The 57,671-nt window shown below is 30.0% G+C and carries 53 protein-coding genes, 1 pseudogene and 1 riboswitch (1 of these 55 running past the window's edge); of the genes and pseudogenes, 45 read left to right on the top strand and 9 right to left on the bottom strand.

The window, feature by feature from the left end; all coding sequences use genetic code 11:
- From CLTEP_RS02940 to CLTEP_RS02845, 20 genes are all read left to right on the top strand, one after another.
- Window positions 1–110: the 3' portion of a hypothetical protein gene (locus CLTEP_RS02940; RefSeq protein WP_066822365.1), read on the top strand. Its footprint begins 475 nt before the window's first position; only the last 110 of its 585 coding nucleotides appear in the window; the start codon falls outside the window, past its left edge; its stop codon occupies window positions 108–110.
- Between the two features lie 254 nt (window positions 111–364).
- On the top strand, window positions 365–727 hold the full coding sequence (locus CLTEP_RS02935; protein ID WP_066822362.1) for a DUF6514 family protein: 363 nt from the start codon (window positions 365–367) through the stop codon (window positions 725–727).
- A 108-nt stretch (window positions 728–835) separates the two neighbouring features.
- The gene (gene acpS / locus CLTEP_RS02930; protein ID WP_066822359.1) at window positions 836–1,231 is read left to right on the top strand and encodes a holo-ACP synthase; all 396 of its coding nucleotides are present in this window, start codon (window positions 836–838) and stop codon (window positions 1,229–1,231) included.
- Window positions 1,212–2,711: a bifunctional ADP-dependent NAD(P)H-hydrate dehydratase/NAD(P)H-hydrate epimerase gene (locus tag CLTEP_RS02925; RefSeq protein ID WP_066822357.1), complete on the top strand. Its 1,500-nt coding sequence runs from the start codon at window positions 1,212–1,214 to the stop codon at window positions 2,709–2,711. Before acpS ends, CLTEP_RS02925 begins: the two co-directional genes overlap by 20 nt.
- A gap of 84 nt (window positions 2,712–2,795) precedes the next feature.
- A complete protein-coding gene (locus tag CLTEP_RS02920) occupies window positions 2,796–3,416 on the top strand; it encodes a germination lipoprotein GerS-related protein (protein WP_084364581.1) in 621 nt (206 codons plus the stop codon).
- A 64-nt stretch (window positions 3,417–3,480) separates the two neighbouring features.
- Window positions 3,481–4,641, top strand: a complete 1,161-nt coding sequence (alr, locus tag CLTEP_RS02915; RefSeq protein ID WP_066822355.1) for an alanine racemase — start codon at window positions 3,481–3,483, stop codon at window positions 4,639–4,641.
- 142 nt (window positions 4,642–4,783) lie between these two features.
- Window positions 4,784–5,107 carry a CopG family transcriptional regulator gene (locus CLTEP_RS02910; RefSeq protein ID WP_066822353.1) on the top strand — a complete coding sequence of 108 codons (324 nt, stop codon included), beginning with the start codon at window positions 4,784–4,786 and terminating at the stop codon, window positions 5,105–5,107.
- Window positions 5,064–5,417: a type II toxin-antitoxin system PemK/MazF family toxin gene (locus CLTEP_RS02905; RefSeq protein ID WP_066822351.1), complete on the top strand. Its 354-nt coding sequence runs from the start codon at window positions 5,064–5,066 to the stop codon at window positions 5,415–5,417. The genes CLTEP_RS02910 and CLTEP_RS02905 overlap by 44 nt, the downstream gene beginning before the upstream one ends.
- A 283-nt stretch (window positions 5,418–5,700) precedes the next feature.
- On the top strand, window positions 5,701–6,528 hold the full coding sequence (locus tag CLTEP_RS02900) for a transketolase (protein WP_278319515.1): 828 nt from the start codon (window positions 5,701–5,703) through the stop codon (window positions 6,526–6,528).
- The gene (locus CLTEP_RS02895; protein WP_153016266.1) at window positions 6,525–7,466 is read left to right on the top strand and encodes a transketolase family protein; all 942 of its coding nucleotides are present in this window, start codon (window positions 6,525–6,527) and stop codon (window positions 7,464–7,466) included. Before CLTEP_RS02900 ends, CLTEP_RS02895 begins: the two co-directional genes overlap by 4 nt.
- 241 nt (window positions 7,467–7,707) lie before the next feature.
- The gene (locus CLTEP_RS02890) at window positions 7,708–8,070 is read left to right on the top strand and encodes a hypothetical protein (protein ID WP_066822345.1); all 363 of its coding nucleotides are present in this window, start codon (window positions 7,708–7,710) and stop codon (window positions 8,068–8,070) included.
- A gap of 45 nt (window positions 8,071–8,115) precedes the next feature.
- Window positions 8,116–8,811: a cell division ATP-binding protein FtsE gene (ftsE, locus tag CLTEP_RS02885; RefSeq protein ID WP_066822341.1), complete on the top strand. Its 696-nt coding sequence runs from the start codon at window positions 8,116–8,118 to the stop codon at window positions 8,809–8,811.
- Window positions 8,792–9,682 carry a permease-like cell division protein FtsX gene (gene ftsX, locus CLTEP_RS02880; RefSeq protein ID WP_066822339.1) on the top strand — a complete coding sequence of 297 codons (891 nt, stop codon included), beginning with the start codon at window positions 8,792–8,794 and terminating at the stop codon, window positions 9,680–9,682. The genes ftsE and ftsX overlap by 20 nt, the downstream gene beginning before the upstream one ends.
- Window positions 9,683–9,788: 106 nt before the next feature.
- Window positions 9,789–11,102 carry a S41 family peptidase gene (locus CLTEP_RS02875; RefSeq protein ID WP_066822337.1) on the top strand — a complete coding sequence of 438 codons (1,314 nt, stop codon included), beginning with the start codon at window positions 9,789–9,791 and terminating at the stop codon, window positions 11,100–11,102.
- 88 nt (window positions 11,103–11,190) lie between these two features.
- Window positions 11,191–12,486, top strand: a complete 1,296-nt coding sequence (locus tag CLTEP_RS02870; protein WP_066822335.1) for a PDZ domain-containing protein — start codon at window positions 11,191–11,193, stop codon at window positions 12,484–12,486.
- A gap of 70 nt (window positions 12,487–12,556) precedes the next feature.
- Window positions 12,557–14,542 (top strand): excinuclease ABC subunit UvrB, encoded by a 1,986-nt coding sequence (gene uvrB, locus CLTEP_RS02865; protein ID WP_084364577.1) that lies wholly within the window; start codon window positions 12,557–12,559, stop codon window positions 14,540–14,542.
- Window positions 14,543–14,583: 41 nt separating this feature from the next.
- Window positions 14,584–17,406 carry an excinuclease ABC subunit UvrA gene (gene uvrA / locus CLTEP_RS02860; protein WP_066822332.1) on the top strand — a complete coding sequence of 941 codons (2,823 nt, stop codon included), beginning with the start codon at window positions 14,584–14,586 and terminating at the stop codon, window positions 17,404–17,406.
- Between the two features lie 55 nt (window positions 17,407–17,461).
- The gene (locus CLTEP_RS02855) at window positions 17,462–17,884 is read left to right on the top strand and encodes an FHA domain-containing protein (protein WP_066822329.1); all 423 of its coding nucleotides are present in this window, start codon (window positions 17,462–17,464) and stop codon (window positions 17,882–17,884) included.
- Window positions 17,885–17,907: 23 nt separating this feature from the next.
- Entirely contained in the window at window positions 17,908–19,188 is a 1,281-nt protein-coding gene (locus CLTEP_RS02850) for an FtsW/RodA/SpoVE family cell cycle protein (RefSeq protein ID WP_066822326.1), read from the top strand.
- 1 nt (window position 19,189) lies between these two features.
- Window positions 19,190–20,605, top strand: a complete 1,416-nt coding sequence (locus CLTEP_RS02845; RefSeq protein ID WP_066822323.1) for a peptidoglycan D,D-transpeptidase FtsI family protein — start codon at window positions 19,190–19,192, stop codon at window positions 20,603–20,605.
- Window positions 20,606–20,655: 50 nt separating this feature from the next.
- On the opposite strand, the gene CLTEP_RS02840 is transcribed toward CLTEP_RS02845, so the two are convergent.
- The 3 genes from CLTEP_RS02840 to CLTEP_RS02830 form a co-directional block, all read right to left on the bottom strand.
- A complete protein-coding gene (locus tag CLTEP_RS02840) occupies window positions 20,656–22,029 on the bottom strand; it encodes a sensor histidine kinase (RefSeq protein ID WP_066822320.1) in 1,374 nt (457 codons plus the stop codon).
- Between the two features lie 2 nt (window positions 22,030–22,031).
- A complete protein-coding gene (locus CLTEP_RS02835; RefSeq protein ID WP_066822317.1) occupies window positions 22,032–22,715 on the bottom strand; it encodes a response regulator transcription factor in 684 nt (227 codons plus the stop codon).
- 334 nt (window positions 22,716–23,049) lie between these two features.
- Entirely contained in the window at window positions 23,050–23,856 is an 807-nt protein-coding gene (locus tag CLTEP_RS02830) for a hypothetical protein (protein WP_066822315.1), read from the bottom strand.
- 317 nt (window positions 23,857–24,173) lie between these two features.
- Window positions 24,174–24,369, top strand: a riboswitch (cobalamin riboswitch).
- A 528-nt stretch (window positions 24,370–24,897) separates the two neighbouring features.
- On the opposite strand from CLTEP_RS02830, the gene CLTEP_RS02825 reads away from it, so the two are divergent.
- Window positions 24,898–25,749, top strand: coding sequence for a YitT family protein (locus CLTEP_RS02825; RefSeq protein ID WP_066822314.1), 852 nt, complete (start codon window positions 24,898–24,900; stop codon window positions 25,747–25,749).
- Window positions 25,750–25,754: 5 nt separating this feature from the next.
- Here CLTEP_RS02825 and CLTEP_RS02820 read toward each other — a convergent pair whose 3' ends face one another.
- Entirely contained in the window at window positions 25,755–26,888 is a 1,134-nt protein-coding gene (locus CLTEP_RS02820) for an SLC13 family permease (protein ID WP_066822313.1), read from the bottom strand.
- Window positions 26,889–27,154: 266 nt separating this feature from the next.
- Between CLTEP_RS02820 and CLTEP_RS15060 the strand changes: the two genes are divergently transcribed.
- From CLTEP_RS15060 to whiA, 14 genes and pseudogenes are all read left to right on the top strand, one after another.
- Window positions 27,155–27,310: a hypothetical protein gene (locus CLTEP_RS15060; protein ID WP_169798783.1), complete on the top strand. Its 156-nt coding sequence runs from the start codon at window positions 27,155–27,157 to the stop codon at window positions 27,308–27,310.
- 609 nt (window positions 27,311–27,919) lie between these two features.
- Window positions 27,920–28,171 (top strand): TM1266 family iron-only hydrogenase system putative regulator, encoded by a 252-nt coding sequence (locus CLTEP_RS02815; RefSeq protein ID WP_066822312.1) that lies wholly within the window; start codon window positions 27,920–27,922, stop codon window positions 28,169–28,171.
- 35 nt (window positions 28,172–28,206) lie between these two features.
- Window positions 28,207–29,253: a [FeFe] hydrogenase H-cluster radical SAM maturase HydE gene (gene hydE, locus CLTEP_RS02810; protein WP_066822311.1), complete on the top strand. Its 1,047-nt coding sequence runs from the start codon at window positions 28,207–28,209 to the stop codon at window positions 29,251–29,253.
- Window positions 29,254–29,286: 33 nt separating this feature from the next.
- Window positions 29,287–30,663, top strand: coding sequence for a [FeFe] hydrogenase H-cluster radical SAM maturase HydG (gene hydG / locus CLTEP_RS02805; RefSeq protein WP_066822309.1), 1,377 nt, complete (start codon window positions 29,287–29,289; stop codon window positions 30,661–30,663).
- A gap of 21 nt (window positions 30,664–30,684) precedes the next feature.
- The gene (hydF, locus tag CLTEP_RS02800; protein ID WP_066822305.1) at window positions 30,685–31,890 is read left to right on the top strand and encodes a [FeFe] hydrogenase H-cluster maturation GTPase HydF; all 1,206 of its coding nucleotides are present in this window, start codon (window positions 30,685–30,687) and stop codon (window positions 31,888–31,890) included.
- 353 nt (window positions 31,891–32,243) lie between these two features.
- Window positions 32,244–32,738, top strand: a complete 495-nt coding sequence (locus CLTEP_RS02795; protein WP_066822303.1) for a hypothetical protein — start codon at window positions 32,244–32,246, stop codon at window positions 32,736–32,738.
- A 288-nt stretch (window positions 32,739–33,026) separates the two neighbouring features.
- Window positions 33,027–33,632 (top strand): metal-dependent hydrolase, encoded by a 606-nt coding sequence (locus CLTEP_RS02790; protein WP_066822302.1) that lies wholly within the window; start codon window positions 33,027–33,029, stop codon window positions 33,630–33,632.
- Between the two features lie 23 nt (window positions 33,633–33,655).
- A complete protein-coding gene (uvrC, locus tag CLTEP_RS02785; RefSeq protein WP_066822301.1) occupies window positions 33,656–35,521 on the top strand; it encodes an excinuclease ABC subunit UvrC in 1,866 nt (621 codons plus the stop codon).
- Window positions 35,522–35,896: 375 nt separating this feature from the next.
- Entirely contained in the window at window positions 35,897–36,631 is a 735-nt protein-coding gene (locus tag CLTEP_RS02780; RefSeq protein ID WP_066822300.1) for a phosphatase, read from the top strand.
- A gap of 56 nt (window positions 36,632–36,687) precedes the next feature.
- Window positions 36,688–37,602: a UDP-N-acetylmuramate dehydrogenase gene (murB, locus tag CLTEP_RS02775; protein WP_066822298.1), complete on the top strand. Its 915-nt coding sequence runs from the start codon at window positions 36,688–36,690 to the stop codon at window positions 37,600–37,602.
- A gap of 22 nt (window positions 37,603–37,624) precedes the next feature.
- Entirely contained in the window at window positions 37,625–38,710 is a 1,086-nt protein-coding gene (gene hisC / locus CLTEP_RS02770; RefSeq protein ID WP_066822292.1) for a histidinol-phosphate transaminase, read from the top strand.
- Window positions 38,711–39,024: 314 nt separating this feature from the next.
- A complete protein-coding gene (gene rapZ, locus CLTEP_RS02765; RefSeq protein WP_066822291.1) occupies window positions 39,025–39,909 on the top strand; it encodes an RNase adapter RapZ in 885 nt (294 codons plus the stop codon).
- A gap of 23 nt (window positions 39,910–39,932) precedes the next feature.
- Window positions 39,933–40,901 (top strand): annotated as a pseudogene (locus CLTEP_RS02760) (gluconeogenesis factor YvcK family protein); the annotation flags it as partial.
- 109 nt (window positions 40,902–41,010) lie between these two features.
- Window positions 41,011–41,958, top strand: a complete 948-nt coding sequence (gene whiA / locus CLTEP_RS02755; RefSeq protein ID WP_066822287.1) for a DNA-binding protein WhiA — start codon at window positions 41,011–41,013, stop codon at window positions 41,956–41,958.
- A 114-nt stretch (window positions 41,959–42,072) separates the two neighbouring features.
- On the opposite strand, the gene CLTEP_RS02750 is transcribed toward whiA, so the two are convergent.
- From CLTEP_RS02750 to CLTEP_RS02740, 3 genes are all read right to left on the bottom strand, one after another.
- Window positions 42,073–42,591 (bottom strand): chromate transporter, encoded by a 519-nt coding sequence (locus CLTEP_RS02750; RefSeq protein ID WP_066822285.1) that lies wholly within the window; start codon window positions 42,589–42,591, stop codon window positions 42,073–42,075.
- On the bottom strand, window positions 42,588–43,133 hold the full coding sequence (locus tag CLTEP_RS02745; protein WP_066822283.1) for a chromate transporter: 546 nt from the start codon (window positions 43,131–43,133) through the stop codon (window positions 42,588–42,590). The genes CLTEP_RS02750 and CLTEP_RS02745 overlap by 4 nt, the downstream gene beginning before the upstream one ends.
- A gap of 361 nt (window positions 43,134–43,494) precedes the next feature.
- Window positions 43,495–44,046: an NADH peroxidase gene (locus tag CLTEP_RS02740; protein ID WP_066822281.1), complete on the bottom strand. Its 552-nt coding sequence runs from the start codon at window positions 44,044–44,046 to the stop codon at window positions 43,495–43,497.
- A gap of 380 nt (window positions 44,047–44,426) precedes the next feature.
- Between CLTEP_RS02740 and CLTEP_RS02735 the strand changes: the two genes are divergently transcribed.
- The 5 genes from CLTEP_RS02735 to rlmD all read left to right on the top strand — a co-directional run bounded on the left by CLTEP_RS02735 (window position 44,427) and on the right by rlmD (window position 53,521).
- The gene (locus tag CLTEP_RS02735; protein ID WP_201786578.1) at window positions 44,427–47,954 is read left to right on the top strand and encodes a DNA polymerase III subunit alpha; all 3,528 of its coding nucleotides are present in this window, start codon (window positions 44,427–44,429) and stop codon (window positions 47,952–47,954) included.
- 154 nt (window positions 47,955–48,108) lie between these two features.
- Window positions 48,109–49,068 carry a 6-phosphofructokinase gene (gene pfkA / locus CLTEP_RS02730; RefSeq protein WP_066822277.1) on the top strand — a complete coding sequence of 320 codons (960 nt, stop codon included), beginning with the start codon at window positions 48,109–48,111 and terminating at the stop codon, window positions 49,066–49,068.
- 200 nt (window positions 49,069–49,268) lie between these two features.
- A complete protein-coding gene (gene pyk, locus CLTEP_RS02725) occupies window positions 49,269–51,026 on the top strand; it encodes a pyruvate kinase (RefSeq protein WP_066822275.1) in 1,758 nt (585 codons plus the stop codon).
- 514 nt (window positions 51,027–51,540) lie between these two features.
- Window positions 51,541–51,903, top strand: a complete 363-nt coding sequence (locus CLTEP_RS02720; RefSeq protein ID WP_066822272.1) for a DUF1540 domain-containing protein — start codon at window positions 51,541–51,543, stop codon at window positions 51,901–51,903.
- Window positions 51,904–52,144: 241 nt separating this feature from the next.
- Window positions 52,145–53,521, top strand: a complete 1,377-nt coding sequence (gene rlmD / locus CLTEP_RS02715; RefSeq protein WP_084364575.1) for a 23S rRNA (uracil(1939)-C(5))-methyltransferase RlmD — start codon at window positions 52,145–52,147, stop codon at window positions 53,519–53,521.
- Window positions 53,522–53,603: 82 nt separating this feature from the next.
- Here rlmD and CLTEP_RS02710 read toward each other — a convergent pair whose 3' ends face one another.
- Window positions 53,604–54,740, bottom strand: a complete 1,137-nt coding sequence (locus CLTEP_RS02710) for a tyrosine-type recombinase/integrase (protein ID WP_066822268.1) — start codon at window positions 54,738–54,740, stop codon at window positions 53,604–53,606.
- A 23-nt stretch (window positions 54,741–54,763) separates the two neighbouring features.
- Window positions 54,764–55,306: a helix-turn-helix domain-containing protein gene (locus tag CLTEP_RS02705; RefSeq protein WP_066822267.1), complete on the bottom strand. Its 543-nt coding sequence runs from the start codon at window positions 55,304–55,306 to the stop codon at window positions 54,764–54,766.
- A gap of 133 nt (window positions 55,307–55,439) precedes the next feature.
- Between CLTEP_RS02705 and CLTEP_RS02700 the strand changes: the two genes are divergently transcribed.
- The 5 genes from CLTEP_RS02700 to CLTEP_RS02680 all read left to right on the top strand — a co-directional run.
- Complete coding sequence (locus CLTEP_RS02700; protein WP_066822264.1) at window positions 55,440–55,640, top strand: helix-turn-helix transcriptional regulator; 201 nt, start codon at window positions 55,440–55,442, stop codon at window positions 55,638–55,640.
- A 120-nt stretch (window positions 55,641–55,760) separates the two neighbouring features.
- Window positions 55,761–55,970 carry a helix-turn-helix domain-containing protein gene (locus CLTEP_RS02695; RefSeq protein WP_066822262.1) on the top strand — a complete coding sequence of 70 codons (210 nt, stop codon included), beginning with the start codon at window positions 55,761–55,763 and terminating at the stop codon, window positions 55,968–55,970.
- A gap of 14 nt (window positions 55,971–55,984) precedes the next feature.
- Window positions 55,985–56,269 (top strand): hypothetical protein, encoded by a 285-nt coding sequence (locus CLTEP_RS02690; RefSeq protein ID WP_066822258.1) that lies wholly within the window; start codon window positions 55,985–55,987, stop codon window positions 56,267–56,269.
- 8 nt (window positions 56,270–56,277) lie between these two features.
- The gene (locus CLTEP_RS02685) at window positions 56,278–57,075 is read left to right on the top strand and encodes a helix-turn-helix domain-containing protein (protein WP_066822256.1); all 798 of its coding nucleotides are present in this window, start codon (window positions 56,278–56,280) and stop codon (window positions 57,073–57,075) included.
- Window positions 57,068–57,671: DnaB-like helicase N-terminal domain-containing protein (locus CLTEP_RS02680; RefSeq protein WP_153016265.1), on the top strand; the 604-nt coding region annotated here is incomplete at its 3' end. The genes CLTEP_RS02685 and CLTEP_RS02680, both read left to right, overlap by 8 nt.

Genomic DNA, 57,671 nt, shown 5'->3' with positions numbered 1-57,671 from the left:
TAATAGTAGTTTTATTGTCATTAACAATATTAGAAGATATTTGTAAACAGGTTGATATCGACAGATATAATATGGTAAAATATGTAAAAGAAGTGATTATAAGAACGTAAATTAGGAAATTAAAGAGTTACGTTAATATGTTAAATTGTTGACTTTTTTATTAAAAAGTCGACATGCATCGCTGAAAAATTCAAAGTATAGTATTTGTATAGTTAAGTTATTTGTAAAGTACGACAGTAATTATGGGATTGCTGTCGTTTTTGAATGAAAAGTTTTTTTGAACCAAACATAAGAAGTGACAGATTTTTCTGAAAATAAGTGATAATATGTACTTATAGTTTAAGTAGTTTATGGGGGGAAGGATATGAAAGTTGTAGAGTTGTTGTCCAAACGTATTAAGGGAGAAGAAGATGTGAATTATAATTATATTTACAGATTGTTGAGAACTAATTTTCAATTAAATTCGGGTGATAAAAAATCTGAGGTTCAATCGTATGGTATAGAAGCTGAAAGACAGGATATTTGCAACGGCAATATAATAAATATAGAGAGAGAATTTATTAAGAATATTAGTCCTCATAGACATAAAGTGCAAGAATTATTAAGACTTGTTTATAATAATACTGTTTCTCCTATTCACTTGATTGATGTGCTTGGAGAATATGTTGATAGTTGTGTTATAGATTTTGATGAAGAGCTAGTTGAAACTGTTCAATCAAATTATTAAATGAAACTTTTACATAAAGGAGCCTTGTAGGTTCCTTTTAATTTTGAAAATAAATTTTATTTTGCATGGTATAATATTTAGAGAGTATTAGTAAAGGAGTGATTTTATTTGATAGTTGGAGTAGGAACCGATATAGTTGAAATCGATAGAATAAAAAATGCTATAACTAAAAGGCAAGGTTTTTTAAGCAGAATTTTTAATAAATCAGAAATTGAGTATTTAAAGAGAAGAAATATGAGACCAGAATATGTAGCGGGCAGATTTGCTGCAAAAGAAGCTGTTGCTAAAGCTTTGGGAACTGGATTCAGAGGCTTTGACTTTAAAGATATAATAATCGAAAAAACTGCACTAGGTAAACCAATTGTGTCTTTAAAAGGAAAAGCTAGGATGATAGCATTGAAAGAAGGGAATTATAAAATACATTTGAGCATATCACATTGCAATAAATATGCAGTAGCAAATGTGATACTGGAGGTTATAGAATATGAAAATAGCGACATCTAAAATTATAAGAAGCATTGATAAGTATTGTATTGAAAAATTGGGTATTCCAGGTATAGTACTTATGGAAAAGGCAGCAGAGAAGGTTGTAAAGAACATTCCATTAGAAGAAACTAATTCATTTGTAATAGTTTGCGGGAATGGTAATAATGGAGGAGATGGTTTAGCAGTAGCAAGACAGTTGTTTTGTCTTGATAAGCATGTAGAGATATTTATGTTTGGCATAAATAATTTAAGTGATGATTGCAGAACTAACTATGGTATTATTCGAAATATGGGAATTAAAGTGAACTTCATAAATGGAATCGAGGATATAGAAATACTAAGAGAAGCTATAAAAATGTGCGATGTTACAATAGATGCTATTTTTGGAACTGGTTTAAGTAGAAAAGTAGAGGGTATATATGATTTAGCTATTACAGTTATCAATGAAAGCAGTTCAAATATTATATCAATCGATGTACCTTCAGGATTTGATAGTGACAATGGAATAGAACTGGGTAACTGTGTTCAAGCGAATAAAACAATATCATTTCAGTTATATAAAAAAGGATTTATCAATTATAATACTGATAGGTTTACAGGAGAAGTAATTGTAGAAGATATAGGTATACCTGATATTGTTATAGATAAATTCCATGAGAATGAATTTATGTTGGATGAAAATATTATTAAAAACAAAATAAAAGCAAGAGAAAAATATAAGCATAAAGGGGATTTTGGAAGAGTATCAATAGTCGCAGGAAATAAGGGGTTTACTGGTGCACCAGTGATTGCTACACAAGCAGCGGTTAGAAGTGGAGCAGGGCTTGTTACACTATGTTGTCCAAGTGATATACAGTATATTGTTAGTTCGAAATTATTGGAAGCTATGACTTTAGATATAGATGATAGGGAGAAATTTGAAAATTTAATTAATAAGAGTGATGCTGTTGCAATTGGACCTGGTATGGGAAACAATGATAAAACACTTACGATATTATCACATATAATAGAAAAAATTAACTGTCCATTAATAATAGATGCAGATGGAATTAATGTTTTAGCAGGAAAAATGAATTTATTGAAGAATAAGAATAATGAGATAATTCTGACACCTCATTTGGGCGAAATGTCGAGAATAACGGGATTAAGTATTGATTATATAGAAAAAAATAGATTGGAGGTATCAAAAGATTTTGCGTCTGAGCATGGTATTATATTAGTTTTAAAGGGATACAACACCATAATTACAGATGGTAAAGTTACTTATATTAATGCTACTGGTAATAGTGCTATGGCTAATGGTGGAATGGGAGATTGTTTAACTGGAATTGTTACGTCATTTGTTGCTCAAGGATATAAACCAATTGAAGCTGCTTATATGTCTGTTTATATTCATGGCTATTGTGGCGATAGATTATCTCAAAATATGTATTGTGTTAATGCTGCACATATTATAGATGAAATACCATATTCTATTAGTAAAATAGCTAAGCTCTAAATTTTAGAATGTTTGCAGTTACTAGAATATAATATTAAGTATGTTAATAGTATTAATAATAGAATGAAAAACTGGAGGTATACTGTGAAAAAAATCATATTAATACTATTAATGCTGTTTGTGATTGTTATTTTATTTGTATTGAAATGTACTCACAGATATGGGGATAATTATGAAGCTATCGACTTTCTTAAGAATATTGATGCATATAGTGCTGATGTTGAAATAATAGTTAAGAATAGAAATCAAGATATTACTTATAATACTAAACAAATATATAGTAAAGAATTTGGACATGTAGTTGCTATAAACCAAAATAGGGTGCTGACTTATTTGGATGGAAAGATATATGTGAGAGATTTGAATAATGGAAAAACATATATTCAAAATCAAAGTTTTGATAGCGTTTTTAAATTGAGCTTTGTGAGCGAGTACATTAAGATGCTTTATACAAATGAAGAAATCCAGTACTCATATAAATACATAAATGATGATGAATATCAGCTAATACATTTTTTAATCCCGGGGACTAACAAAAATATTAATAAAGCTGTATTATATATAGATACAAAGGAATTAAAACCTAAAAGGGTTTACATCTATGATATATATGGTAATAAAAGTATAGAGGTGATTTACAAAAACTTCAAGACGAATATAGATATAGATAAATCACTATTTGATATAAATAAGCATACTGATTGAATTAAAGAGATAATAAAATTGTGAAGCGCTTAATTTATTTTTATGTGTATATGGGGGAAATAGTATGTTTAGACATATGAGGCCGGTATGGGCGGAGATTGATTTGGACAAATTAGCTCATAACATGAGGGAAATCAGGAGAATCTCTACAAGCCGGGAAATAATGGCAGTGGTCAAAGCAGATGCATATGGTCATGGTGCATTAGATGTAGCACCCGTATTGTTGCAAAATGGTGCTGATAGATTAGCTGTGGCGGTTCTGAGTGAAGCGATTGAACTTAGAAAAGGAGGTATTAATTGCCCTATTATGATTTTGGGTTTCACTCCTCCAAGCCTTTTTGATGAATTATTAGAGTACGATATTGAACAAACAATATATTCAATAGATTGTGCAGAAAAATTATCACAAGAAGCTCAAAGGAAAAACAAAATTGCTAAAATACATATCAAAATAGATTCTGGAATGGGCAGAATAGGATATGAACCGAATGATAAAAGTGTGGAGGAGATATGTAAAATTAGTGCATTACCCAATATAGAAATTGAGGGCATATTTACTCATTTTTCATCTGCTGATGATGAAAATAAAGAATATACAATACTCCAAAATGAAAAATTTATGAGTGTAAATGATAAACTAAAAAAGAGAAATGTTAAAATTAATAATATACATGCTGCGAATAGTGCTGCTATTATAGATTTGCCAGAGTATCATTATGATATTGTAAGACCTGGAATAATACTTTATGGATATTATCCGTCTAATGAGGTAAATATACAAAAGATTGACTTAAAACCGGTAATGTCATTAAAAACTAATGTAATTCATGTTAAAGAAGTACATTCTGGAGAGTATATTGGTTATGGTAGGAAATTCAGAACTAGTAGAGACTCTGTAATTGCTACATTGCCAATAGGATATGCTGATGGTTATACTAGACTTTTTTTTAATAAGGCTAAAGTTATTGTAAAAGGGAAATTTGCTCCTATTATAGGAAGGATATGTATGGATCAATGTATGATTGATGTTACAGATGTGGAATGTGTAAAAATTGGAGATGAGGTTATACTAATAGGTGGAAGTGATAAAAACAAAATTACTGCTGACGATTTGGCAGAATTACTAGGTACTATTAGTTATGAAATTGTATGTATGATTGGCAAAAGAGTGCCAAGGGTTTACATAAAGGATAATAAAGTTGAAAAAGTGAGAAGATATATTTAAACTTTATCGAATAAGATGGTATTATTAAATTTATTGTCAAAAAAGGTTAAAAAATCTTTTGACATATTTAAAAATGTTATCTATAATAAACTTGGTGATGATACATATTTCGCATAAGCTAAATAGGAGGTATTAATTTCTCATGTCTGGTAAAAAAAAGTTAGTAGTCAACCTCTCAGAAGTACTTTATAACGAATTCAATGAGGCACTAAGAAAAGATTGCAGAAAAAAGAGTGAATTTATTACAGAGGCTATAATATTATATATTGAGGAACAAAAAAAGGAAAGTTTCATTGAACAGATGAAAAAAGGCTACAATGATATGGCTAGATTGAATTTAGAGATTTCGGAATGTGGTCTAGAGGATTATATAAATGAATTAAATGAATATGAAGCAAAGCTTTCGGAGAGTGATTTACCTGATGACTACTACACCAGTAAAAAGAGGAGATATATTTTATGCTGATTTAAGTCCAGTTGTTGGATCTGAACAGGGAGGAGTTAGGCCTGTTATTATTATCCAAAATGATATTGGAAATAAGTATAGTCCGACAGTAATTATTTCAGCGATAACGTCTCAGATAAATAAGGCGAAACTACCTACACATGTTGAAATTTCATCTGAGGAATATGGATTAAATAAGGATTCAGTAGTTTTGCTTGAACAAATAAGAACTTTAGATAAGAGAAGACTTAAGGAGAAGATTGGTCATATGTCGGATGAGGATATGAGCAAGGTTGATCAAGCACTTTTGATCAGTATTGGACTTCAATAGATAAAATTATATATTCATGGGGAGGGATGTATGCCTTCCCCTTTTTTGAATAAGGTATCAGATTATGAAAAAAGTAGTTCCCAAAGCATTAAATATGTTTTATCGGTTTTAATAATTTTGGTAACTTAGTTAATGAAATGGACTTAAAATAAAAATATAAAGGGAAGGTAGGTGAAAATCCTGATTTGTAGTTCAGTATAAATAAAATTTATGCTGTTGTTCTGTTTGGTCCACAGGACAAAACTTGGAATATGTTTGGTCAAGTTTTATAAATCAGGAAAATATGATGAATATGAGTAATGACGAATTGAAGCAAGTAGCCAAAACCATCAGAAAAGATATCATTAAAATGTTAACAGAATCAGGTTCAGGTCATCCAGGAGGTTCATTGTCAGCAGTTGAAATATTGACGACATTATATTACCATGAAATGAATGTGAATAGTGAAAAACCACATGATCCAGATAGAGATAGATTTGTTTTATCTAAGGGTCATGCAGCACCAGCTTTGTACAGCGTGTTAGCTGAAAAAGGATTTTTTGATAAAGACGAATTGATGAAATTGAGAAAAATAGGATCAATGCTTCAAGGACATCCTAATATGAATTATATTCCCGGGATAGATATGTCAACTGGTTCATTAGGTCAAGGTATATCTGCTGCTGTTGGGATGGCTTTAGCAGGTAAATTAGATAAAAAAGATTATAGAGTGTATACTTTGCTTGGAGATGGAGAGTTAGCAGAGGGACAGGTTTGGGAAGCTGCTATGTCAGCAGCACATTATAAGCTTGATAATTTAACTGCTTTTGTTGATCATAATGGATTACAAATTGATGGAAAATGTGTTGATGTTATGAATTCTAATCCAGTAGATGAGAAGTTTAAGGCTTTTGGATGGAACGTTATAGTAATCAATGGTCATGATTTTGAGCAAATAATAAATGCGATACAAGAAGCAAAAAGTGTAAAGAATAAGCCAACAGTAATTATATGTGAAACAGTTAAAGGAAAAGGTGTATCCTTTATGGAAAATCAGGCTGGATGGCATGGAAGTGTTCCAAATAAGGAACAGTGTGCTCAAGCATTGAAAGAAATTGGAGGTGAAGAATAATGACACAGATTGCTACAAGAGAAGCGTATGGAAAGGCATTAGCTAAATTAGGAAGAGAAAATGAGAATGTTGTTGTACTAGATGCGGATTTATCTAAATCTACAAAAACAGCTGAATTTAAAAAAGAATGTCCTGAGAGATTTATCAATATGGGTATTGCAGAAGCAAATATGATGACAGTTGCGGCAGGACTATCTACATGTGGAAAAATTCCTTTTGTTAGTACATTTGCTATATTTGCGGCTGGAAGAGCTTTTGAGCAAATAAGAAATTCAATTTGTTATCCTAAATTAAATGTAAAGGTTTGTGCAACTCATGCTGGTATAACAGTAGGAGAAGATGGTGCTTCACATCAAGCTATAGAAGATATTGCTCTAATGAGAAGTGTTCCAAATATGGTTGTTATTAATCCAAGTGATGGAGTGGAAACGGAAGCAGCAATAAAAGCAGTAGCTGAGTATAATGGACCTTGCTATGTTAGATTGGGTAGAGCTAAGGTGAATGTAATAAATGATAATCCAGAATATAAATTTGAAATTGGTAAGGCTGTTACTTTAAGAGAAGGGCAAGATGCAACAGTTATCGCAACTGGAATAATGGTGGATGCAGCTTTGGAAGCGTATAATATTCTTGCAGAAGAGGGCATTAAAATAAAGGTTGTTAATATACATACAATTAAACCAATAGATGAAGAAGCTATAATCAGTGCAGCAAAAGAGACTGGTGTAATTGTTACTGCTGAAGAACATAATATAATAGGGGGATTAGGTTCAGCAGTTTGTGAAGTCGTTTCTAGCAATTGTCCTGTTCCTGTTTTAAGAGTAGGTGTAAAGGATAAGTTTGGTGAAAGTGGTAAGCCAGATGAATTGCTAAAAGCTTATGGCTTAACAGCAGAAGATATTGTCAAAGAAGTTAAAAAAGCAATACAGCTTAAATAAAACTATTTATTGTTTATTATGAACTAAGGCATTTTCAAAAAAATAACTAGTCAGTATGCTAGTCTATTTTGCAAACTACTTCATCGTTGGAACCCGTTGATAGAATCCACTATCAGCGGAATCCAACTCTTTGTATTTCACAAAATATACGTCGCATCTTTGACTTGTTATTTTCTTTCAAATGCCTAAGATAGGTGAAAATCAAAAGATTTTCACCTTGTTTTGCAATGGAGGGGATAACATGAAGGAAAAAATACATGATTTACTTGTATGTTTAAAATTATCGCTGCTAATTTTTGTTATTCCAGCGAGTATAGGCATTTTGGTTGGGATTTTATCGAGTAGAGCTCATAATGGCAGTATTCTTATAAATATTCTTACATGGATTTTTAATATTGGTACTTGGATGGCTTCATTGGGATTGTTATCATGTGCAGTTGCATTTATTAAAACTGATTTCATGAGGGAATTAAATTATCAAGAGCAGTGGAGAAAACATTTTTATAAATTCAATTTGATGATGGTTATATTTTTTATTTGTATGTTTATTTATGTTTATTTGATAATACTAGATTACGTAAAATATGTTATAATGATGGTGTGAGTTTTCTTAACTTGTAATGAAGTACTAGAATAAGGAGAATTTTGTATGATTGAATTTAAGAATATTTCAAAAATATATGATAATAATATAATCGCACTTTCAAATATAACTGTTACAATAGATAGGGGCGAATTTGTATTTTTAGTAGGTCCAAGTGGAGCTGGTAAGTCTACTTTTATTAAGATGTTATTAAAAGAAGTAGATCCAAATGGTGGTAAGTTGATTGTGAATAATATAAACATAACCAAGCTTCCAAGAAATAAAATACCATATTATAGAAGGAAGATAGGTGTTGTTTTTCAAGATTTTAGATTAATACCATCGCTTAATGTATATGAAAATGTTGCTTTTTCTATGAGGGTTACTGAGGCTTCACATAAAGATATTCGAAAAAAGGTTCCTATGGTTCTTTCATTAGTTGGATTATCTAAAAAATATAAGGCTTTTCCCCATGAGCTTTCGGGTGGTGAGCAGCAAAGAGTTGCTATTGCTAGAGCAATTGTTAATAATCCAGCTATATTAATTGCAGATGAGCCTACTGGAAACTTAGATCCTGATACGTCTATGGAAATTATGGAATTATTAAATGATATCAATAGAGCTGGAACAACTATTGTTATGGCAACTCATGCTAAGGATATTGTTGATAGTATGCAAAAAAGAGTAATTGCTATTGAAAAAGGTATTATAGCAAGAGACGAACAAAGGGGTAGATATAATTATGAAAATAAATACTTTTAAATATTTTGCAGTAGATGCATGTAAAAGTTTAAAGAGAAATAAGACATTAAGCATAGCATCAATTGCAACAGTTGCTGCAACATTGTTTATTTTGGGTATTTTTATGTTGGTTATTGTAAATGTAAATAAGGGTATTGATGAAATTGGGTCAAGATTGGAGGTTAAAGTATTTCTTAAAGATGATATAACAATGAGCGAAAAAGCTGATTTGGAAAGGGCAATAAAGAATACAGAAGGATTTGAAAAGGCAGTATTTGAGACTAAGGCACAGGCACTTGAAAAGGTAAAAAAACAGCTTGGACCTGAAAATCAAGAATTATTAGAAGGGTTTGAAGGAGATAATCCATTTCCTAATTCTTATATAGTTACTGTAAAGAAGCCAGAATATGTTGCTAATGTTGTTAAAAACGTAAAGGATTTGCCTGGTGTTGAAAAAGTTAAAGATGCAAGAGATATTGTGGATAAAATAATAAGTTTTACGAAGACTATTAAATGGTTTGGATTTAGTATTTTTGGAGTATTGCTTTTCGTTTCTTTATTTCTAATAGGGAATACTATTAAATTAACAGTATATTCTCGTAAAAAAGAAATAGGTATAATGAAGTATGTTGGTGCTACTGATTGGTTTATTAGATGGCCATTTATTATTGAAGGTGTTATTATGGGAATTGTGGGGAGTTTTATAGCATCTATTACGTTGTATTATTTATATAGAGTTGTTTATTTAAGGTCTGTTCAGGCAACACTAATGGTAGGATTAGTACCGCCATCATACATAATAAACAGTATTATGAGTGAATTTGTACTTGGAGGGATTATAATAGGAGCTTTTGGAAGTACTGTATCAATAAGAAAGTTCTTAAAAGTATAGATGTTCATCATATAGTACATAATGTATAAATTTGTGTATGCTAAAATATTAGCATGAGGTACACAATGGAAGGAGTTGAAAAGCCGCAGTATATAGCGGCGAATATATGTTAGACAATGATAAAATAAAATTAACAAATTACAATCACAGTAGTAGAGATAAAAAAAATAATAAATTTAAATGGATTATTTTTGTTGTTCTACTTGTGTTAGCTACAAATGCTTTAACAGCTTTTTTAGTAACAAATGCTCTTCCTAAGGAAACGGCTGATTCAAAAGGAAGTGCTTATAGTGGAAAACATATTTCCATATTTAATAGTTATGATGAGAAGGACATTGAGCAATTTAAAAAATTGTTTATCGTAAAAGATAAATTAGAGAAATATTACAATGGTAAGATTGATGAAAACCTACTAGTTGAAGCTGCTATAAAGGGAATGACGAATTCATTAAATGATCCATATACTGTTTTTATGAATAAGAAAGAATTTGAATATTTGACTACTGAAACAGAAGGAAGTTATGTTGGACTAGGAATACAAGTAGGGGTAGTAGATAATCAAATAGTAATTATTGCACCTTTTGAGGATTCTCCTGCTAAGAAGGCAGGAATACAGTCTGGGGATGTTATAAAGAAAGTAAATGGAATTGAGGTAACGGGAAAGGATTTAGATAAAGCTGTTTCAATGATGAAAGGTAAAAAAGGAGAAAAAGTTAATATCACAATTTACAGGAAAGACAAAGGGGATATGGATTTATCTATTGTTAGAGATGAAATAAAGCTGAATACTGTTAAAGCTGAAATGATTAATGATAAAATAGGATATCTTCAAATTTTCATGTTTGATGAGAATACAGGTGCAAATGTTAAAAAAGCACTTGATAAACTTCATAGTGAAGGTATGAAGAGCTTGATATTGGATTTAAGACAAAATCCAGGAGGATTGGTTAGTCAATGTGTTGATGTAGCTTCAAATTTTATTCCTAAAGGAGATATAGTTGTTTATACAGTAGATAAATATAATCATAAGAAAGAATACAAATCACATGGTGGTAAATATACAGATTTACCAATAGTTATATTAACTGATGAAGGTACTGCTAGTTCATCAGAGATTTTGTCTGGGGCTTTAAGAGATTACAAGAGGGCAACATTAGTTGGTACAAAAACTTTTGGAAAAGGGGTAGTTCAATCGGTTTTTTATAGAAGAATAGATGGATTTGGTGATGGTACTGCATTAAAGGTGACTGTATCAAATTATTATACACCTAGTGGTGATAATCTAAATAAAAAAGGTATTAAGCCGGATGTAGAAGTAAAGTATCCAGAAGAATTATATAATAAGGATTATAATAGGGAGATTGACCCTCAATTCAAAAAAGCCTTAGAGATTGCTAATGATAAATTGAATAAAAAATAATATTTTAGTATTTTAGAGAGTAAATTAAGTATCTATCAATATTGATAGGTACTTAATTGTTGTATAAGGAGTTGAGAGGAGAATAGGTATGGAGATTTTTTTATATACTTTGAAAACTGTGGCGTATGCAGTTGTAAGTCCGAATTTTTCCATTATGTTGCTGATTTTAGGGATAGTGTTTTATCGCAAAAACAAAAAGGTTACCATGATGCAAAAAATGATTATTGGTAATAGTATAGATTCTGCTTTAGAATTAACAATTTCTCAAATTGTATTAGGTATACTTGCGGGTGCATTTGGAAGCTTGTGTTTATCTAGCTTAGGAATTTCTTTTTATAGAAATTCTGCAATATACTTAATGTTTATTATTTCTATTATTTTAATGAATTTTAATTCTAGATTTATTTGTTTCTCTTATTCTGGAGCAGTTTTAGGAATTATGACGATAATAAATAGAGTAGTTTCAGATTTGTTTCAAATATCTCCTTTAAGCTTATTTGATATCAATATTGTTTCACTAATGAGTTTAGTAGGTGTATTACATATAGTTGAAGGATTGCTTGTTATTGGAGATGGAAGCAGGGGTTCTATACCTGTTATTGCAAATAGAAATGATAGTATTATAGGTGGTTTTATACTAAAAAGATATTGGGCACTACCCATTGCTATATTTATAATGATAAATAATAGTACTACAGTTACTTTTAATTCATACAGTTCAATAAATATTCCAAATTGGTGGCCACTTATAAAGGGTACAATAAATTTTAATATACTTAAAAGCTCAATGTTATACTTTCTACCTATCTATGCAGTTATAGGATACAGAAGTATTACATTTACAAAAACGAAACGGAAAAAATCAATTTTATCAGGGAGTATGATATTGATATATGGAATAGTATTGATATTGGTTTCTCAGTTAGCAAGGATAGATTTTATTTTAAAAATTGCAGTAATAATATTTGCACCATTAGCACATGAATTAATGATTAGAATTGATATGTTTATGGAATTGAATGGTGAAGCTAAATTTGTAAGCAGAGAAGATGGAATAATGGTTTTAGATGTAGCACCTAATTCGCTTGCATATGAAATGGGAATGGAAACTGGTGACCTAATAGTAGAAGTAAATGATAAGAAAATAGAATTTGAAAAAGAAGTTAGAGATATTATAAAACAATTTCCTAATTTAGTTTGGTTTAAAATAAAAAAACATACAGGTGAACTCGTAGAAGTAAGTTCTAATAAAATTACCTCAAACAAGAAGTTAGGAGCGGTTTTGGTTCCTAGATATATGCCTGATGATGTAAAAGAAATTAATATTAATGGTGAAAGATTTAAAGATATATTGGATAGAATAAAGAATAATGATAAAAATTAGTAATTGACATATTCAAAATTAAAGTATACAATAATATCAATACCGAACTAATGTTCAAGGGGTGGGTTTGTTGAACAGATTTGTTTTAAAGTCAGATTTTAAACCTATGGGTGATCAACCACAGGCAATTGATAGTATAGTAAATGGAATAAAAGAAAACAAAAAATTTCAGACATTACTAGGAGTTACAGGTTCAGGTAAAACTTTTACCATGGCAAATATAATTGAGAGAACGCAGAGGCCAACATTGGTATTAGCACATAATAAGACATTAGCAGCTCAGTTATGTTCAGAATTTAGAGAGTTTTTTCCTGATAATTGTGTTGAGTATTTTGTATCATATTATGATTATTATCAACCAGAGGCTTATGTTCCTCAAACAGATACTTATATTGAAAAAGATGCTTCTATCAATGATGAAATTGATAAACTAAGGCATTCAGCTACTTCAGCGTTATTAGAAAGAAGGGATGTTATTGTTGTCGCTTCTGTTTCTTGTATATATGGTTTAGGTAATCCAGATGAATACAAAAAACTTACTGTTTCATTACGTCAAGGTATGGAAAAGGAACGAAATGAAGTCATTAAAAAGCTTGTAGAGATACAATATGAGAGAAATGATGTCAATTTTGTTAGAGGAACTTTTAGGGCAAGGGGAGATACGTTGGATATATTTCCAGCCTCATCAACAAATATAGGAATTAGAGTTGAGTTTTTTGGAGATGAAATTGAAAGGATAAGGGAGTTTGATGTATTAACAGGTAAAATAATAGGCAGCAGAAAACACGTATCCATATTTCCAGCGTCTCACTTCGCAACATCAAAGGATAGACTTGAAATTGCTATAAAGCAAATAGAAGAGGAACTAGAATGTAGGCTAAAAGAGCTTACAGATAATGGATGTTTATTAGAGGCTCAAAGATTGAAGCAGAGGACTAATTTTGACATTGAAATGATAAGAGAAGTTGGATATTGCAGTGGAATAGAAAATTATTCAAGGATACTTGATGGAAGAAAGCCAGGTTCACCACCTAAAACATTAATAGATTATTTCCCAAAGGATTACATATTATTTGTTGATGAAAGTCATGTAACACTTCCTCAGGTTAGAGCTATGTATGGTGGGGATAGATCGAGAAAAAATAATTTAGTAGAATACGGTTTTAGATTACCGTGTGCTTATGATAATAGACCTTTGAAATTTGAGGAATTTGAAAAAAAATTAAATCAAACCATATTTGTAAGTGCCACGCCAGGAGAATATGAATATACCCATTCACAGAATATTGCAGAGCAAGTGATTAGGCCTACAGGACTAGTAGATCCAGAGATTATTGTTAAAAAGATAGAAGGACAAATAGATGATTTATATTCTGAAATACAGAATACTGCTAAAGATGGATATAGAACTTTGGTAACAACTTTAACTAAAAAGATGGCAGAAGATTTGACCAATTATTTTAAAGAAATGGGTATAAAGACTAAATATATGCATTCTGATATCAAAACAATAGATAGGATGAAAATAATAAGAGATTTAAGGCTTGGGAAATTTGATGTCTTAGTGGGGATTAATCTATTAAGAGAGGGCTTGGATATTCCCGAAGTTGCACTTGTAGCTATTTTGGATGCAGATAAGCAAGGATTCCTCAGATCAGAAACTTCACTTATACAAACTATAGGTAGGGCGGCGAGGAATTCTAAGAGTAGAGTAATTATGTATGCTGATAGTATAACACCTGCAATGGAAAAGGCTATAAATGAAACCAATAGAAGAAGAAAAATTCAAATGGATTATAATAAAGAACATGGAATTGAACCTAAAACAATATTCAAAGGTATAAGAGATGTAATAGAGGCAACCGTTGTTATTGAAGATAAAGTTGAATATAGTTCTCTCGAGGCAGCTATTGAATCCTCAAATGATGATATAGATAAATTAATACAAAAATACGAAAAAGATATGAGGAATGCAGCTAAAGATCTTCAATTTGAAAGAGCAGCTGAATTGAGAGATATAGTTTATAAACTTAAAAAGCAGAGAAAATACAGCTAGTATATGTTTAGAAATTGTGTTTAAAAAGTGGGGTATATATTATGAAAGATAGGATTGTGGTTAAGGGAGCTAAAGTACATAATTTAAAAAATATTGATTTAGAGCTTCCAAGAGATAAATTTATTGTTTTTACAGGATTATCGGGGTCAGGTAAATCTTCTTTAGCATTTGATACTATTTATGCAGAGGGACAGAGGAGATATGTTGAATCTTTGTCGGCATATGCAAGACAATTTTTAGGACAAATGAATAAGCCTGATGTGGAATACATTGAAGGATTGTCTCCAGCAATTTCAATAGACCAAAAAACGACTAGCAGAAATCCACGTTCTACAGTAGGAACTGTAACTGAGATTTATGATTATTTAAGATTGCTTTATGCAAAGGTGGGTATTCCCCATTGTCCTAAATGTGGCAGAGAAATTGAAAAGCAAACTGTTGATCAAATGGTCGATAGAATTATGCAGCTTCCGGAAAGAACTAAGATACAGATTCTTTCTCCAATAATAAGAGGTAAAAAAGGGGAACATACCAAAGTAATAGAAAATATAATGAAAAATGGATATGTTAGAGCGAGAATAGATGGACAAATATATGATTTACAAGAGGATGAATTAAAATTAAATAAAAATAAGAAACATACAATTGAAGTTATTGTAGATAGAATAATAGTAAAAGAGGGTATAGAAAGCAGACTATCTGAATCTTTAGAAATGGCATTAAAATTTGCAGAAGGTCTTGCAATAGTCAATATAATTGGTAAAGAAGACATATTATTTAGTGAAAATTTTTCATGTCCACATTGTGGAATAAGTATAGGAGAGATTGCTCCAAGAACTTTTTCATTTAATACACCTTATGGTAAATGTGATAAATGTGATGGTTTAGGAAAGCTTATGGAAATAGATGAGGATTTAGTTATTCCTGATAAAAACAAGAGTATAAAAGAAGGGGCGATAGCTGCAATCGGTGAAGGAAGTTTAAAAGAAGATGCATGGACATTTGCAGTGCTTAAAGCACTTAGTAAAGAATATGATTTCAGCTTAGATACTCCTATAAAGGATTTAAAGCCTGATATTGTTGATATTTTATTATATGGATTAAGAGGAGGAAGAATAAAAGTAGAATTTGTAAAAGATTTCAAAACGGGAGTATTTAATCACAAGTATGAGGGCATAATCAATAATCTAAGAAGAAGGTATTTTGAAACGAATTCAGACTATATTAAGAAGATGATTGAGGAATTTATGAGCGATAATGTATGTCCAAAGTGTAAGGGGGCAAGACTGAAGCCAGAAGCATTAGCTGTAACAGTTGGTGGAAAAAATATATTTGAATTTTGTTCGATGTCAATAAGAGATGAGCTTGAATTTATAAATTCTATTAAATTATCAGAAAAAAATACAGTAATAGCCGAACAGATTTTAAAGGAGATTAAGAGTAGACTCAAATTTCTTATAAATGTTGGATTGGACTATTTAACGTTAATGCGTTCTGCAGGTACATTATCAGGTGGAGAGGCACAGAGGATTAGATTGGCAACGCAAATAGGTTCTAGTCTTGTTGGAGTATTATATATACTTGATGAACCTAGTATTGGGCTTCATCAAAGAGATAATGATAAATTGATTGCTACATTAAAGAATCTACGTGATATAGGAAATACTGTAATTGTTGTAGAGCATGATGAAGATACTATACGTGAAGCTGATTTTATTGTTGATATTGGACCAAGAGCAGGTGAACATGGTGGTGAAATTGTTGCAGCAGGTGATTTGAAGTATATTATGAATTCTAAAGAGTCTATCACGGGTCAGTATCTAAGAGGAGATAAATGTATAAAAATTCCAAATAAGAGGCGAAAATGTAATGGTAATAAAATAACTATTAGGGGTGCTAAACAAAACAACCTTAAGAATATTGATGTCGATTTTCCACTCGGAGTATTTACGTGTGTTACAGGCGTATCGGGTTCAGGAAAGAGCACATTGGTAAATGAAATTCTTTATAAAGGATTATGTGCTAAGATTAAAAAGAGTAGAAAACTTCCAGGAAAACATAAAGACATAGTTGGATATGAAAACATTGACAAAATAGTTGACATAGATCAAAGTCCAATAGGAAGGACACCGAGGTCAAATCCTGCAACATATACAGGTGTTTTTGATATAATAAGGGAAGTATTTGCCACAACACCAGAGGCAAGAGTTAGGGGATACAAGCCGGGAAGATTTAGCTTTAATGTTAAAGGTGGTAGATGTGAGGCTTGTAGAGGTGATGGTATAATAAAAATAGAAATGCAATTTTTATCTGACGTATATGTTCCATGTGAGGTTTGTAAGGGAAAGAGGTATAATAGAGAAACTCTTGAAGTTAAATACAAGGGTAAAAATATTGATGATGTTTTAAATATGACTGTTGAGGAAGCATTATATTTCTTTGAAAATTTGCCAAGAATAAAGAATAAACTTCAAGTTCTTATGGATGTAGGTCTTGGATATATAAGATTAGGGCAGCCATCTACTCAGCTTTCGGGTGGAGAAGCTCAGAGAATTAAGTTGGCATATGAGTTATCAAAGAGAAGTACTGGTAAAACATTATATATACTGGATGAACCGACGACGGGTCTTCACATTGATGATGTTAATAAGCTGATAAGCATACTTCAAAAATTAGTTGATAATGGAAATACAGTAATCGTAATTGAACATAATCTTGATGTGATTAAAAGTGCAGATTATATAATAGATTTAGGTCCAGAGGGTGGAGAAAATGGTGGTACTATTGTTTGTAGTGGTACACCCGAAAAAGTTGCTAAAAACATAAATTCTTATACAGGACAATATTTGAAAAAAATGATATAATAATGTAAGACTAGTATTGTATGCTAGCCTTATTTTATATTAAAGAGGTGATTGAATGGAATTAGCAAATTTGGGACTTGTATTAAAATTTGCTATCATAGTCATTATATATTTGATTATATTTTTTGCATTAAGAATAATGTATAAAGATATAAGAAATATAGGAAAAAGGATAAACAGGACTATTGGATTAGAGATAATTAAAAAAGGTGATAATTCAATATTGCGTAATGGTGCATTGATTCCTGTAACTAACGAATTAACTATTGGAAGAAATGAAAATAACATTTTGGTATTAAATGATCGATATGTTTCTGCTTTTCATGCTAAAATTTATCTAAAGAATGCTGATTATATTATTGAAGATAACAAGAGTACTAATGGTACATTTGTCAATGACAAAAGGATATTAAAAACAATATTGAAGAATGGTGATGAAATTAAAATTGGGACGGCATTGTTTAAAGTTATAGGGTAGAAGGGCGAAATGGGAGTGAAATTATGAATGACATTAAAGATGAAAGAAAATTACTTGTTTTTACTTATCTTTTGTGTATTATGTGCTTTTTCAATGTATCAATAGTGGGTAATATTATAGATAGAAGTGCATTAATACTTGGAATTGTGATGTGTGTGATTATATCATATTCGTATATCATAATAAAGAGATTTTTCCCAGATGGTGATAAATACATATTGGTGTTTTCGAGTATACTCAACATTATTGGAATTGTTGAATTATACAGATTGAATCAATTATTAGCCATAAAACAAACTTTATGGTATACGTTAGGTAATGCTATATTCATAATAATAGTAATTGTTGTATCGGATTTAAAGGCATTTAATAGATATAAGTATTTGTATTTAATAGTAACTGTTTTATTAATGGCATTGGGAACTTTTTTAGGTCAGGAAATAGGAGGGGCAAAGAATTGGATAAGGATTGGGGCATTCAGTTTTCAGCCATCAGAGTTTGGTAAAATAACATTGATAGCATATTTGGCATCGGTATTAGAAGATTATGGAACTCAAAAACAAAGTAGAAAATTTTCGATATTTGATAATGTATTCGATAAGTATTTGAAAAAATATGATATTCACGAAAGCTATAAATCATTGATTGAACCAGCTTTGGTAGTGATGGTGTGTTTAGGATTTATGGTACTTCAAAAGGATTTAGGTTCTGCTTTAATATTATTTGCAATATCGGTTACTATGTTGTATATAGCCACATCAAAATTTAAATATGTTATTACATGTATTATTCTGTTTGCAATTGGGAGTGTAATAAGTTATTGCATGTTTTCTCATGTTAGAATAAGAATTGAAATATGGTTAGACCCTTGGAAATATGCTTATGCACAAGGAAGTCAGATTGTTCAATCATTGATTGCAATTGTTTCGGGTGGATTATCTGGTGCTGGGCTTGGTCTAGGGAAACCTTGGCTTGTACCAGTTGTAACAACTGATTTTATATATGCAGCTATTTGTGAGGAATTTGGCATATTAGTAGGTATTGCAGTAATAATATTATATTTCTTGTTGTTTTATAGATTAATGAGAGCAGCTGTGTCAGCAAAAGATAATTTTTCTAGACTCTTAGCAGTAGGATATAGTACTATGATAGCTTCTCAAGCACTTGTAATAATAGGAGGGGTAACTGGTGCGGTTCCTCTTACTGGTATTACACTTCCATTGGTGAGTTATGGAGGAAGTTCACTTGTAATAACCTATTTTTCATTAGGTATAGTACAAAAAATATCAGAGGAAGGTATATAAAATGGAAGATATTTCTAATAACATTAAAAAAGTAATGACTATTTTTTTAGTGTGTTTTGTATGTTTAATGTCTTATATAATATATATATTTGTATTTAGAGGAGAAAACATAGCATTAAGTGTGTATAATAATAGGTTGTGGACTGATAGGAAGCAAGTGCTGAGGGGTTCTATATTTGATAGAAATATGAATGTTTTAGTAAAAAGTAAGGGTATTAAAAATAAGGATCAACAATTAGAATATATGGAAGGGGAAACTTGTGCTCATGTTTTAGGGTATATGGATTCTATTTATGGATTGACGGGGCTTCAAAAATTATATGACAAGGAGCTTATGGGTAAGAGAAAGGGGCTATTTGGCTTTGAAAAAAAATACAATAGTAGAGTAGGATTGAATATTCAAACCACATTGGATATAAAGCTTCAAAATAAAGCATTTAATTTATTAGGAAATAATAAAGGTGCTGTAGTGGTTCTAAATCCTAAAACTGGTGAAATACTAGCTTTGGTTTCAAAGCCTTCATATGATCCTAATAATTTAAGAAAAGATTGGGATAAATTAAGAAAAGATAAAAATTTTCCACTTCTAAATAGAGCTGTTTCGGGTATGTATGCACCTGGTTCCACTTTTAAAATTATAACGACTGTATGTGCACTCGAAAATATAAAAGGGATTCAAAATGAAGTATTTGATGATACGGGTAAGTTGGTTTTTAATAGCAAGGAATCATTAAAAAATTACAATGGAGAAGTATTGGGCAAAATAAAATTAAAGGATGCATTTGTTCATTCAAGTAATGTTGTTTTTGGCTCATTAGGAGTTAAATTAGGTGGCAAAAAATTGGAAGAAACAGCAGAAAAATTTTATTTCAATAAGGATATTCCTGCAGATGGTATTATTATAGATAACAGCAGATTCCCTAAACTTCAGAGTTCAGGTAATGGTGATATAGCTCAAAGTGCTATTGGACAAGGAAAGATACTTGCAACTCCTATTGAAATGGCTTTGGTTGCAGCTTCAATTGCTAATGATGGTGTAATGATGAAGCCTATGCTTGTCAGAACTGTATTTGATAATAATGGTAAGATAATAAAATCAATGATTCCTGGAAGAGTTGATAGGGTTACAACACCACAAAATGCAGCCATAGTAAGGGGATATATGAGCGATGTTGTCAAAGAAGGTACGGGTAAAACTGCGAATGTTAAAGGTATAGAAGTGTGTGGTAAAACAGGTACTGCAGAGCATGATGATATTCCAAATGTTGTTGAACCTCCACATTCATGGTTTGTTGGATTTGCACCATATAACAATCCTAAAATAGCTTTTGCAGTTATTGTAGAAGATGGTGGAGTAGGTGGAGGAAAAGCAGCCTATATAGCTAGAGAACTCATTAAGGAATATTTGGTAAAATAATTTGAATTAAAAATGTTTGAAGAAAGCTGTTTATCTATTCGTGTTTTTTATTAAGATACACTCGTAGGTATTTCTAATGTGAAGGTAGTACCTTCATTTTTTTTGCTAGTAACATATATGTTACCTTTATGAGCTTCAATAATACCTCTTACGATAGAAAGTCCAAGTCCTGTTCCGCCAGTTTTTCTATTTCTAGAATTTTCAGCTCTATAAAAGCGTTCAAAAATATGAGGTAAATCATATTCATCTATACCTATACCATTATCTTGTATTTTAACAATTGCGATTGTTCCTTTTTCTGATAAGGATATGTTTATATAACCATTTTTGTTTGTAAATTTGTTTGAATTTGATAACATGTTGATTAAAACCTGTTTGATTTTATTTTTGTCAATACATGCAGTTACTTCATTGCGGAAAGAGAAGTTCACATGAATATTTTTTTCGTTAAAAACAGGTTTAAACTGTTCAATAACAGATTCTATTAATTTATTTAATGAAACATTTTCCTTTTCCAATTCAAATTCTGGTTTATCTAATGTGGTGAGTTTTTCAATGTTTTTCACCAAATCGGTTAATCTAACTACTTCTTCATGGCAAATATTTAGTCGTTTAGGGGAAGCTTCAAATATTCCATCGATTATTGCTTCTAATTGGTTTTGAAGTACATTTAAAGGAGTTCTTAATTCATGAGATATATCTGCTGTTAGTCTTTTACGAAGAGTTTCCTGTTCTTCTAGAGATTCCGCAAGATAATTTATGGATTTATTCAAATCTTCAATTTCTTTAGTATTTGTTTTTATTTTCACACGAGCAGAAAGTTCTCCATTTCTTAGAATGTCTGCAGTATTTTTTATTTTTAGTATTGGTTTAGATATTTGTTTAGAAAGCATAATACCTATTAAAATCGTAATGATTACACCTACTACTGCTATAATTAATAAGCCTCTAAATAAATTGGACTTGAATTTTTTATCTATTTGAGATAAAGGAGGAAATCCAAATCTTTCAAAACTAACGTATCCTTTTATTGTATTATTAACTTCTATAGGATACTTTTTTACAAAGTGATTTCTTTGTTTTAAACTCATTCCTTTCATATGCTGTTGCTTTTTATTGACATTTTCCCACAGAAAATTACCATTTTCATCATATATTGATATATGATATCCACCACGAGTGAACATATGTCTTAAATTTTCGAAGTCATGAGGTGTTATGTTTTTATTGTTTTCATATATATTTTCTATATATTCAACAACTTTTAATACTTGAGCATTTTCATTTTCTTGTCTATACTCATTAAAAGAGAAGTCTATCATAATATGAGTCATAACAAAAAACATTATGGTTAGTAATATGGCTGTAAATCCAAAATATAAGCTCATTTTTGTACTTAATTTTATTTTTTTGTTCATTTTCATAGCTATTCACCTTCAAATTTATATCCAAATCCAAAAACTGTTATTATATATTTAGGATGTTTAGGATCATCTTCAATTTTTCTTCTTATGTTCTTAATATGTGCATCTATAGTGCGATCATATCCATCAAAATCACTTCCTAATACATGCTCTATAAGTTCATCTCTACTGAATACTTTTTTAGGATTTCTTATAAAAAACATCAATAATTTATATTGCACAGGTGTTAATTCAATAAGTTTATTTTTTTTATATACTTTATGTTGTAATTCATCTATTTTAAGATCACCATTATTAAATTCAATTTGACTTGATAAAGGTTCGGTAGTAGAAGTTCTTCTCATAATAGTTTTTATTCTCATTATTAATTCTCTAGGGCTAAAAGGTTTTATAAGGTAGTCATCAGCACCAATAGAAAGCCCTATAATTCTGTCATCTACTGAGCTCTTAGCTGTAAGCATCAATATAGGGACATTTGATTGCTTTCGAATTCTCTTGCAAATTTCTTCTCCACTAATATCGGGTAACATAAGATCAAGTACTATAAAATCAGGATTGTGCTTAAAAAATAGTTCAAGCCCCAATGCACCATTAGATGAGGTATATACTTGAAATTTTTCTTTTTTTAAATATGCTTCTACGACTTCTAAAACATTTTCTTCATCTTCTATGACTAATATTTTCATTCTATTTCACCGCCTCTATGCTATATTCAGTAAATTTATTTGCTATATTCAGTAAATTTGTTCAGCCTATGGCTGAATATTAAATAGATTGTACTTGCAAAGTTCTTAAAATCGTATAATTCCCTAGAGAAAATATGAATTTTATAACTTGATAAGTATAAATTTGGAGTAATAGCACAAGTACTTATAGTTAAATATTAACATATATTTCAAAAAAGCTCTGATGCTTAATGCTACAGAGCTTTAATAGTAATCTACATTTATATTTTAAATCATTTAGGAAAATATTTCATTAACAAAATTATATTGATACTAAAACAAAATTATTTTGATACTAATTATTTGTTCCATTTAAGTTATTAAATCCTGATCTCATACCCCTATGCATACCTCTATTCATGCCTTTGTTGCCATTTCTTTTCGAATATATACTTCTAAAAGCATCTAAATCTTTTTGAGATAAAGTACCATCCTCCACTAATTTATCGAGCATATCTCTATGTTGCTGTCTAATGTTTTCTAAATAATTCCTACGTTCTTCTTTTGTCATGTTTTTCATTTTTTCGAAGTTAGCTTTTCTTTCTTTAGCTAAAGTATTGAATACTTCTTGTAGTTTATCAGCATTTTGCTTTTTTATAGTGCCATTTTCAATTAATGCATTTAATCTTTCGTTGAACTGTTCAGTTCTGTCTTTTTCCATTATTTCATGCATTTTATCTTTAATAGCATTTGCTTTTTCTTGTGTTAAAATTCCTTCAGAAACTATTTCATCAAGTAAGTTTGTTTTCCCTTGATTTCTTCTGTGATTGAAGTTGTTTCTCATTTCAGTTGTTCTATTTTTCATATACTCAAGAACTTTATTGCTTTCATCTTGTGTTATAATGCCTGCTTTTACTTGATCTGAAAGTACGTCTTCTAGAATACCATTCATGTGTCTGAACATAGTATTTTGAAATTGTGTTCTATTCATAGGTGCTTTAAAATTCATTGACATTCTGCTATTTCTCATGTTATTAGCAGCATTATTTGTAACAGGACTTGCACTAGCTATATTAGTTATAGATATTAATATTCCACCGGCTAGTACTCCACCAGCAATCACACCACTAACGACTTTTGACATTGATTTTTTTATTTTCATATTAATACATCTCCTTTTTGTTTTTGTTTTCTATGAGAACATTATATAAATAACTTGTGAATATCGTATGAATGAATTAAATTTTTTTTGCATAGTATCTTAATATATTATACATTGTATATTTGAGCAGTTTTATAAGACCTCCATTTTTATAAGTGGAAAATCTAAGCTTTTGCTTTATGTGGAGTAGAAGTTCAACATGCAGACACGATATTTTGCTTTAGCAAAATGAGTTCATTTTGCTAATTAAATTTACTGATCTAGCTTTAAGTAAACTATTATGTTAGAATTGAATTAGAAAACTTAATAACCGTTTAGTTAATTTGCAATTTTTAGGTATTAATGGGGTATTCTCATTAATTTAAAAGGGAAACAGGTTAGAATCCTGTACGGTCCCGCCGCTGTGTTGAGGAGCCTTTATACATTTTGCCACTGGTTTTCATTTAAAAACTGGGAAGGAGTATAAAGATGATGAATCTAAGTCAGAAGACCTGCCTAAAAATTCAGCGCTTTATTTCTCTACGGTCGATAGAGGGGGTGTTACGCAAATATGATTTTTTCATTTTTCGATGGTATATTTGCTCCCTTGGTTTTGCTATCCAAGGGATTTTTACTTACTGTCTTCTGAACAAACATATATATCTATTGTTAAAATTTGAATGATTAAATTTATTGGGAGGGAGGTAGACTGTTGCAGAATTATTATAAAAGTCTATAAAACTATCTAAAAAATTGTTAAGGATACAAGTGCTAAATTTGTGATATAATGGAGTTAGCTATTGTGAATCCCGTATATTGCGAAAGTGATATAACCATTGGGTAGAACCATGAGGGTGGTAGTTAGCGAAAACCAAGCAAATGTTAGTGAATACAAGTAGTTACACTTAAAAGTAAACTTGTATATGTAGGATTCGTTGTATCCGAATTTAAGCCCTCGGACTATTATATCAAACCAAAGTAGCTTCGGTAAAATGGGATAGGTTGAACAGGGAATTAAACAAGCTTTATAGAGTTTTATAAGGTTTTGGCAACGGTTTGTTTATGAAGAACAGTATTAAAGATTTTATCATCATTACTTTGGGGTCATTTTTAACTGCTGCAGGACTTTTTTTCTTTCTAGAACCACATAGCATTGCTGCAGGTGGGGTGTATGGATTTGGGCTTGTAATAAATAAATTTTTGCCTTTTTTGCCAGTTGGTCTTTTGATGATAATGATGAATATTATATTATTTGTTATAGCATTTATAGTTATAGGGCCAAGTTTTGGTGCTAAAACGATATATTCTAGTTTTTCACTTTCAGGGTATATGATGCTGCTTGAGATGGCATTTCCCAAATTTAAACCTTTAACAAATGATGTATTACTGGATTTAATAATTGGAATTTTGATTCAAGGTGTAGGAATGGGAATTATTTTTAATGTAAATGCTTCTACAGGTGGCACGGATATACTTGCAAAAATATTGAATAAGTATACTCATATAGAAATAGGAAAGTCACTTCTTATTATCGATTTGGTGTCAACAATATTAGCAGGTATGTGTTTTGGTGTAACAAAGGGTATGTATGCTTTGTTGGCTGTAATTATAAATGGATTATTAATTGACAAGCTAATTATTAGCTTTAATGATCGTAAAGAGGTTGTAATCATAAGTTCAAAACAAGATATTATAAAAGATTTTATTATTAACGAACTTGAAAGAGGAGTAACTTTATATAAGGCAAAGGGAGCTTATACAGACAATAAATTTGATATTTTAGATACTGTAGTAAGTAAAAAAGAATTTATAAGATTAAAACGGTATATAAAATCAGTTGACTGTGATTCTTTTGTTAAAGTAAATAATATTTATGAAGTTCTAGGAGAAGGTTTTAAGAGCATAAATGAATAATATCCTCAGGGGATTACCCCTGGGGTGCAAATTATGGTAAATAATACAAGACTTGCAATATTGTAAATATGAAATAATAATAAGTACTTTTTTGAAGAAACATCATTGGCACTATTAATATATAACTTATAAGAGATTAAACTTGCTAATGAAGCTATAATAGTTCCCATACCTCCTATATTCACACCTAGTAATAGTTCATTCCATTTTTGGGTAAATCCAGCTAATAAAATAGAACATGGTACATTACTAATAATTTGACTTAACAAAATTGAAGAAAAGTATGTACTACCTTTATGATTTAAAATACTGCCCATAAAGGACTTAACAACATGCATGCTTGATACATTTCCTATGAATATAAAGAAACATATAAATGTTAAAAGTAAAAAGTAATCTGCTTTTTTGATTAAATCTTTATTAAAAATTAAAGTGATTGTTATTGTTATCATTGAAATCAATTTATAATTAATTATATTAAATACCGATAAAATAATTAATATGAAAAGCAATGAGAATACTATGGCTTGTATTTTGTTTTTAATATATAAATTTTCTAGTAAAAATATTAAATTTTCATTTTTAACTTTTCTATTTAATACAATAAGCCAAAGTAAACCTAGCGTCACAAAAGGCAACATAACTTTAAAAAATTCAATGGGTTTAATGTTGAAATAGGAAAACAAAAATAAATTTTGAGGGTTACCCATTGGAGTTAAACTACTTCCTATATTTGCAGCTATTGTTTGGAAAATTATAGTATATACAGGGTTGAATTGTGCTTTTTCACAAGTTATCAATGTCAAAGGTACAAATGTAATGAGTGCTACATCATTAGTAATAAGCATTGCACTGAAAAATGTTAATAATATTAATATTAAAGAAATTCTCCTCGAATTATTAAATTTATTAAGTATCTTTATTGCAAGCATGTCCAGTATTTTTAAATCATTAAATGCGGCTACTACTATCATAAGATTGAATAATGAAAATAAAACTTTAAAATCAATATAGCTAATCTTAGGAGAATTTATAATAGAAGTTACTATGGCTAATAAGAACGATAATGAAAAAACTATTTCCTTTTTTATTTTTCTCAAAATACTATTTAAAAAAGTGTTGTTTAATTTATATTTCATAGGTTATCTTTACTACCTCCAGTGTGCTAAAAAGTGAACTCGTTTTGCTAAAGCAAAACATAGAGACTTCACGTGGAGACTCTACTCCACCTGAAGCAAAAGATTCAATCTCCCACTTATAGAAGTGGGAGTCTTGTAAAATCGATAAATGTTCATAACACCAGTACATTATACCAAAAAACACGCAACAAGTGGTGTTTTAAAAATAAAAAATTCCACATACTATAATTGGGTACTAACTGCTCAATAAGTATAGGAGGTACAGAATGAAAAAACATAATAAGAGAGAATATACCAAGGAAAACTATCTGCAAAATGGAACTAAATCTCATAATCAATATGCAAAGAATAGTTTTAATACCACTATTGAAAAGCCTGGTACAAATAAAAGTGGTGAAGAAGCTAAAAAGAATGGATGGTAGAGTCCAAAAATTAAAACATTATTAAATGGAGCTATTGGGGAATAAATAGCTTAGAAGATAAAAATACAGTTCATAATGTAATGGATTCAATGAACTGTATTTTTTTATTGAAAATATTGTAAGGAAAATAAGGGGACGGTTCATTAGTTTAATCGTAATTACCAAATTTTGCACCCCTGGGGTATGCTCTTGACTTTGTGGGTAATGGTTGTTAAAATAATATCGAGGTTCAAATGTCTTGAGAGTAGTCTTGAGGTATTTGTTCAGTGATATATTGATAATTATGTTAAAATTGAATATGTGTGTGCAGCGTGTGCCTAACAGAAAAGAGAAATCTAATCTGAAAGGGAAGTGAATAAAGTGGCTGTGAGTAGATGTGTTATGCCTATTTAAAGGTGTTTTGGAGTATTACTGTGCTTAATTCGACTTTTCTTTCGAGGAAAAGTCTTTTTTATTTGCATTGAATATTTGCTATATGTTTATTTAGATGTTTGTTTATATGTATATTTATATGCTTATTTATATGTTTATTTAGATTGAATTTTACTTATATCAAAACATATTTAAATATATTTTGAGAAAATATAATGCATTTCAAGGAGGAATGATATGAAAAAAATAGCTGTTATAAGTGCGATACTAGAGGAACCAGAGAAAGCTCAGAAAGAATTTAATGAAGTAGTAGCAAACTTTAAGGGATTGATAAAAGGGAGAATGGGAATACCTTTTGAGGATTTAGGTATATCGGTAATATCCATTACTATTATTGGAGATTTAAATGAAATAAACAGTCTGACAGGTAAACTTGGGAATATTAATCATGTATCAGTTAAAACGTCTATTTCTAAGAAAGACATATAAAGATATATAGAAAAATATATAGGTGGAACTAAAGAATGAGAAAATTAATTAATAAGCTATATAAAGAAAATTATATTGATGAAATTGAATTGTTAGAATTATTATACAATTTGAATGAAAATGATGCAACATATCTCATCGAAAAAGCACATGAAACTATGTTAAAAACTTATGGTAATAGAGTATTTATGAGAGGGTTAATTGAATTTACAAATTATTGTAAAAGAAATTGTGTTTACTGTGGTATAAGAGCCGCCAACAAAAAAGCAGACAGATACAGGTTGTCTATTGATGAGATTTTAGAGGTATGTAAAGAAGGAGATAGGCTTGGTTACAAAACTTTTGTGCTTCAAGGTGGAGAAGATGAATTTTATACTGATGATAAAATTGTTGAAATTATTACAGAAATAAAGAGAAAATTTCCTTATTCAGCTGTAACGCTTTCAATAGGTGAAAAGTCATATGATTCATATAAAAAGTTTTACGATGCAGGTGCTGATAGATACTTATTAAGGCATGAAACTGCTTCAAAGGAATTATATGAAAAACTTCATCCTAATGCTAGTTTTGAAAACAGAATTCAATGTTTGTGGAATTTAAAAGAAATTGGTTATCAAGTTGGAGCAGGATTTATGGTGGGGTTACCGGGGCAATCGAATGAAACATTTGTTAAGGATTTTATGTTTTTAAAAGAACTTGAACCTGAAATGGTTGGTATAGGACCGTTTATTCCACATAAAGATACTCCACTTGCTGATAAGGAAAGAGGCACTACTTATAATACAATTATAATGCTTGCTTTAACTAGATTATTTTTACCGTATGTGCTTTTGCCTGCGACTACTGCATTAGGAACTATAGATCCATTGGGACGGGAAAAGGGATTAAAAGCGGGAGCAAATGTTGTTATGCCAAATTTATCGCCTGTTTCGGTTAGAGAAAAATATTCTCTCTATGATGGCAAAATATGCACGGGTGATGAGTCGGCACAGTGCAGAAAATGTATTGAAAATAGAATCAATAAAGCTGGTTTTGTCCTTGATTTATCAAGAGGAGACAATTTAAATTGGAAAAGGAAATGATTTAATCTTAAAATAATTGGAGGGTATAATAATATGTTTATAAATCATGAGTATATTGAAAATTTATTAGAAGAAAGTAAAAATGCATCAAGAGAGGATATTCAAAGAGTATTAGAAAAAGCAAGAGAGCACAAGGGATTATCTCATAAGGATATTGCTGTACTTCTTCAAGCTGAAGAAGAGGAGCAGTTAAAAGAAATATTTAAGATTGCAGGAGATATTAAAAAATCTATATATGGAAATAGATTAGTTGTTTTTGCGCCTCTATATGTTAGTAATTACTGTGTAAATAATTGCGCATATTGTGGATATAAGAGATGCAATGAGTTCAACAGAAGAAAACTAACAAGAGAAGAAATACAGCAAGAAGTAAAGATTTTAGAAAAAATGGGTCATAAGAGATTGGCATTAGAGGCTGGGGAAGATCCTGTTAACTGCCCAATAGAATATATATTAGATGCAATAGATGCAATTTACAGTACTCAAAATGATAATGGTGCTATAAGAAGAATAAATGTTAATATTGCTGCAACTACAGTTGAAAATTATAGAAAATTAAAAGCTGCACAGATAGGAACTTATATTTTATTTCAAGAAACTTATCATAAGCCAACATATGAAAAAATGCACCCAAAATGTTTAAAAGGAAATTATGAGTATCATTTAACAGCATTTGATAGAGCTATGGAAGGTGGCATAGATGATGTTGGTGGAGGCGTTTTATTTGGATTGTATGATTATAAGTTTGAAGTTCTAGCACTAATGCTGCATAATGAGCATCTTGAAGAAAGATTTGGAGTTGGTTTTCATACAATTTCTGTTCCAAGACTTAAAAAAGCTGAAGGCATGGATTTGGATATGTTTCCTCATATGGTTACTGATGAAGAATTTAAAAAATTAGTTGCAATCATACGTTTGGCAGTTCCATTTACCGGAATGATTTTATCTACTAGAGAAAGCAAAGAAATTAGAAGAGAACTAATCAAATATGGAATATCTCAAATAAGTGCTGGCTCATGTACTGGTGTAGGTGGGTATAAAGAACATGAGCAAGGTAGAAGTATTGATCAATTCGATATAGCTGATCATAGAAGTCCATTAGAAATATTAAAGGAATTAATTGATGAAAAATATATTCCAAGTTATTGTACAGCTTGCTATAGAAAGGGTAGAACGGGAGACAGATTTATGAGTTTAGCAAAATCAGGTCAAATTCATAATGTTTGTACACCGAATGCATTAATGACACTTTGGGAATATATATTAGACTATGCAGATGATGAGTTACGCCAAAAGGGAGAAAAATTTGTTTTTGAAGAGGCAAATAAGATAGAGAGAGAAGATATTAGAAATTTGGTATTAAATAATTTTGAGAGAATGAGAAAAGGAGAAAGAGATTTATACTTGTAATTTTTAAGGAAGGTGATAAAGTTGAATAATACACCAAGTGCAAATAGAGTTCATATTGCTATATATGGTAAGACAAATGCAGGTAAATCATCTCTCTTAAATGCGATAATAGGTCAAGAAGTATCATTGGTTTCTCATGTTAAAGGTACAACAACCGATCCAGTTAATAAGCCTATGGAATTGATTCCTTTAGGACCAGTAGTTTTTATTGATACAGCAGGTCTTGGTGATACTGGTGAATTGGGAGAATTGAGAGTAAAAAGAAGTCTCAAGATACTTCAAAGAACGGATTTTGCTATGTATGTAATGGATATTAATGATATAGATATTGAAAAATATAATGAATCGATAAGGAATTTTAAGAAATATAATATTCCATACATGACGGTTATTAATAAAATAGATACAGTATCAGATGTGAGGATACAGGAGTTAAAGCAAAGATTTAAAGATGCTCTGTTTGTATCAGCAGCCAAAGAAGAAAATATACTAAAACTTAAAGATGAATTAATAAAGAGGATAAAACAAGAAGAAGAGGAAGAAACTATAATAGGCGATTTGCTTCCGTACAACAGTAAAATAATTATGGTTGTACCAATAGATTCAGAAGCACCTAAAGGAAGAATAATACTTCCACAGGTACAACTTATAAGAGATAGTTTGGATCATGGTATAAAGAGTTATGTTGTGAGAGATACAGAACTTGCGTCAGCTTTAGAAGATATAAAAGATGTTGATTTAGTTGTTACAGATTCACAAGCATTTAAAAGAGTAAGCGAAATTGTTCCTAAAAACATCAAATTAACAGGTTTTTCAACACTTTTTGCAAGGTATAAGGGTGATTTAAAAACTTTAGTTGAAGGTGTCGAGAAAATAAAAGAGCTAAATGAAAATTCAAAAATATTGATATCTGAAAGCTGTACACATAATTGTTCTTATGAAGATATTGGAAGAGTAAAAATACCAAGACTTCTCAATAAGCATACAGGACTTAATTTGAATTATACCTTTAAGGGAGGGCATGATTTTCCTGATGATTTAGAGGAATATGATTTAGTAATTCATTGTGGATCATGTATGTTAAACAAAAAAACAATGCAGACAAGGATAGATATGTGTACAGAGAAAGGTGTTAAAATAACAAACTATGGAGTTATACTGGCATATTTAAATGGAATTCTTGACAGAAGTTTGGAGATATTTAATATAAAATTAAATAAAAATTGAGTTAGTCATATGAAAATAATAAAATTCAGTATAGATTTAATGAATATGTTTTTATTTTAATTATTTTGTGGTATATTGTTTGTATAGCTAATTTATGGCAAAATTACATTTTTTATATCAATAACTGCTTATATTATATCATTTTTAAGAAAATTTTATTATATTTAAATGCTTGAAATTGTTGCATTTTTAATGGTTTAATTCTAGTTTTTATGGGATAAGTTCGAGATGTATACTTATTTTTTGAAATATGTAACAAGTATTTGTAAATAATCATTAATATGAGTAGTTTTGAACTAGAAAGATAAGCAATATTAATAATAGTGTCTATAAAGTAAAAAAGAGGTGTCTTTTTGAAAAAAAAAATATTAACATTATTTACATGTTTTTTGACTTTTATAGTTGGTATACATTATTTTACTTTAAAACAATCAGTTAAACCAAATGTAAATAAGAAAATTAAAAATATTGTATCAACATACTATGATAATATCTCAAAAGAAAAATATGATAGTGCTTTGCAACTATTTAATTATAGCTCATCTGATTATATAAATGATTTAAAACAAATAAAAAAGCTAAAAAAGCAATATGAATATAAAATAAATTATCCTCCAGATAATATGGGGTGGATACAAAATATAACTTATGATGCTAAAAAGAGAATTTATATTGTCGAAGCAAATGCAAATATAAAATATATAAATAAAGAATGGACTGCATCTGAACTTGTTTTTGTGAAAAAATTAAAAGGTAAATTTAAAATTATTAAAATATTAACAGATGATAGATATTGTAGTTTTAGAGGTTCAAAAGTTTTGTATATTGGTAAAGGGAATGGTTATTAACCATTCCCTTTACCAATATATTTCTAGATAATAATCATCGAGATATGAAAGAACCGGATAATTTATAGATACAATGCCAGCACCTAAACTAAATGACACATCTTCTAGCATATCCTTAAACTTATTACCAAAATGCATCAGAGCTTTAATAAATAACATAGAAGGTAAAAGCTTTAATCTATATTTGTTGTGTAAAATAATGACGAAATATGTTAAAATGTACTTGAACATATGTCCGTATAAAAAACGACAAAATAATTAACTGCATAATAACAAAGGAGAAAAAATATGGAAGGAAAAACTCATGCTATAGTAGGAGCTGCATCATATGTGGCTTTAGCTAATAAATTACCAGGTAAGTTTAGTTTTTTAGGTATGTTTATAGTTGTTTTTGCAGCATTACTGCCAGACATAGATCATCCTAAAAGTTTGTTCAATAAATATATTTTACCAATAAAGAACAAGACTACTAAGATGATATTGTATTTTTCATTAGGAGTGCTGGTTCTATGGTTTGATTATTTGTATACCAATGAAAAAGCCTTAAAAGCACTTGGAATAAGTTTTATATTTATAGGTATATCTTCACATAGAAATGGGTTAACACATAGCTTGATAGGACTTTGGGTATTTGGATTTGTATCGGAATATTTTGGTAAGACTTTTGGTATGCCTCAGATAAAGTATTATGTTATTCTAGGGTATAGTACTCATCTTATTTGCGACAGTATGACAAAGATGGGTTTGCCACTTTTTTATCCGTTTTTACGAAAAAAGATAAAATTACCTTTAGCTTTCAAAGTTGGATCAAAGACAGGTAAGTTTATTGAAGGTATTATAAGTACTTTAGCACTTGTTTATATGGTTTACATGCTACCTAGTATGCATGTATAGTGAAATAAGAGGGCGGTGTTATTTTGTTTGATTTTGAATATCAATTAAAGATTTTGCCTGAAAAATCAGGGGTTTACATAATGAAAAATGATTTGGGTGAAGTTATTTATGTAGGAAAAGCTAAAATACTAAAAAACAGGGTGCGCCAATATTTTCAAAATTCGAAGAATCATACAGAAAAAGTCAAAGCAATGATTAAAAATATTGCTGAATTTGAGTATATTGTGACTGATTCTGAAATGGAAGCTCTTATTTTAGAGTGTAATTTAATAAAGAAATATAGTCCTAAATATAATATCGTGTTGAAAGATGACAAATATTATCCTTTTATAAAGATTACGGTCAATGAAGAATTCCCAAGGGTGTTTGTGACAAGGAATTATGCAAATGATGGTTCAAAATACTTTGGACCGTATACTGATGCTAAAGCTGTATATTATGTAATGGATTTGATAGGAAAGATTTTTACTATAAGAACTTGTAAGAAAGCTATTAAAGAATATGGTAGAAAAGATAGACCTTGCTTAAATTATCATATAGGTAAGTGCAGTGCGCCTTGTGCAGGAAAGATAGATAAGAAAAATTATAATGATATTATTGATAATATTATTGAACTTTTAAAAGGTAAAAATAAAAATATATTGGAAGAATTAAAAATGAATATGGAAAAAGCAGCTCAAAACCTTGAATTTGAAAAGGCAGCTGTTTTTAGAGATAAGATTGAGGCAGTTAATAAAATTGCAGAAAAACAGAAAATTGTTTCTAATAGATTTAATAATGAGGACTTTATAAATTTATATAAAGATGAAAATGATACATGTGTACAGATATTCTTTTCAAGGAATGGTAAGATTATTGGAAGAGAGAGTTTTATGTTTGATAATACCGCTGATATCATGGATGAAATTTTAATTAGCGATTTTCTAAAAAGTTTTTATGGAGGTACAGCTTTTATTCCTAAAAATATATATGTACCTGCAATAAATGATATAGAAATTATTGAAAATTGGCTTTCACTAAAGAGTGATTCTAAAGTACATATCAAGATTCCTAAAATGGGTGAAAAGTTTAAAATATTGCAAATGGTTAAAAGTAATGCGAAAATAACATTAGAACAATTCAAATTGAAGATTAAACAAGATAAAGAAGCAAATAAAATTGCATTAAATGAATTAAAAGAACTACTTCAGCTCGATGAAATTCCACACAGAATAGAGGCTTATGATATTTCAAATTTAATGGGAATGGATTCTGTAGGTAGTATGGTTGTATTTGAGAATGGGAAACCTAAAAATAGTGATTATAGGAGATTTAAAATAAAGACTGTAGAGGGTGCAAATGATTATGATAGTATGAAGGAAATTATAGAAAGAAGATTTGTTCATGGATTTGAAGAAATCAATAAAATTAAAGACAATAATATAGAATTGGCTTTGGGTAAGTTTTGTGTTTTCCCAGATTTGATACTTATGGATGGAGGGAAAGGTCAAGTAAATGCTGCACTTGATATTCTAAATAAATTAAATGTTCAAATTCCTGTTTGTGGAATGGTCAAAGATGATAAACACAGAACAAGAGGATTAATATATAATAATATTGAATTACCTATTAAGAAAAATTCTAAATCAATGCATTTGATTACTAGAATACAAGATGAAGTTCATAGATTTGCAATAACATATCACAGAACTTTGAGAAATAAAAAGACATTACTTTCTGTATTAGAAACAATACCTAGTATTGGACCTAAAAGAAGAATAGAGCTTCTTAAAAAGTTTGGTAGTATAGAAAATATAAAAAATGCTTCAAGAGAGGAATTGTTGGAAACACCAAGAATGACTGTTAAAGCGGTTGAAGCTGTTATGGAATACTTTAGAGGAAAACAGTAAAAGGTACCGTACTAGGATTGTAAATAAGGTACTAGGAGTATAGACAAGGTACTAGGATTGTAAACAGGGTACTAGGATATAAAATACGGTACTAGGAGTATAGACAGGGTACAAGGATTGTAAACAAGGTATCAGGCACTAGGTACTAGGAGTATAAACAAGGTACTAGGTACTAGGAAAATTATTGGAAAAGAAAAACAAGTTACTAGGTGTTAGGAATTAGTGAAAGGAATAATTTTGCTAGGTATGTTGATTCTCTGTTTTCTGATACCTAGTTTCGGATACCTTAATATAAAGATGAGGTTAAATGACTTAATAAATATAGGTGTTTATGATTTGTTTTCGGATATCTTAATATAAAGACGAGGTGATTGTATGAAATTTATAGCAGATTTGCATACGCACACATTGGTTAGTGGGCATGCTTATAGTACAATGATGGAAAATATAAGAGAGGCATCTAAAAAAGGTATAGAGATTTTAGGAGTAACTGATCATGGACCATCAATGCCTGGTGGACCTCATATTTTCTATTTTGGAAACATGAAAGTTTTACCTAGAGAAATTGAAGGTGTTATGGTATTAAAAGGATGTGAAGCAAATATTATTGATTATGACGGGAATTTAGATATTCCAAAATCAATTCAAGATCAGCTAGATATTATGATTGCTAGCCTCCATGATGTTTGTATAAAACCGGGAAGTGTAGAGGAAAATACAAGAGCTTACTTAAAGGCTATGGATAATCCAAATGTACATATTATCGGTCATCCTGGGAATCCATCCTTTCCTATTGATAAGGAAGCGGTTGTTAAGAAAGCAAAGGAAAAGGATATATTAATAGAAATAAATAATAGTTCATTTGTTTCATCAAGAATAGGAAGTGAAGCTAATTGCCTTACAATTGCTCAGCTTTGCAAGAAGTACGGCGTTAAAGTAATCGCAGGAAGCGATGCACATACTTGTTTCCATGTGGGAGAATTTGGAGAAGTCATTAAATTATTAAGCAATATAGAAATGCCAGAAGAATTAATAATAAGTAGGAGTAAAAATGAAATTATTGAATATTTAAAAAATAAAGGCAAATTAAAGGACGTAGTACTTGATTAATAAATAGCATATACATTATACTATATATGATACATAAATAATAAAAGGAGTTTGCTATGAATCAATATAATAAATTTATTATACAGCTTAAAGAATTGATAGGTTCAGAAAATATAGAAAATGATGTGCCAATGAAGAACCATACAACATTTAAAGTTGGTGGAAATTCTGATATTATGGTAACTCCTGAAACATATGAGCAGGTTAGAGATATAATAAAATTGTGCAAAAATAGTAGTATAAGTTACTTTGTTATGGGAAAGGGTTCTAATATTCTTGTTAAGGATGGGGGTATTAGAGGAGTAGTTATAAAGCTTACTAAATTAGATAAAATACAGATTGATAATGATATTGTTACCGCTCAAGCTGGAGCATCATTGATAAGCCTTTCATTAAAAACAGCTAAAAAGTCATTAACGGGATTGGAATTTGCCTCTGGAATACCGGGAAGTGTTGGTGGTGCAGTTGCTATGAATGCAGGTGCGTACGGGGGAGATATTTCAAAAATAATAGTTAGTGCAGTTGTTATAGATGATAATTTAAATATAGTAAAAATAAATAGAAATGAATTAGAGCTGTCTTACAGAGATAGTGTGGTATTGAAAAAGGGATATGTTGTTTTAGAAGCAGTATTTAAACTAGAGAAAGGCAATATTGATGAAATAAATTCTACTATTAGCGATTTGACTAGAAGAAGAAAGGAAAAGCAACCTTTAGAATATGCTTCTGCTGGAAGCACATTTAAAAGGCCAGAAGGATATTATGCAGGAAAGCTAATACAAGATAGTGGTTTGAAGGGGTACTCTATTGGTGATGCTGAAGTGTCTGAAAAACATTCAGGCTTCATAATAAATAAGGGAAATGCAAGTGCAGCTGATTTATTAAGCTTGATTTCCTATGTTCAAAAAAGCGTGTATAAAAAGTTTAATGTTAAACTAGAAACAGAAGTAAAAATTATAGGTGAGGATTAAAAAAATATTGGAGGGATATGTAATGGGGTATTCTGTAAGAGAAGAAATTTTAGGATTAAGGCCTTACAAGGCAGGAAAGCCTATAAGCGAGGTTAAAAGAGAGTTGGGATTAGATGAAGTTATTAAATTAGCTTCTAATGAAAATCCTCTTGGAACTTCTCCTAAAGCAAAGCAGGCTATTAAATCAATAATTGATGAAAGCCAAATGTATCCAGATGCTTCAAATTACGAATTAAAGAACAAGCTTGCAAAAAAATATGGTGTTAAGCATGAACAGATTTTTTGCGGTGAAGGATCAGATGCATTGATAAGATGTATTTGTGAGGTGTTTTTAAAGCCCGGAGAAGAATCAATAATGGCTGAAGTTACTTTTCCAAGATATGAATCAGCAACAAAGCTGATGGGTGGTAAGTGCATTAAGATTCCTATGAAAGATAATGGATTGGATATAGAAGCCATGGTATCAGCTATTACAGAAAGAACAAGAATTATATGGTTTTGTAATCCAAATAATCCGACGGGTACAATATTCAAAAAGGATGAATTTGAGGCTTTATTAAAAAAGATTCCAGAAGACGTAATTATAGTTATGGATGAGGCATATATAGAGTATGTTACAGATAAAGATTTTCCGGATTCTCTAAACTATATAAATGATTATCCCAATATGATAAGTTTAAGGACATTTTCAAAAGCTTATGGTTTGGCTTCTCTTAGAGTAGGATATGGTATAGCTAACGAAGAAATAGTTACATATTTGAACAGGGTTATAGGTCCTTTTGATGTTAATCTTTATGCTCAAGTTGCAGCAGTTGCAGCTTTAGATGATGAAGAATTTATAAAGAAAGTTTATGATACAAACAATGAAGGTAAAGAATACTTATATGAACAATTCAAGGAAATGAATTTACCTTATATTGATACAAATTCGAATTTCATAATGGTAAATACTAAGGCTAGCAGTGAAGTTATTTTCGATAAATTGTTAAGACAAGGTATGATTGTAAGACCAGGTCATTTGCTTGGAATGCCTGGATGGTTGAGAGTAACAATAGGTACTATGGAACAGAATAAAAAATTCATTGAATGTTTGAAAAATTCATTATAGAAAGAATTAATTTGTAGTAGTAAAATAAGCAATAGAAATCATAAGTGAGATTTAGAAGAGGTAAGTCTTAAAGGCAACCTCTTCTTTTATCGAAATGAAATGCAAAACTTCAATTCGTAATTTAGATTTTTATCATACATATTACAACGAAAAAATGCAGTATGCAGAGATTTTTATAGTGAATATTAATAAAAAATATATGATATTAAATATTTATATTGCATATTACGAATTGAAGATGCAAAAATAACCTGTGGTATAATTATACTAATGATGATATATTATAATGGTATCTAAAGAATGGGGGCGTTTTTATGAAATTTGTAATAGTTAGTGGATTATCTGGAGCAGGCAGAACTCAAGCTGTAAGATGTTTGGAAGATTTAGGCTATTTTTGTGTGGATAATTTGCCGCCAACATTAATACCAAAATTCGCAGAAGCATGTTCTAAAACTTTTGGAAAGATAAATAAAGTGGCTCTTGTTATAGATATTAGAGGTGGAGAATTCTTTGATGATGTATTTAATAGTTTGAATTATCTCAAAGAAGAAAATTATAAGTATGATATTCTGTTTTTAGAAGCAGATGATGATATTTTGATTAAAAGATACAAAGAGTCTAGAAGAAAGCATCCATTAGCACAAGAAGGTAGAATAATTGAGGGAATAAATATAGAAAGAGAAAAATTAAGTCAAATACGTGATAGAGCAGATAATATTATTAATACTTCTAAATTGTCTATTTGGGAATTAAGGGATAAAATTTCGGAAATATATGGTGAAATAGGACAAATCGAAACGGAAATTATGGTTACAGTGTTATCATTTGGATTTAAATATGGTATTCCTGTGGACTCTGATTTGGTTTTTGATGTTAGATTTTTACCAAATCCATATTATGTACCAGAACTTAAGAAATATTCAGGATTAGATAAGCCTGTTAGTGATTATGTGCTTGCTTTTGAGGAAACAAATATTTTTACTAAGAAATTGATTGACTTACTTGAATATTTAATACCGAGATACAAAAAAGAAGGAAAAAGGCAACTAATAATTTCTATTGGATGCACTGGTGGAAGACATAGATCTGTAACAATTGCTGATAGAGTTTATAAAATGCTAGATCATAAAGGTTTTTATGTAAATGTTCAGCATAGAGATATTGATGAGGATGCAAATAGGAGTGTAAAAAAATTATGATGTTTGGACAAAAAATAATCGATTATGAGAAATCGATTGATGACACTAAAATAGTTGTTATAGGTGGTGGAACGGGTTTATCAACAATATTAAGAGGACTTAAAGCATTTACAAGCAATATTACAGCTATTGTGACGGTAGCTGATGATGGTGGTGGATCTGGTGTTTTGCGACATGATTTAGGAATGATACCACCGGGTGATATTAGAAATTGTATACTTGCACTTGCAGATACTGAGCCCGTCATGGAAGAATTACTTCAATATAGATTCAAAGAAGGAATATTAAAAAATCAAAGCTTTGGAAATTTATTTTTGGCTGCAATGGATGGAATATCAGAAAACTTTATGGAAGCAGTTAGAAAAATGAGTTATGTTTTAGCTGTCAAAGGGAAAGTGCTTCCTGTAAGTTTGGATAAAATAACTCTCAAAGCAAAATTAAAAAATGGACAAATAGTTTCAGGAGAATCCAACATCCCTAAAGCTGTAATTGAAAGTAGAAGTGGCATTGACAGTGTGTTTATTGAACCTAAGAATGCAAAAGCTTTATATGAGGCTGTTATAGCTATAAGGGAGGCAGATATTGTAATTTTAGGTCCGGGGAGCTTGTATACTAGTATAATTCCTAATATTTTAGTAAATGAAATAAGTGATGAACTTTATAAAACAAAGGCTGTTAAGGTTTATATTTCAAATATTATGACGCAAAGAGGAGAAACAGACGGATATAATGTGAGTGAGCATATAAACGCAATTTTAAATCATGCAGGAAAAGATATTATTGATTATGTTATAGTAAATACGGGAACAATAGATAAAGAGTTAGAGAAAAGATATCTCGAGGAAGAAGCATCAATTGTAAATTTTTGCGAGAAAGAAATAAACAATCTAAATATAAAAATAATTAAAGGTGATTTTGTCAAAGTGAAGAATGAACATGTAAGGCATGATGCTGATAAAATATCATCAGTTATCATGAAAAATTTTATAGATATTTGATTAGGCATATTGAAAAAATAATTAGTCAGTATGATAGTATATTTGAACTGTTAATTTTTAAAAATGCCTAATTGAGAAATAAATGATATAGGAGAAATAAATTATGTCGTTTTCAGCTAAAGTTAAAAGGGAAGTTTGTAGGATTTCTAATATTTCAAAGGAAGAAGCTAGAGCGATATTATCTGGAATTATGAAGGTAAGTGGATCACTTTCGATTGGTTCGCAGAGAAGGATTAGTTTTAAAGTAACAACAGAAAATGCTGCTATAGCTAGACTAATATTTAAACTTCTTAAAGAGCATTTTGATATACATACTAGATTATTGGTTAGAAGAAGCAATTCTTTAAAAAAGAATAATGTATATATCGTTATGATTACTGAAGAAATGGGTGTAAGAGATTTTTTGAGAGAAATTTCTATATTAGGTGATAATGAGTATTTTACTTTGCATTATGGTATACCTGAATATATTATATCAAATGATTTGTATAAAAAAGCTTATATTAGAGGAGCTTTTTTGGGTGGTGGAAGCATAAGCAATCCAGAGAAGGCTTATCATCTTGAGTTTGTTACTCATAATAAGGAATATGCTGATGAGTTAAGTGAACTTGTAAATTCATTCAACCTTAATTCAAAGGTTATTAAGAGAAAAAATAGTTATATAGTATACCTTAAAGAAGGACAACAAATAGTTGATGTATTGAATATAATAGGAGCTCATAATAGTCTCCTTCATATAGAAAATGTAAGAATAATGAAGGAAATGAGAAATAAAGTCAATAGATTAGTAAATTGTGAAACTGCTAATTTGAATAAAACTGTAAATGCCGCTGTTAGGCAGATTAGAAGTATCAAGTTAATAGAAAAAGAAATAGGACTTAAGAGACTTCCTCAAAATTTAAGAGAAATAGCAGAATTAAGATTAAAATATCCAGAAATATCACTAAAGGAATTAGGACAGATGCTTGAACCACCTGTAGGTAAATCAGGAATAAATCATAGATTTCGTAAAATAGAAAAGATAGCAAATGAACTAAGAAGAGAGAATTAAAAGCTTGATGTTATGCCAAGCTTTTAATTCTTTTTATGTGGATTATGTGAATTGTTTGGAATTTTTCTGTGGACAATATTGTTATTGTCGATTTTACTAGTACTAATATAGCAACTAATATAGCAAAAATCCAGCAATTCCAGCCAAAACTGTCATGAGAATAGGATCAAGCTTAAATTTATATGAAGAAATAAAAGCTACTACAAAAATTACTACGCTTTTATAATCAATAAATGCATTTTTGGCAACTAGAACAGCAGCCGCTGCTATTAAACCTATAGTAGCAGGTCTCAAGCCAGTAAAGGCATCTTCAACTAACTTGTTATCTTTAAATTTAAAAAAGAATTTGCAAAATATTAGCATTATAATTATTGAAGGAAGTGAAACGCCTAAAGTAGCAGCTAGTGAACCAGGAATACCCAATGTTTTAAAACCAACGTATGTGGCAGAATTTATTGCAATTGGTCCTGGAGTAACTTGTGATATTGCTACTATGTCTATAAATTCTTTTGGTGAAACCCAGTTATGTATTGATACCACTTCACGTTGAATAAGAGGGAGCATGGCATATCCTCCGCCAAAGCTAAACAATCCTATTTTAAAAAACACAATAAATATCTCAAAAAAAATCATTTAATTTTCCCCCTCTTAAATTTTCCATATAATATTCCGCAAACAGCGGCAACTACTATTATAATAATAGGAGTAATTTCAGCGAAAGCTACTAATAAAGCTGCAACTATTGGAATCATAACGGTTTTTCTATTTATTTTAGTATTCTTAGAAAGCCTCAAAACAGGAGCAGCAATAAGTGCAACAACAGCAGGTCTTATACCCTTAAATGCTTTTTCGACAGCAGGGTTGTCTTTGATTTCCACAAAAAAATTGGCGATTAATAAAATTATGAAAAAAGATGGTAATATTGCACCTAAAATGGTAAATATGCAGCCAATATATCCACCCACTTTATATCCGACAAATACCGCAGTGTTAACAGCTATTGGTCCAGGTGATGATTGAGCTAAAGCAAGCATATCCAAAAAATCTTGTTTTTCAATCCAATTTTTTTTATCTACTACTTCATTTTCAATCAGAGGTACCATAGCATATCCGCCACCTAGTGTGAATGCACCTATCTTAAAAAATGTAATAAATAGTTGAAAAAATTTTTCCATATATACCTCCAAATCGTTTGTTTATTCACTGTATATTCTAACATTATTAGTATGCAAATATCAATTGAACATTTTATTGCTTTGAATTCGTAATATGCGATATTTATATTTAATATACATATATTTTGTTGTAATATTCACTATAAAATTCTCTATATGCTGTATTTTTTGTTGTAATATACATGATAAAAATCAAAATATCAATTGAACATTTGAGTGCTTTAAAAGTAAATTTCGAGAAATAAACAAAGGAAATATATACAGTGTATACATTTCCTTTACTTGAATATAATTATTTCATGTTTTAATAGTTATAAAGCCATTGTTCAATTCAGTATCAAAAACTATAAATTTGATAGTATTATTTTGTATCAAAATATCTTTTTAAAAGACCTCTAAATGCAGAACCATGTCTAGCTTCATCCTTAGCCATTTCATGTACTGTATCGTGTATAGCATCGTAGTTTAATTTTTTAGCTAAAGTAGCTAAATCTTTTTTACCTTGACAAGCACCATGCTCAGCAGCGACTCTCATTTCAAGATTTTTCTTAGTGCTATCTGTTACAACTTCTCCAAGCAACTCAGCGAATTTAGCAGCATGTTCAGCTTCTTCCCAAGCGATTCTCTTATATGCTTCTGCAATTTCAGGAAAACCTTCTCTGTCGGCCTGTCTACTCATTGCTAGATACATACCCACTTCAGTACATTCTCCAGTAAAATTAGCTCTTAATTCTTCAAGAACTTTAGCATCAGCGTCTTTTGCAATACCTACTCTATGTTCATCAGCCCAAGCAAAATCATCTTCAGTTTTTTCAACAAATGCATCTTTACCAGCTCCACATACAGGACAAACTTCTGGAGCTTCTTCTCCTTCGTGAACATATCCACATACCTTACATACAAATTTCTTCATAACAATTCCTCCTAAATATATATTATATTATTTATTTTCAAATAAATTATCTATCGACAATTGTTATTATACAATAGTAATTATTATTTGTCAAACTTATTTGAAATATTTTAATAATTTTATCGTTATGTATTATATAAATATTAATATCTTCAATTCGTAATTTAGATTTTTATCATACATATTACAACAAAAAAATGCAGTATGCAGAGATTTTTATAGTGAATATTACTAAAAAATATATGATATTAAATATTTATATTGCATATTACGAATTGAAGATTAATATTAAAATTATAAGTTTTTTGTATTTTGTAGTATAATAAAGCTAATATCAACGAGTGAAGAAGTATAAACATTTTCTAGAGAGGATGTGCAATATGGAAGGCGAATTTGTTCATTTGCATATGCATACGGAATATAGTTTGCTAGATGGTTCAGGCAAAATAAAAGATATTATAAAAAGAGTTAAGGAACTTGGAATGAAAAGTGTAGCCATTACTGATCATGGCAATATGTTTGGATGTGTTCAATTCTACAAAGAGGCAGTTGCACAAGGTATAAAACCTATTATTGGTTGTGAAATATATGTAGTACCAAAATCAATGTATATAAAGAAACAGGATAGAGATAACGAGATATATCATTTGGTTCTACTAGTTAAAAATAATAATGGTTATCAAAATTTAATGAATATAGTATCAAAAGCTTCAATAGATGGATTTTACTATAAGCCTAGAGTTGATTATGAATATTTGAAAAAACATAGTGAAGGACTCATTGCTTCAAGTGCATGCTTAGGGGGCGAAATTCAAAAATACATACTTGAGGGTAATATAGATAAAGCTAAGAGAACAGCATTGCTATATAAAGATATATTTAGAGATGGTTTTTATCTTGAATTACAGTACCACAATATTAATGAACAGCTTATTGTTAATGAAAAATTAATAGAGCTTTCAAAAGAGACGGGTATACCTTTAATTGCTACTAATGATGTTCACTATATAAATAAAAGTGATGCTAAAGCTCATGAAATACTTTTGTGTATACAAACTGGTAAAACAATGCAAGATGAAAAAAGAATGAAATTTCCAAGTGAAGAATTTTACTTAAAATCACCAGAAGAAATGAAAAAAATATTTGGATATGTGCCAGAGGCAATTTCAAATACAGTAAAAATAGCTGAAGAGTGCAATTTTGATTATGAGTTTCATGTTTCAAAGTTGCCTAAGTTTCCGTTAGAAGAGGGAATTGATTCTTATGAATATTTAAAGGAATTATGTTACAAAGGACTCAATGAAAGATACACAGAAATAACTAATGAGTTAAGAGATAGGCTGGAATATGAGCTTAGCGTTATTAATCAGATGGGATATGTAGATTATTTTTTAATTGTTTGGGATTTTATGAGATTTTCAAAGGAGAATGGTATAATGACAGGACCGGGGAGAGGTTCTGGTGCAGGTTCTTTAGTTGCATATACATTAGGAATCACTAAAATAGATCCAATTAAGTATTCATTAATATTTGAAAGGTTTCTAAATCCTGAAAGAGTTTCTATGCCAGATATAGATAGTGATTTTTGCTATGAGAGGCGTCAAGAAGTTATAGATTATGTTGTTAGAAAATATGGAGAGCAAAATGTATCTCAAATAATTACATTTGGAACTATGGCTGCAAGAGCATGTATAAGGGATGTAGGAAGAGCAATGGATTATAGCTATGCTGAAGTAGATAAGATAGCAAAGATGATACCAAGTGTTCTTAACATTACAATAGATAAAGCACTTGATATGAATCAAGAATTGAAAAGTATTTATGATGATGATGAGAGAGTTCAGGAATTAATTGATGTTGCAAGAACTTTAGAAGGACTTCCAAGGCATACTTCTACTCATGCTGCTGGAGTTGTAATTGCATCACAGCCACTCGTTAATTATGTGCCTCTTTTTAAAAATGAAGAAAGCATAGTTGCACAATTTGATATGGTAACGTTAGAAGAATTAGGACTTTTAAAGATGGATTTCTTGGGACTTAGAACGCTTACCGTTATAAGAGATGCAGTTGAAATAATTGAAAAAACGAGAGGTATACATATAAATATAGATGAAATAGATTATGACGATAAGAATATTTACAGAATGATTGGAGAAGGAAAAACAGCAGGGATATTTCAACTTGAGTCTGCAGGAATGACTTCATTTATGAAAGAACTTAAACCAGATAATCTTGAAGATATAATTGCAGGAATAAGTTTATATAGACCTGGACCTATGGCTGAAATTCCAAGATATTTAAAAAATAAAAGAAATCCAGATGACATAGAATACGAAACACCTGAACTTGAACATATATTAAATGTAACTTATGGATGTATGGTATATCAAGAACAGGTAATGCAAATTGTTAGGGACTTAGCAGGATATTCTATGGGTAGATCTGATCTTGTAAGACGTGCCATGTCTAAAAAAAAGCATAAAGTTATGGAAGAAGAAAGGAAAAATTTTATATATGGAATTGTAGATGAAAACGGTAAAGTTATTGTTCCAGGGTGTGTTAGAAATGGAATAAGTGCTGAAGTGGCAAATAAGATTTATGATTCCATGATGGATTTTGCTTCATATGCATTTAATAAATCTCATGCTGCGGCATATGCGGTTGTTGCGTTTCAAACAGCATACTTAATGAAATACTATCCAACGGAATATATAGCAGCAATGTTAAATAGCGTAAAAGGAAGCAGTGAAAAAGTTGCTTTTTATATTCACTTTGCAGAGAAATTAGGTATTCAAGTGTTACCACCTGATATAAACAAAAGTTTTTCAAGATTTACAGTTGAAAACAATAAAGATAATAACTGTATAAGATTTGGACTTTCTGCAATTAAAAATGTAGGGGAGAATGTTGCAGAAAGTATAGTTAAAACACGAATTTATAATGGTGAATTTAGCAATTTTATTGAATTTTGCAATAAGATTGATACTTCATCTATAAATAAAAGAACAGTTGAAAGCTTAATAAAATCAGGTGCTTTTGATTGCTTTAAAGTATATCGTTCGCAACTTCTTTCGGTTTTTGAAAATATATTAGATGGAATTCACAATGATAGAAAGAGAAATATAAAAGGACAGATAAGTTTGTTTGATGATGCTGAAAAAGATTATAATAATTTTCAAATTGAGTATCCTAATATTAAGGAATTTGATAAAAAGTATTTGCTTGCGATGGAAAAAGAGATGACTGGATTATATATTTCGGGTCACCCACTTGAGGAATATGAGTCAACATTAAATTTTATAACTAACATAAAAATATCAGATATTGTTGGTAGTTCTTCTATAAATGTGGATAATGCAGAAAAACTAAGTGAGGAAAATTTAGAGGAGAATTTAATAGAAGGAAGTCTCAAAGTTGAAGATGGAGACAGAGTTATAATTGGAGGCATAATTTCAAATGTAAAAAGAAAAATAACTAAAAACAATAATATGATGGCATTTATTGATGTTGAAGATATGTATTCAACAATAGAAGTAATAGTGTTTCCTAAGATATTAGATAGATATAAAAACTTGGTTGTTGAGGACGGATTGGTTACAATTAAGGGTAGAGTAAGCATTAGAGAGGAAGAGCAACCTAAAGTATTGGCTGAAGAAATATCTCCACTTGTAAAGATAAATACTGAGAAAATTTATATTTTAATAGAAGAAAAATCATTAATAGCAGGCACAACCAATGAAATTAAACCAAAATTGATTGAACACTATGGAAATATGCCCATTTATTTATGTACTAAAAAAGAAAGACAGAAATTTTTAATGTCGAGAGAATTTTGGGTAGATGGTTCAGATGAAATAATGGATTATCTTAGAAAAAGGTTTGGTAATGAAAGTATTAAAATTCTTTAGTTATGCATTATAAACAATAAATGGTACTCAAAATTAGAAATCTTGTTAAAAAATCGTTAATTAACTTGATTACATTGGATTAATGTTTTAAAATTGAATACAAAATTGATAAATATACGACACACTGTTTTTGTTGCGAAAGGGGATTGGAAGAATGAAGAAAATAGCTGTACTTACAAGTGGTGGAGATGCACCAGGAATGAATGCTGCCATAAGAGCGGTGGTTAGATACGGGATTGATAAAGGACTAAAGGTTATGGGAGTTAGAAGAGGATATGCTGGTTTAATAAATGGAGAAATATTTGAGATGACAAGACACAGCGTTTCAGACATAATACATAGAGGAGGAACTATATTAAAAACTGCTAGATGTGAGGAAATGAAGACAGAAGAGGGAAGAAAAAAGGCAGTAAATGTTCTAAATGTGTTTGGTATTGATGGTCTTATCATTATTGGAGGAGATGGTTCATTTAAAGGAGCTCAAGTATTATCAAAGTTAGGAGTTGCCACTATAGGTCTTCCTGGTACGATAGATAATGACTTAGCATATACTGATGTTACTATTGGTTTTGATACAGCTTTAAATACTGTATTAGATGCAATAAATAAGATTAGAGATACTTCATCATCACACGAAAGAGTAAGTGTAGTTGAAGTAATGGGAAGAAACTGTGGAGATATTGCATTGTATTCAAGTATAGCAGGTGGAGCTGAAAAAGTTATAATTCCAGAAAAGGGATATGATTTAAATGATTTGTGTAAAACTATACTTGAGGGTAAAAGAAGAGGGAAGTTGCACAATCTTGTAATACTTGCAGAAGGAGTTGGAGGAGCTAAGGAACTTGCTAGTAAGGTCGAAGAAATTACAGGAATAGAGTCTAGAGCAACTGTTTTAGGACATATTCAGCGTGGAGGACATCCATCATCTTTCGATAGAATTCTTGCATCAAGACTTGGGGCTAGAGCAGTTGATTTATTGATAGAAGGAAAATCTTCAAGAGTAGTTGGAAGAAGAGACGGAGCTATAATAGATATGGATATTGATGAGGCACTTTCTATGAAGTCTGAAGTTAATGAAGAATTATATGAATTATCAAGAATATTATCATACTAAAAATAAAATTTGCAAATATAAAATGATATTCGCAAATAGAAGGGTAGGTGAAATATTGGCTTATATATATGTTTTATAAAGTTTATAAGCGAAATATTGAAGATTTTTGCTTTAGATTAAGTGAAAGTCTTCATATGAACTTATAATATTTTGCTTTGGTAAAAAGAGGCTACTTGCTATATATAAGTCATGTGAATAATATGAAAAAAACTAAAATTATATGTACACTTGGACCTGCAAGTGGAGATAAAGATACTATAAGGGAACTAATAAAAGAAGGAATGAATGCTTCAAGACATAATTTTTCGCATGGAGATTACGAAGAACATGAAGAAAGAATGAATTTAGTCAAAGAAATAAGAAAAGAAATGGATAGACATATCGCTATTATTCTAGATACAAAAGGTCCAGAAATTAGAACTGGTAAGTTTAAAGATAAAAAAGTTGAACTAAAAGAAGGAGAAAAATTTACTATAGTTTGTGGAGAAGACATACTAGGTGATGAACATAAATGTTCAGTAACATATGATGAATTGCATAAAGATGTAAAACAAGGAGACAGAATTTTAATTGATGATGGGCTTATAGGACTAGAGGTCTTAAGTGTTGAAGGAAATAAAATAAATTGTACTATTGTAAATAGTGGATTTGTCAGCGATCATAAAGGAGTTAATGTCCCTGGGGTTTCAATAAATTTACCTGCTCTAACTGAGAAAGACATTGAAGACTTGAAGTTTGGTATAAAACAAGGTATAGATATAGTAGCAGCTTCATTTATAAGAAAGGCTTCTGATGTTTTAGCTATAAGAGAAGTTCTTACTCAAAATGGAGGCCATGATGTTTTAATATTTTCAAAGATCGAGAATAGAGAAGGCGTTAATAATATAGATGATATAATTAAGCTTTCTGATGGTATCATGGTAGCAAGAGGAGATTTGGGTGTAGAAATTCCGACAGAGGAAGTTCCTCTTGTGCAGAAAATGATTATTCAAAAGTGTAATGTTGCAGGTAAGCCTGTTATTACAGCTACTCAAATGCTTGATTCAATGATAAGAAATCCTAGACCAACTAGAGCGGAAGCATCAGATGTTGCAAATGCTATATTTGATGGTACTGATGCAATAATGTTAAGCGGAGAGACAGCGAATGGTAAATATCCTATTGAAGCTGTTAAGACAATGGCAAGAATTGCGAAAAGAGCAGAGGAATCATTAAATTATACTGCAATGTTGCAAAAAAGGTCATCTAATCGTATGAAAACAGTACCAGATGCGATAAGTTTAGCAGTATGTTCTACTGCACAGGAATTGAATGCAGCTGCAATTATTACTGCTACTCAAAGTGGAAGTACTGCTAAGAACGTATCGAAGTATAGACCAGAATGTGGAATAATTGCTATAACACCTTACGAAAAAGTTGCAAGAAAATTAGCGTTAAATTGGGGAGTATTCCCACTATGTTCTCCAAAGGCTGAAACTACTGATGAATTGATAGATAGATCTGTAGAAAAGGCTACAGATGCTGGTTTAGTAAACAAAGGTGATTTAGTAGTAATAGCAGCAGGTATACCTGTTAATTATGTTGGAAGTACAAACATGATTAAGGTTCACATAGTTGGAGATGTGCTTGTACAAGGAAAAGGAATAGGTCATAATATTGCAACTGGTACTGTTAAAGTTGCAAGAAATTGTAAAGATGCATATGACATTCTTGAAGAAGGAGATATATTAGTAGTTGATAAGATGGATAAGGAGTACATTGACTTGATTCAAAAAGCTTCAGGAATTATTGTTGAAGCAGATAAGGTTGATGCAAGTGTATTTATTGAATGTACAGCAACTGATACGCCTATTATTTATGGTGCAGAAGGAGCTTGTAAAATAATAAAGACAGGAACATTTATTACTCTGGAAGCATCTAGGGGATTAGTATATAGTGGAAACACGGATGCTATATAATATTATTTTGGAAATTGTTGAATATTATAAATAATAATGGGCAATATAAGAATAGACTTAGTGGGAATAGGCTTAGTTAGGTTTGATTAAGGTAATAAAATAATATCACAATAATGCAATAATGCTATTATATATGTGGTAACTGATTTTCTACACGCACCGAAAGGTGCATTTTTTTCTTTTTGTAAATTTTTCAAGTGAATATAAGGTTAAATACTAAGCTTATTATAAAATGCTAACTTGTATATGTTTTTTCAATTTCATTAGGTGTAGCAAATTAAATACCAAATTTATTATAAAATTTATTATAAAATGATAACTGTTTATGTGTTTATTTAGGAGTAGATTGTTTTTATATGTTTATCGATTTTACAAGACTTCCACTGCTATAACTGGGTATTGAAGCTTTTGCTTCAGATGGAGCAGAGTCTTCGAGTTCACTGCACTCATACATAAATTTAGAAAGAATAAAATTTTAGACTAATGCAGATACTAACGCTGAGGAGTGGTATGTATGAATGGTTCTTTAAGCTGTAGTGCTACAAATTGTGTTCATAACATGTCGGGATTATGTAGTGCAAATACAATTAACGTATCTGGTATTGATGCGAATACTAGTAGTTCAACACAATGTGACACCTTTGCTGAAAAAGGATTAAAAAATTCATTGATGAATGCAGCAAATGTAAATATTTCAGGACAGTTTAGACAGTTATTTAATTCTAGTTCTATAGAAATGAGTCCAATAATTAGGTGCACCGCTGAACGATGTAAATACAATGAAAATAAAGTTTGCAATGCAGCAAATGTTCAGATAACCGGACCGGGTGCATTAACAAGTTCAAAAACTTATTGTGAAACTTTTGTAAAGAGATAGTTTCTTTTAATACATGCATTGAATATTATTTATATAATGTAAATGCATGTATTTTTTTTTGTAAGTTATTAAATTTGTGCATATAGTACATTATGTGTTAAACTTATATAGGGTGAACTGGTTTTGCTAAAGCAAAGTATTGGGATTTAAAATGCTTCTATATAGCTGAATAGCTGAAGGAAAATTAAATATTAAATTGAAATTACATATTAGATTGAACATATACAGAAAGGTGATACGTATGAAAAGTGAGACTCCAGTAGTTAAAAATAAAAATTATACAGTCAAAATAATAGGTATGGGATTCCAAGGAGAAGGAGTTGCAAAGATAGAAGGATATACGATTTTTATTCCACAGGCAATAATAGGTGAAACTGTAGAAGTAAAGATATTAAAAGTAAATAAGAAATTTGCATTTGGAAAATTAGTAAACGTTATAGAAGCATCTCCGAACAGAAAAGAACCAAGGTGTAAGATTTATAACAGATGTGGTGGATGCAATTTGCAACATATTACATATTCAGGGCAACTGGAATATAAGACTAACAGAGTAATGGAATCAATTACTAGGATTGGTAAAGTGAAAGATGTTATAGTTCATCACACTATTGGTATGGATGAACCATACGGTTATAGAAATAAGGTTCAATTACCGGTTGGTATATGCAATAATAAAAATAATAATGTTGCAATTGGTTTTTATGCAGCTAGAAGTCATGAAATTATTAATATGAATATATGTTACATACAGGATGAAGTTGCCGATAAAATAATAAAGCTTACAAGAAGATGGATGAAAAAAAATTCTATACAACCGTATAACGAAATGGATGGTACGGGTATAGTAAGACATATAATGATTAGAAAAGCTTTTAAAACAGGACAGGTGATGGTAGTATTAGTTACAAATGGGGATAAACTTCCTCATAAAGAGGATTTCATAGATATAATGACCAAAAACATTGATGGAATTAGAAGCATTATTCAAAATGTAAATACTGAAAGAACGAATAAAGTGTTAGGAAATAAGTGCAGGACATTATGGGGGTACGATTATATTACTGATTATATCGATAAATTCAAATTTAATATATCTCCTTTGTCATTCTTTCAGATAAACCCAGTTCAGACGGAAGTACTTTATAATAAAGTATTAAAATATGCCGATCTTGATGGTACTGAAACGGTATTTGATGCTTACTGTGGTACAGGAACAATATCTTTGTTTTTAGCACAAAATGCAAAGAAGGTTTATGGAGTGGAAATTGTACCAGAGGCTATACAAAACGCAATAGAGAATGCCAAAATAAACAATGTTGATAATGCAGAATTTATAGTAGGTAAGTCTGAAGAAGTAATTCCAAAATTAATGGAAGAGGGAGTATATGCAGATGTGGTTGTTGTAGATCCTCCTAGAAAAGGATGTGATCCTAAGTTACTAGAAGCAATAAACTCAATGAAGCCTAAAAAAATTGTTTATGTTTCTTGCGATCCTGCAACATTGGCTAGGGACTTAGGAATTTTACGTAATTATGGCTACAAAACCGCAGAAATTCAGCCAGTGGACATGTTCCCTCAAACTGCACATGTGGAAAGTGTAGTTAAACTAAACAAGTAAATCAAGGGTTAGAGAGATTTTAAGATAAAAAAATATGGGTTTTACTACGAATTTGCTACCAATGAAATGGATTGGTAGCGAATTATTTTTTTGCTACTAAACTTTCAAATATTTCAACAGTATCATTCTTCATTTTTTCAGTTACATGTGAGTACGTATCCATCGTAGTAGCAATCTTGCTATGTCCAAGTCTTTTTTGAATATCTTTTATATTAGCTCCAGCTTCTAAAAGCATGGTAGCATGAGTATGCCTTAATGAATGAAAATTAAATTTAATACCTAACTCATAATTTACTACTCTGCTTAAATATTTCAAAGTATTAGGAGTAATATTTTCTCCATTTTCTTTAGTGCAAACAAAATTTGAATTTTTATAATATTGACCATATTTCAATTTATTTTCATTTTGCCATATTTTATTTTTCTTTAATATTGTTACTAAAGTGCTACCAATAGTTATACTTCGATTAGAGGATTTAGTCTTTGGAGTACCAAATTCAAATATTCCTCTACCTTTACCAATTAATATTTTTTCTACTTTCAAAAATTTATTTTCTAGGTCAATACAATCCCATGTAAGACCACATACCTCTGCAGCCCTTAAACCTGTGTGAAATGCAATTTGTAATGGTATATAAAAAGAAGAACCTTGAGGAAATCTATTAATTATTTTATTAAAGTCTTGTATAGATATAATTTTTAGGTGATTTGCATTTTCTTTCATTTTATTTTCTTTAGGTAATTTAACGTATTGCATAGGATTTTCTTTTATATATTGGTATGGATATACTGCTGCCTTTAAAGCTCCCGAAAGTACACCGTAAAAATTACCTATACTTGCCCTTGAAAAACCATTTTTATACTTTTTATTAATAAATTCTTGTAGCATAGCAGGTGTTAAGGCTTTTAATTTATGTGTACCTAGAGCTGGTTTTATGTGATTATTTATAACAGTTTCATAGAGTTGTTGTGTGTTGTATTTACAGTTTATTAATACATAATTTTCAAACCAATAGTCAAAGTAATCACTAACGCTAATATTGCTAATAGCCTTAACATCACCTGTACTTTCATACTCCTCTAAAGCCTTTCTAAGAGCCTTTTCGGCTTCAATCTTAGTCATACCTCCTTTTCGGCAAATTTTCTTATATGAGCCGTTTACTTTGCCTATATTGAAATAATAGTACCATTTGTCACCACGTTTATATACTCCTGGCATTTATAATCATTCCTCCTTTTTTATTATTTATTTAATTTATCTAATTTATAGATTTCATATTTAACAAGTTCAGTTATTTTTTTAACTATATCATTAATTTGTTCATTAGTTAAATATGGCATGGAATCATCTTCCTCACCTAGAACGTTTACAAATAAAGGAGGATAATATTCTTCTTTATTTTCAAGATAGTTTAATATAGCATATAATAAATATTTAGGTGAACTTTCAATTTTCAAAACTGCGTCACGCCAAGAATCACCATATTCTTTATAATTTTCGGCTACATTTACAGCTCTTTCTGCTAAAGATAAATTTTTTGTATATACTTCATTAAAATTATTTTCATAATACTTGTTAAAATCAGAGCCAAGAAGAGTTTGGTCAGAAACATTGAGAGCTACACAAATAGCCGCTAATGTTGAAGGTGGAATATTTATCTTACCACTTTCATATTTTCTTATCAATATTTCTGATTTATATATTTTTTTAGCTAATTCCTTTTGGGTTAATCCTGCTTTTTTTCTAAATTTCTTTAAATTTTGAGAAAGCACTTCGTATTTCAATAGTATCACCTCAATACTAATATACCATTACAGATAAAAAATATCTACAAAAAAATAAAATTAATATTGACATAGATAAAAAATATCTATATACTATACGTAACAGATAAAAATTATCTATTGAGGTGAGAATATGAAAGTAAAAATAGCAAGAATTAAAAAAGGTTTAACTCAAACAGAAATGAGAAAAAAACTAAAAGAGGAATATTCCGTGGGAATGTCTCCAAATAAAATTGTAGCGATAGAAAAGGGGGATTATACAAGGCTTAGATATTGCGAAATGATTGCAATATCTAAAGCCTTAGAAACTCCTGTACAAGAACTTTTCTTTTAAAAATAAAACCTAACAAAACTTAACATTTCATATTTAAATCATATCTATTGTGACAGCACATGCAAAGGCATAATATGGAGCAATTCCATAGAAAAATATTACATATGGGAGGATTTTATAATGAGTAAGGTGACAAAACAGGGTATAGAAGTATTTACTGTAGGAGAAACAGCTAAAATATTAAAGAGCAATACAAACACAGTGTACAAGCTTATAAGAGAGGGGAAAATTCAAGCATTGAAACTTGGAAGATTAAAAGTGCCAGCATTTGAAATAGAAAGATTTTTACATGATAACTTAGGGCAGGACTTATCCGAATATATATGCTAGGAGATGAAAGTTTAATGAATAAAAGATTGAAAAAGAAATATGCATTTAATATTTTTGTAGAAAAATATAGAAATATGGGAAGAATAGCGAGAAAAAAAGTTAAAAACTATATGGTTGAAGGCAAAACAGTTAATTATATTGAGTATGACAATGTAGGATTAGAGTTTTTTATGGACGAGAAGCGTACTTATATAAGAGATATAAAGGGTAATGCAGATTTTGAAAATTGTTTTCAAGATTATTTTAAGGCTCTCTTAGTTTTACAAGGCTTTTATAAACGCAAAAACCGCGATAAGTAGGTGATTATGTGCCAGGATTTACATTTATAGACAATGACGGTGTATTAGATAACGAAGATTTGAACATACAGGAACAAAGTTTATTAATAGCATTAATTAGTTATTACAATGAAGAAAAAGGCTATGCTTATCCAAGTTATAAGCAGTTAATGCAAAGAAGTAAAATAAAAAGTAAGACCACTTTTATAAATACACTTAATAGCTTGATAAGTAATAAATATATAAAAAGGGATACTATTAAAGGTAAAGGATGTAGATATTATATTAATGAATTTATACTTAGTACAGATATAGACCAAGTACAGAAATGTACCAACACCAAGTACAGAAGTGTACCAACACGTGGTACAGATATAGACCAACACATGGTACAGAAATGTACCAACACCAAGTACAGAAGTGTACCAACACGTAGTACAGATATAGACCAACACCAGGTACAGAAGTGTACCACAACAAATACTATAACAAATAAAATAAATAATAAAATAAATATAGATGATTTTGAAGAGTTATGGAAATTATATCCTAATAAAAAAGGTAAAGCAAAAGCAAGACAAATAGTAACTAAACTATTAAAGAAATATACAAAAGAAGAATTACAAAGATGTATTGAGAGATATTCAAAGGAGGTACAAGGTAAGGACAAGCAATATATACTACATGGTTCTACGTTCTTTAATGGTAGGTATGAAGACTATTTGGATAATAACTACACAGAACAAAACGAATCATTTGAAGAACAGAAAACAAAAGAAGCATATGCACAACTAGAATATTTGAAAGGAGAAATTACATTTGATTAATTTAATAGACACTACTGCAAATGAAATTGAAATTCTTAGTTGTATGCTTAAAGACAAAGATTGCAGAATTGAAGCAATTAATAAACTTAAAGCAAAATGTTTCAGTATAGACTTAAATCAAAGATTGTTCAGAACTATTGAGCAAATGGAAAGACATAATAAAAATATTGACTTAACTTTAGTGCTTCAAGAAATGGACGAATTGGGTTTAAGAAAAGATGGCGATATATTTAATGTTTCGGAGATTTACAATAATTTCTCACATAAAGAAAACTTGAATAAGCATATTGAAAAATTACTGGAAGGCTATAGAAATAACGAGTTTAAAAAGAAAATGTTTAATTTTATTGCAACAGATAAAGTGTTAGATACTGACAACGTACTAAATGAATTAAGTAAAATTATTGAGGATAGACAAACAGAGGATACGTCAACGATTACATTGCAGGAATGGCTAGTTAATGAAGTTGGTAAGAGATTAGAACTTGAAAAACCCCAACCATTAGGAATACTAACAGGATATAGGGATTTAGACAGAATGTTAAAAGGAATAGTTGAGGGCAGTTTAGTAACGTTATTAGCTAGAAGTGGTATAG

The organism is Clostridium tepidiprofundi DSM 19306 (genome assembly GCF_001594005.1).
Lineage (GTDB): Bacteria > Bacillota > Clostridia > Clostridiales > Clostridiaceae > Clostridium_AC > Clostridium_AC tepidiprofundi.
This window is presented reverse-complemented; position numbering and strand designations above follow the sequence as displayed.

Coding starts and splice junctions, on each gene's coding strand:
- CLTEP_RS02935 (WP_066822362.1), top strand. CDS start 365: ATGAAAGTTGTAGAGTTGTTGTCCAAACGTATTAAGGGAGAAGAAGAT.
- CLTEP_RS02925 (WP_066822357.1), top strand. CDS start 1,212: ATGAAAATAGCGACATCTAAAATTATAAGAAGCATTGATAAGTATTGT.
- alr (WP_066822355.1), top strand. CDS start 3,481: ATGTTTAGACATATGAGGCCGGTATGGGCGGAGATTGATTTGGACAAA.
- CLTEP_RS02910 (WP_066822353.1), top strand. CDS start 4,784: ATGTCTGGTAAAAAAAAGTTAGTAGTCAACCTCTCAGAAGTACTTTAT.
- CLTEP_RS02905 (WP_066822351.1), top strand. CDS start 5,064: ATGACTACTACACCAGTAAAAAGAGGAGATATATTTTATGCTGATTTA.
- CLTEP_RS02900 (WP_278319515.1), top strand. CDS start 5,701: ATGATGAATATGAGTAATGACGAATTGAAGCAAGTAGCCAAAACCATC.
- CLTEP_RS02890 (WP_066822345.1), top strand. CDS start 7,708: ATGAAGGAAAAAATACATGATTTACTTGTATGTTTAAAATTATCGCTG.
- ftsE (WP_066822341.1), top strand. CDS start 8,116: ATGATTGAATTTAAGAATATTTCAAAAATATATGATAATAATATAATC.
- ftsX (WP_066822339.1), top strand. CDS start 8,792: ATGAAAATAAATACTTTTAAATATTTTGCAGTAGATGCATGTAAAAGT.
- CLTEP_RS02875 (WP_066822337.1), top strand. CDS start 9,789: ATGTTAGACAATGATAAAATAAAATTAACAAATTACAATCACAGTAGT.
- CLTEP_RS02870 (WP_066822335.1), top strand. CDS start 11,191: ATGGAGATTTTTTTATATACTTTGAAAACTGTGGCGTATGCAGTTGTA.
- uvrA (WP_066822332.1), top strand. CDS start 14,584: ATGAAAGATAGGATTGTGGTTAAGGGAGCTAAAGTACATAATTTAAAA.
- CLTEP_RS02855 (WP_066822329.1), top strand. CDS start 17,462: ATGGAATTAGCAAATTTGGGACTTGTATTAAAATTTGCTATCATAGTC.
- CLTEP_RS02850 (WP_066822326.1), top strand. CDS start 17,908: ATGAATGACATTAAAGATGAAAGAAAATTACTTGTTTTTACTTATCTT.
- CLTEP_RS02845 (WP_066822323.1), top strand. CDS start 19,190: ATGGAAGATATTTCTAATAACATTAAAAAAGTAATGACTATTTTTTTA.
- CLTEP_RS02840 (WP_066822320.1), bottom strand. CDS start 22,029: ATGAAAATGAACAAAAAAATAAAATTAAGTACAAAAATGAGCTTATAT.
- CLTEP_RS02835 (WP_066822317.1), bottom strand. CDS start 22,715: ATGAAAATATTAGTCATAGAAGATGAAGAAAATGTTTTAGAAGTCGTA.
- CLTEP_RS02830 (WP_066822315.1), bottom strand. CDS start 23,856: ATGAAAATAAAAAAATCAATGTCAAAAGTCGTTAGTGGTGTGATTGCT.
- CLTEP_RS02825 (WP_066822314.1), top strand. CDS start 24,898: ATGAAGAACAGTATTAAAGATTTTATCATCATTACTTTGGGGTCATTT.
- CLTEP_RS02820 (WP_066822313.1), bottom strand. CDS start 26,888: ATGAAATATAAATTAAACAACACTTTTTTAAATAGTATTTTGAGAAAA.
- CLTEP_RS15060 (WP_169798783.1), top strand. CDS start 27,155: ATGAAAAAACATAATAAGAGAGAATATACCAAGGAAAACTATCTGCAA.
- CLTEP_RS02815 (WP_066822312.1), top strand. CDS start 27,920: ATGAAAAAAATAGCTGTTATAAGTGCGATACTAGAGGAACCAGAGAAA.
- hydE (WP_066822311.1), top strand. CDS start 28,207: ATGAGAAAATTAATTAATAAGCTATATAAAGAAAATTATATTGATGAA.
- hydG (WP_066822309.1), top strand. CDS start 29,287: ATGTTTATAAATCATGAGTATATTGAAAATTTATTAGAAGAAAGTAAA.
- CLTEP_RS02790 (WP_066822302.1), top strand. CDS start 33,027: ATGGAAGGAAAAACTCATGCTATAGTAGGAGCTGCATCATATGTGGCT.
- CLTEP_RS02780 (WP_066822300.1), top strand. CDS start 35,897: ATGAAATTTATAGCAGATTTGCATACGCACACATTGGTTAGTGGGCAT.
- murB (WP_066822298.1), top strand. CDS start 36,688: ATGAATCAATATAATAAATTTATTATACAGCTTAAAGAATTGATAGGT.
- hisC (WP_066822292.1), top strand. CDS start 37,625: ATGGGGTATTCTGTAAGAGAAGAAATTTTAGGATTAAGGCCTTACAAG.
- rapZ (WP_066822291.1), top strand. CDS start 39,025: ATGAAATTTGTAATAGTTAGTGGATTATCTGGAGCAGGCAGAACTCAA.
- whiA (WP_066822287.1), top strand. CDS start 41,011: ATGTCGTTTTCAGCTAAAGTTAAAAGGGAAGTTTGTAGGATTTCTAAT.
- CLTEP_RS02750 (WP_066822285.1), bottom strand. CDS start 42,591: ATGATTTTTTTTGAGATATTTATTGTGTTTTTTAAAATAGGATTGTTT.
- CLTEP_RS02745 (WP_066822283.1), bottom strand. CDS start 43,133: ATGGAAAAATTTTTTCAACTATTTATTACATTTTTTAAGATAGGTGCA.
- CLTEP_RS02740 (WP_066822281.1), bottom strand. CDS start 44,046: ATGAAGAAATTTGTATGTAAGGTATGTGGATATGTTCACGAAGGAGAA.
- CLTEP_RS02735 (WP_201786578.1), top strand. CDS start 44,427: ATGGAAGGCGAATTTGTTCATTTGCATATGCATACGGAATATAGTTTG.
- pfkA (WP_066822277.1), top strand. CDS start 48,109: ATGAAGAAAATAGCTGTACTTACAAGTGGTGGAGATGCACCAGGAATG.
- pyk (WP_066822275.1), top strand. CDS start 49,269: ATGAAAAAAACTAAAATTATATGTACACTTGGACCTGCAAGTGGAGAT.
- CLTEP_RS02720 (WP_066822272.1), top strand. CDS start 51,541: ATGAATGGTTCTTTAAGCTGTAGTGCTACAAATTGTGTTCATAACATG.
- rlmD (WP_084364575.1), top strand. CDS start 52,145: ATGAAAAGTGAGACTCCAGTAGTTAAAAATAAAAATTATACAGTCAAA.
- CLTEP_RS02710 (WP_066822268.1), bottom strand. CDS start 54,740: ATGCCAGGAGTATATAAACGTGGTGACAAATGGTACTATTATTTCAAT.
- CLTEP_RS02700 (WP_066822264.1), top strand. CDS start 55,440: ATGAAAGTAAAAATAGCAAGAATTAAAAAAGGTTTAACTCAAACAGAA.
- CLTEP_RS02695 (WP_066822262.1), top strand. CDS start 55,761: ATGAGTAAGGTGACAAAACAGGGTATAGAAGTATTTACTGTAGGAGAA.
- CLTEP_RS02690 (WP_066822258.1), top strand. CDS start 55,985: ATGAATAAAAGATTGAAAAAGAAATATGCATTTAATATTTTTGTAGAA.